Raw genomic sequence first — 54411 nt, 5'->3', positions numbered from 1 at the left:
TCGAACTCGCCCAGCATCACGCGGTCGATCTTGTGCAGCGTCAGGCCGATGCGGTGGTCCGTCACCCGCCCCTGCGGGAAGTTGTAGGTGCGGATGCGCTCCGACCGGTCGCCGGTGCCGACCTGGCCCTTGCGATCCGCCGAGCGGACCCCGGCCAGACGCGCGCGTTCCGCCTCATACAGCCGGGCGCGCAGCACCTTCATGGCCTTGGCCTTGTTCTTGTGCTGCGACTTCTCCTCCTGCATCGCCACCACCACGCCGGAGGGGATGTGGGTGATGCGGACGGCGCTGTCGGTCTTGTTCACATGCTGCCCGCCGGCGCCGGAGGCGCGGTAGGTGTCGATCCGCAGATCGCCCTCGTTGATGTGGACATCGACCTCCTCCGCCTCCGGCAGCACCGCGACGGTGACGGTGGAGGTGTGGATGCGCCCCTGGGTTTCGGTCGCCGGCACCCGCTGCACGCGATGCACGCCCGATTCGAACTTTAGCTTCGCAAAGACGCCGCGGCCCTCGATGCCCGCGGTCGCGCCCTTCACGCCGCCGAGGTCGCTGGCGTCGTAATCCAGGATCTCGAAGCGCCAGCCCTGGGTCGCGGCATAGCGCTGATAGGCGCCGAACAGCTCCGCCGCGAACAGCGCCGCCTCGTCGCCACCGGCGGCAGGGCGGATTTCCAGGATGGCGCTGCGGCTGTCGGCGGCATCGCGCGGCAGCAGCATCAGGCGGATTTCGCGCTCCAACTGCGGCAGGCTGTCGCGCAGCTCGTAGTATTCGGCCTCGGCCAGCTCTCGCATCTCGGGGTCCGCCAGCATCGCCTCCGCCTCGTCGCGCGCCTTTTCGGCGGCGCGGTAGGCCGAGACCTTGGCGACCATCGGTTCGAGTTCCGAAAGCTCCTTGGACAGCGCGCCGACCTGCGCGCCATCCGCGGTGTTCAGCGCGTGCCGCACCTCATCCGCCCGGCTCAGCAGCCGGTCGAGTTTTTGCGGGAGGCTCATGCCGAAAGGCGGCTGACCGCCTCCGCCAGCGGCACCACCGCCTGGCTGCCGGCATCGAGGTCCCGCAACTGCACGGAACCGGAAGCCAGCTCGTCCTCGCCCAGGATCAGCGCGGCGCGGGCCGAGAGCTTGTTGGCGCGTTCCATCCGGCGCTTGAGGTTGCCCTTGTAGGCGATCTCCGCCGGGATGCCGGCGCGCCGCAGATCCTGCAGCAGGCCGAGCGCCGCCGCCTCCTGCGCCTCCCCCACCGGAATCACCGCGACCGGGCGCGGCGCGGGCGGCGTGGCGGCGAGCAGCATGGACAGCCGCTCCACCCCCGCCGCCCAGCCGACGCAGGGGGTGGCCGGGCCGCCCATTTCCTCGACCAGGCCGTCATAGCGGCCGCCCGCCATCACGGTGCCCTGGGCGCCGAGGCGGTCCGTGACGAATTCGAAGGCGGTGTGGCTGTAGTAGTCCAGCCCGCGCACGATCCGGGGGTTCTTACGGGTCGGTACGCCCAGGGTGTCGAGGTGCTTCAGCACCGCCTCGAAGAAGGCGGAGGCCTTTTCGGTCAGGAAGGGCTCGATGGTCGGCGCGGTGGCGACGATACGGCGGTCGCCTTCATCCTTGCTGTCCAGGATGCGCATCGGGTTCTTCTCAAGCCGCAGCTTGCTGTCGGCCGAGAGGCTGTCCTGATGCGACGTGAAATGCGCCACCAGCGCGGCGCGGTAGGCGTCGCGGCTTTCCGCGTCGCCCAGCGTGTTGATCTCCAGCACCACGCCCTCGCTGATGCCGAGGTCTTGCAGGATGTGCCAGCCGGCCGCGATCACCTCCGCATCCGCCAGCGGCTCCGCCGCCCCCAAAATCTCCGCGCCGATCTGGTGGAACTGGCGGTAGCGGCCCTTCTGCGGGCGCTCGTAGCGGAACATCGGGCCGGCGTAGAACACCTTGCGCGGCAGGTTGGACTGGGTCAGCCCGTTGGAGACCAAGGCGCGGCAGATTCCGGCGGTGTTTTCCGGCCGCAGGGTGATGGAATCACCGCCGCGATCCTCGAAGGAATACATCTCCTTGGAGACGACATCCGAGGTCTCGCCGAGGCTGCGGGCGAAGACGCCGGTCGCCTCGAAGATCGGCGTCGCCCATTCCTCATAGCCATACAGCGCGGTGATGCGCCGGGCGGCCGAGATCACGTGGTGATGCGCGCGGAAATCCTCGCCGATCAGGTCACGGGTGCCGCGGACGGGCTGGAGCGGGGAATTGGCCATGGCGTGGCGCGTAACGCGGCGGAAGGCGGCGGGCAAGGGGCGCGCGGGGAAGGCGGATTTGTTGGAGATGCCAGGGCCTCCGGCGCTAGGCTCTGCCAAGCCGCCGCCACGGCGGGTTGGGAGGATCCTGCCATGCCGCCACCCTCACCCGGCTCCGTCCTGCGCCTGTGGTTCGAGGAGGTCTGGAACCAGCGCGACCCGGACCGCATCGCCACCTACTTCGCCCCCGATGCCGTGGCCTATGCGCTGGATGAATCCGGCGCGGATGCGCATGGCCCGGAGGCCTTCCGGGTATTCTTCGAACGCTTCCTGGGGAGCTTCTCCGACCTGCATTTCACGCTGCATGAGGTGGTCGAAGCCGGCCCGATGGCCGTGGCGCGCTGGAGCGCCAGCCTGACCCATAGCGGCAATGGCCTCGGCATCGCACCGACCGGCGCCAGCCTGACCGTCACGGGCATGACCATGGCGCGGGTCGAGGACGGCATGATCCGGGAAGGCTGGAATGAGTGGGACCGCCTGCGACTGGCAACAGGATGCGGCATGCTGGTGCCAGCCGGCTGAAGCGCCCTACTCCGCCGCCTGCGCCGTCTCGGCCGCCGCAGCCACCGCCGCTGCTTCGGCATCCTTGGCCGCCTTCATCGCCGCAGCGCGCGTCTCAACCAGATGCACGATGTGTTCCACCATCTCATCGGTCTTCACCGTATGGCTGGTCTTGCCCATGCCATAGACCATATGCGTGCCCGCGCCGCCGCCGGTCAGGCCGATATCGGTCATCAGCGCCTCCCCCGGCCCGTTCACCACGCAGCCGATGATGGACAGGCTGATCGGCTGGTCGATATGCGCCAGCCGATCCTCCAGCTTCTCCACCGTACGGATCACATCGAACCCCTGCCGGGCGCAGGACGGGCACGAAATCACCTTCACGCCGCGATGCCGGATATGCAGTGATTTCAGCAGGTCCCATCCCACCGAAACCTCCTCCTCCGGCTCCGCGGACAGCGAAACGCGCAGCGTGTCACCGATTCCGGCCCAGAGCAGCGCGCCCAGCCCGATCGAGGACTTCACCGTCCCCGCCCGGCGCCCGCCGGCTTCCGTGATGCCGATATGCAGCGGATGGTCGCAGGCCTCGGCCAGTTGCTGATAGGCGGCGACCGCAAGGAAGACGTCGCTCGCCTTCACGCTGATCTTGAATTCGTCAAAACCTTCCTGCAGCAGGTGGTCGGCGTGCCACAGGGCGGATTCCACCAGCGCCTCCGGGTTCGGCTCCCCGTATTTCTCCAGCAGGTGCTTTTCCAGCGATCCGGCATTCACGCCGATGCGGATGGAGCAGCCATGGTCGCGGGCGGCCTTCACCACCTCCTTAACGCGTTCCTTGCTGCCGATATTGCCCGGGTTGATCCGCAGGCAGGCGGCGCCGGCCTGGGCGGCCTCGATCGCGCGGCGATAGTGGAAATGCACATCGGCGACGATCGGGACATTCACCTCCCGCACGATCTCGGCCAGCGCGGCGGTCGCTTCCTCGGTCGGGACGGAGACGCGGACGATGTCCACCCCGGCCAGTTCCGACTTGCGGATCTGCGCGATGGTGGCCGCCGCATCCTCGGTCGGCGTGTTGGTCATGGTCTGCACGGTGATCGGGCTGCCGGCCCCCACCGGCACCCGGCCGACATGGATCAGCCGCGACTTGCGGCGGGTGATCTCCTGGTAGGGGCGGTAGGACATGGGGTTTCCCTGATCTCTGCCATGCGGCGCGACAGATCGCGCGCCCTCAGCATAGGGTGTCGGCGGCAACTCTCACAGGGGCAAGGCCCGCTCAGCGCTGCGGCAAGGCGGCGGCTGTGGGGCCTTCCGGGCGCTGGCGCAGCCGGTCGGGGGCCAGCGGGATGTTGCGCCGGACGCCGACCTGGTCCTCCAGCACCTCGGACAGCGCACCGTCGACGACGATCTCCAGCCCCTGGGCGCGGCCGGTATCCAGCAGCAGGTTGTCCCGCAGCGGCACGGCCCAGAATTCGCCGGGCCGCAGCACCCGGTTCACCAGGACCTGGCCGGACCGCTGGTCGCGCACCTGCACCCAGGCGCCATCCGGCCCATCCGTCTTGGCGCGCAGCGCCACCCGCGTGCCATCCGGCAGTCCGGGGATGGTGATGGGCGGCGGCGCGGCCGGGATGGGGGGCGGCGCCGGCGCGGCAGCGATGGGGGCCGGCGGCACCACCGGCTGCGGCGCGGCCGGTATCGTGCCGGGTGGCATGGTGCCAGTGGGCACGGTGCCGCTGGGCACGGTGGCCGCCTGGGCCGAGGTATTGGCATTTGACCCACCCGGCGACCCACCTGGAAGCTGGGCCAGCCCACCCGGCGGCGGCAGGGCGCCCAGCGGCAGCGCACCCACGGCCGGCAGGGCGGGGCGGGCGGCGTCGCGGCCAGGAAGCTGGCTGCGGCCCTGTTCCGCCGCCGCCTCCAGCCGCTGCGGCACCGGCGGCACCAGATCCACCGTGCGGTTGCCGGTGCCGGAGATGTTGTACCAGGCCACATAGGCGCCGATCGCCAGTATCGCGCCCACCACCACCACGGCGCCTGCGGGCACGCCCCGTTCCGGCACCGGCTCGGGGAAGATCAGATCCGTCTTGCGGTTCACCCCGGCGCCGGGCAGGTCGCGGAAGCGCCGCACCATCTCATCCGCATCCAGGCCGAGCGCCACCGAATAGGCGCGCACGAACCCCACCGCATAGGCCGGGCCGGGCAGGTCGCGGATGCGGCCTTCCTCCAGCGCTTCTAGATAGGGGCGGCGGATGCGCAGGCGTTGTGCCATTTCCTCCACCGAAAGGCCGAGGGAGAGGCGCGAGTCGCGCAGATCCTCACCCACCCGAGCTGCTTCGGCTCCGCCGGTGTCGATGTGTCGCGGGGTGCGTTTCATGTCATAGGCCACGGCTGAGACACCTACCGCGCTGCACCCAGCCCCGCAAACCGATTCCGGCCGAGGCTGCGCCAATTTTCCGGTTGCGTCGGGCTACCCGCGCCGCGCCGCCAGCGACATCGCAGCTTGTGTGACAAGTTCCTGAACAATCTCCACCACTGGCTGTTCGCGCGTGACCAGGCCCACGCTCTGCCCGGCCATCAGCGACCCGTTCTCGACATCGCCATCGATCACGGCACGGCGCAGCGCACCGGCCCAGAAATGCTCGATCTCGAGCTGGGCGGCGCCCTTCTCCACCTCGCCGGCCAGGAAGCGGCGGATGGTCTCCGCCTGGTGCTCCAGGAAGCGCTTGGTGCCGCCATTCTGCAGCGCGCGCACCGGAATCACGGGGAAGCGTTCATCGAGCTGGATGGTGGGCAGCGCATCGCGCGCCGCGCCGCGGATGAAGGCCTTCTTGAAATTCGCATGCGCGATGGATTCGGTGGCGCAGACGAAGCGCGTGCCGAGCTGCGCGCCGGCCGCACCCATTTCCAGATAGGACAGGATGGCCTCGCCCCGGCCGATACCGCCGGCGACGAAAACCGGCACGTCGCGGATATGCGGCAGGATCTCCTGCGCCAGCACGGTCAGCGAGACGGGGCCGATATGCCCACCGGCCTCGCTGCCCTCGATCACCAGTGCATCGGCCCCCGACCGCACCAGCTTCTTGGCCAAGGCCAGCGCGGGCGCGAAGCACACCACCTTGGCGCCGCCTTCCTTGGCCGCCTTGATGGCGGAACCCGGCGGGATGCCGCCGGCGAAGACAATGTGCCCCACCTTGTGGTCGATGCAGGTCTGGACGAGTTGTTCCAGCCTAGGGTGCATCGTGATCAGGTTCACGCCGAACGGCTTTTGCGTCAGCGCCTGGGTCGCGACGATTTCTTCCGCCAACCGCGGCGGCTCCATCGCGCCGCAGGCAATGACGCCGAAGGCGCCGGCATTGGACAGCGCGGCCACCAGGTTGCGCTCACTGACCCAGGACATGGCGCCACCCATGATGGCGTAGCGGCTGCCGAAGAAGGCGGCGCCGCGCGCCATCAACCTATCGACAGCGGCCAGGCATTCGGCGGGTGGGGTGACGGGCGTCAGCGCATCCATCCGCTCAGCCCTCGCCGCGCCGTTCTGGCGTGGATCGGGCGGGTTCGGGGCCGTCCAGGCCATAGGCGGTGTGCAGGGCCCGCACCGCCAATTCCGTGTAGTCGGCGGAAACCAGCACGCTCACCTTGATCTCGCTGGTCGAGATGACCTGGATGTTGATGCCCTTCTCCGACAGCGTCTTGAACATGGTGGAGGCGACGCCCGCATGGGTCCGCATGCCGATGCCGACGACGGAGATCTTGGCGACATCGGGATCGGCGATCAGCGCCTCGAAGCCGATCTGCTCCTGCTGCTTCTCCAGCAGGTCCTTGGCGCGCGGCAGGTCGGACCGGCCGAGGGTGAAGGTCATGTCCGTGGTGCCGTCGGCGCCTAGGTTCTGGACGATCATGTCCACATTCACATTCGCCGCCGAAAGCGGGCCGAAGACGGAGGCCGCGATACCGGGCCGATCCGGCACGCGGCGGAGCGTCACCTTGGCCTCGTCCCGCGAATAGGCAATGCCGGACACGATGGGCTGTTCCACGATCTCATCCTCATCCACGACAAGCGAGCCTGGCTTGTCCTCGAAGCTCGACAGCACCTGCACCCGGACCCGCTGCTTCATGGCGAGTTCGACGGAACGGGTCTGCAACACCTTGGCCCCGACCGAGGCCAGTTCCAGCATTTCCTCGTAGGAAATCTTCTCCAGCTTCCGGGCACGCGGCACGATGCGGGGGTCGGTGGTATAGACGCCATCCACATCCGTGTAGATGTCGCACCGATCCGCGCGCACCGCCGCGGCGATGGCGACGGCCGAAAGGTCCGACCCGCCGCGGCCCAGCGTGGTGACGCGGTTGTCCGGGCCGATACCCTGGAAGCCGGCGACGACCGGCACCTGGCCCATCTGCATCCGCTCGATCAGCAGCGCGCCCTCGATGCTGTCCACCCGCGCCTTGCCATGCGCGTTGTCGGTGCGGATCGGTACCTGCCAGCCCTGCCAGGACCGCGCATCCACGCCGACCGTCTGCAAGGCGATCGCCAGCAGGCCGATGGTCACCTGCTCACCCGTGGCCACCACCGTGTCGTATTCCCGCGCATCATGCAGCGGCGATAGTTCCTGGCACCATTTCACCAGTTGGTTCGTCACGCCGGACATGGCGGAGACCACCACGGCGACCTCATGGCCAGCCTCCACCTCGCGCTTCACGCGGCTTGCCACGTTGCGGATACGGTCGAGGTCGCCGACGGAAGTGCCGCCGAACTTCATCACGATGCGGGCCATGCTCGGGTCCGGGGGGTAGGTCCAGGGGCTCGGGCGAGGCAACCCCTGTTGCGCCTCGCCGGGGCGCGGACAGATAACGGGGGGACGGCCCGCGGGCAACCATGTCCCAGGTCCGAGGCGGGGGAATACAGCCATGAGTGGTACGACGCTGGCGGCCGAGCGGGCCAAATTCGATGCGCTGGCCGGCCAATGGTGGGACCCGGACGGCCCGATGAAGCCGTTGCACCGGATGAACCCGCTGCGCACCGGCTGGATCGCGGACCGGCTCGGGGGGCGGGACCTCACCGGCAAGACCATTTTGGATGTCGGCTGCGGCGCAGGCCTGGCCGCCGAAGCCTTCGCCCGCATGGGCGCCACCGTCACCGGGCTGGACGCCGCCGGCGCCGCGCTGGCCGCCGCCCGCGCCCATGCGGAAGCGGGCGGGCTGGCCATCGACTACCGCCAGGGCGGGCCCGAGGATTTGCTGGCGGAGGGGCTGCGCTTCGATGCCGTGGTGGCGCTGGAGGTGATCGAGCATGTGGCGGATCGCGCGCAGTTCTGCGCCGCGCTGGCCGCACTCGCCAAGCCCGGCGCGCCGATCTTCGTCTCCACCCTGAACCGCACCGCGCGGTCCTTCCTGTTCGCCAAGCTGGGCGCCGAATACCTGCTGCGGCTGCTGCCGGTGGGCACGCATGACTGGCGCATGTTCGTGACGCCCGGCGAACTCGGCGCCGCGCTGCGGCCCACCGGCTACCGGATCACCGAATTGGCCGGGATGAGCATGTCGCCCACCGGCCAGTGGCGGGCCACGCGGGACCTGGCGGTGAACTACCTGGCCATGGCCCGGCGCTGACCCCTGGGCAAAACCTGCCGGTCAAGGCCGCACTTATCCCCAAAGCCGGGGATTTCCCTGGGGATAAACCGTGGCATGTCCTGTGGAACCCCAGGCGACAGCTTGCCGCGCAGCGATGTTCTTTCTGTGTTCTCGCAACGATGGAAAATATAAATGGATGCGGCCGCTGTATCCGCGGCGCCACATTAATGTTTTCCACATTTGCGGGGGTAAAGCTGTGGAGAAACCAGCGGGAAACTCCCGGCATCCGTCGCACCGAATGTCCGTTGACACGAAGAACACGCTGCCTGGTCAAGCCATGTCGCGCACACGCAGAGCAAAGTCCGCGGTGATATTTCGAAGTCTTAACGGCGACCCAGCCAAGCGGCGAATTCGCGGGCCAACCAGGCGGCCTGGTCCGGCGTCAACTCCCGCTCATGCCGGGCGGGCACCGCCTTGTTGCGGTAGGTGAAGGCGAATCGCTGCACCCACAGCCCCACCAGCCAGTTCGGGCAGGATATCCCCAGATTGGCCTTGATCGCCTCCACCGCCTCCGCCATGCGGAAGGCGCAGGTGGCGTAGTCGAGCGGCAGGATGCGCGGCAGCGCTGCCCAGATGGCCTGTTCGCCGAGGTAGCGCCGCACCGCGGCCACTGTATCCTCCAGCGTCACGAATTCGGCGAAGGCCGCTTCCCCCCGGCTGCGCGCCAGGCGCCCGGCATCGAGCAGGGACAGGCAGATGTCGCGCGGGTCGCGCTGGTTCACATGGGCCGAGACCAGCCCCTGCGCCGCCAGCGCCCGGTATTCCGCCACCCACTCCGGTCCCGGGCAGGCATGGGTTTTCACCAGCAGGATGCGGGATTGGGCCGCCGCCGCCAGGCCGCGCAGGGCTTCCACCGTCAGCGCCTGGGCAAAGTTCACCTTGTGGCTGCCGGGAAGCCACTCGGGCAGCAGGGGCTGGCGGTGGCCGCCGAGGCGGGCCACGGCCTTGGCCAGTTCGAAGGCCAGCGTGCTGCCGGATTTGGGGATGCCGTAGCTGAAGACGAGCATCCGCCCCTCCTCGTTCAGCCGTCCGCGCGCGGCACCCAGGGCAGGCGGGCGATGTCGATGCCGTCCTCGGCCAGCGCCTCGGCCTCGGCCTCCGTGGCCTCGCCGTAGATGCCGCGGGATTCGACCTCGCCACTGTGGATCTTACGGGCCTCCTCGGCGAAGCCGTCGCCGACATAGTCGCAGGATTTCTCCACCTCGGCGCGCAGGCGCTGGAGCATGGCCAGAAGCTGCGCCGGAATTGGCCCGGCGGCAACGCGCTGGGACATGCCGCCATCATCGGGCGGCGGGCTGGTGGGGGCGGGGGTGGGCGCCTCGGCAGACTTCTCCGTCTTCTCCGCTTCCTCCGCCACCGGCACCGGCGCCGCCTTCTTGCGGGATTTGCGGACGGCGGGGGCCATCAGGGCGCGGGTGACCTGGGTGCCGCCGCAATGCGGGCATTCCACCAGGCCGGCGGCAGCCAGCTTCTCGAAGCCGGCGCTGTCCTGGAACCAGCCATCGAACTCATGCGCCGCGCTGCAGCGGAGCTGATAGTGGATCATGCCATCGCGCCTTTGCCGATAACCTGCGTCATCCGGCCAGCAGCGGGTCCAGCCCGCCCTTGCGGTCCAGCGCCATCAGGTCGTCGCAGCCGCCAATATGGCGGCCATCGATGAAGATCTGCGGCACGGAGGTGCGGCCGCCGGAGCGTGTCTGCGCCTCCCGCCGGGCATCGGAGCCGTTGGGGGCGTATTTCTCCTCGAATTCCACCCCCTTCTTGGTCAGTAGCGCCAGGGCGCGCGAGCAATAGGGGCAGAAATCCTGGGTGTAGATTTCGATCTTGGCCATCTTGATGAAATCGGGCCGCGCGCGGCTGCGGTCAAGCCTCCCGTTGCGGTCAGCCTTCGGCCTGCAAGCGTGGGTCCGGCACGCGGGCGGCGGCCAGCACATCCACCGCGGCGGCGCCGGCCGCCAGCAGCGCCAGGGCGCAGGCCTCCGCCGTCGCGCCGGAGGTCATCACATCATCCACAAGCAGCACCCGCAGCCCGGCTACACGCCGCGCCCCGGCCGGCGTCAGGCGGAAGGCGCCGGCGAGCAGGGCGGCGCGGTCGGCCGCGCCGCGATCGCCGAGCGGCGGCGTGACGCGCGGGCGGCGCAGCAGGTCCGGGATGCAGGGGCGGCCGGAAAGCACGGCCAAACGCCGGGCCAGCAGCGCCGCCTGATTGTAGCGCCGCGCCAGCAGCCGCCGCCAATGCAGCGGCACCGGCACCAGCAGATCCGCCCGGCCGAGCAGCTCCGCCCCGGCACGCGCCATCATCGCCGCCAGCGGCCCGGCCAGTTCGGGCCGGTCCGCATGCTTGAAGGGCAGCACCAGGCGTTGCGCGCCGGCATCGTAGCGCAGCGCCGCGCGGGCGGCGGCGAAGGCGGGCGGCCGGGCCAGGCAGGATGGGCAGACCCCGCCCGGCCCGGCCTGGCCGGCATGGATGAAGGGCACGCCGCAATGTGCGCAGAAGGGCGCGGTCACCTGAGTCAGTTGCCGGAAGCAATCGCCGCATTGCGTGCCCTGGCGCTCCACCGGCGCCTCGCAGGTCAGGCAATTGGGCGGCAGCAGCATATCCAGCGCCACCCGGCCCAGCCTGTTGAGCAGGGCGCTACCAGGCGCCGAAGGGGGCATCGCCATCGCGCTCCACCGCATGCACCAGGTCGATCTCCCAGGCGAGATAGGCGCGCATGGCGTCCTCGACGCCGCTGTTGCGGTCATAGGGGCGCAGATAGGCGTCGATGCAGGCCGTATCCGGCGGGTCGGTGCGACCGGCTTCCGGTGGGAAGCCCGCCGCCTGCCAGGCCGCATTGCCGCCTTCCAGCACCGCGACCTCCGCCACGCCCAGCGCGCGCAGTTCCGCGGCGCCGAGCGCAGCCAGATCAGGCGAAGGCGCGGCAACCGCCACCGGCCGTCCCGCCGGCAGGCGCGGCAGCACGGCATCCAGGCGCGTCCGCACGCCCCAGATGGCGCCCGGGATATGGCCGGCGCGGAAGGCGAGCGACCGGGCGAGGTCCACCACCGCCATCGCGCCGGCCCGCACCGCATCAGGCGCCACGCGGGGAATTCCGGGGCGCAGCGCCTCCGGCAGGCGCGGCGTGACGGCGCCGGTCTCAAGCGGGCCTTTCAGGCCGTCGGTGAGGACAAACACCTCCCACCCGCCCAATTGCCGCAGCCAGCCGGCGGTCATCGCGGCGCGGGTGCCGGTATCATCCACCAGCACGATCCGCGCGCCACGCACCGCCACCCAGCCATCGGTGGCCTGCACCAACTGCCCGCCCGGGGCGCTCGCCGAGCCGGGCAGATGGCCGGCGGCGAATTCGGCGGGGTCGCGCACATCCAGCAGATAGGTGCTGCGGCCAACGTCGGCCTGCATCGCCGCCAGCCCGGCCCGATCGGTCCAGCGCACGCCCACCCCTTCGGCGAAGCGGCGGGCGCGGGACAGGGTCTTGGCGGCATCGGCGGGCGTGCCCTCCGCATAGCGCTCCTCGCGGCCGCGATTGCAGGTGAAACCGGCCAGCTCCCAGCCCATGGTGCCGTTCCGCAGCGCGACTACCCGGTTCGGCAGCCCGGCCCGGCGCAGGCTCTCGGCGCCGAGGATGGACCGCGTGCGGCCGGCGCAATTCACCACCACCGTGGTCTCAGGCCGCGCCAGCATGGCGGGCACCCGATAGGCCAGCTCCGCCCCCGGCACATCGATGGCGCCGGGGATGGACATGGCGTGGAATTCGGCCATCGGGCGGCTATCCACCACCAAAATATCCTCCCCGGCCGCCTGCATCGCGGCCAGTTCCGTCGCATCGACGGAGGGGGTTTCGTAATGATGCTCCACCCATTCGCCAAACGCCTTGGAGGGCACGTTCACGCCGGAGAACAGCTCATACCCCGCCGCCTGCCAGGCCGGGGTGCCGCCGTCCAGCACCGCCACATCGGAGCAGCCCAGGCTTTGCAGCACGGCGGACAGGCGTTCGGCATGGCCCTCCCCGCCATCCGTACACACCACCCGCACATCGCGCCGTGGCAGCAAGCCGGGGGCGCGCAGCTCGGCCTGGGACAGCGGGCAGGGCACCGCCCAGAACAGGTGGGAGGCGCCGAACTCCCCCTCCTCCCGCGCATCCAGGATGGCGAGTTCCTGCCCATCCCGCAGCCAGGCCTTCAATGTGGCGGGGGCAATGCGTGGGGTCATCGGTGGCGCGTCCTCGGTCATTGAGGAAAGGCTAGACCGGCTTGCCGCCGGGGCGAAGCGGGCGCATCTGCCGGGGATGGATGCGATGCAGGTTTTCGACCGCAAGCTGGTGCGCCGGCGACGCGACCGGGCGGCGGCCACGGTGGATCAGGTGGCGCCGATCCTGGCGGATTGCGCGGACCGGCTGCTGGACCGGCTGGACGACACCACGCGCCGCTTCAGCCGCGCGCTGGAGATCGGCGGCCGCGGCGTGGTGGCGCCGATGCTGCGGGCGCGGGGTATTTCTTCCGTCATCTCCGCAGACCTGTCGCCCGCCATGGCGGCACGCGCGGGCGGCCTGGCTGTGGCGGCGGATGAGGAATACCTGCCCTTCGCCCCCGAAAGCTTCGACCTGATCGTCGCCTCCCTGTCCCTGCACTGGGTGAACGATTTGCCGGGGGCGCTGATTCAAATTCGGCGGGCGCTGGCGCCGGATGGGCTGTTCCTCGCCTCGCTCCCCGGCCTCGGCACCCTGCAACCGCTGCGCCAGGCGCTGGCGGAGGCCGAAAGCACCCTGCGCGGTGGGCTTTCGCCCCGCATCTCCCCCTTCCCGGAACTGCGCGACGCCGCCGGCCTGATGCAACGCGCCGGCTTCGCCCTGCCGGTGGCGGATGTGGAGGAGGTCGGCCTGGCCTACCGAACCCCCTTCGCCCTGCTCGCGGACCTGCGCGCCGCCGGGGAGGGCAATGCCGTGCTGGCGCGCGACTCGCGTACCCCGCCGCGCGCCCTGTTCCCCATGGCCGCCGCCGCGCTGCCGGAAGGCGCCCAGGGCATCGCGCCCGGCCTGCGACTGCTGATGCTGACCGGCTGGGCGCCGCATGAAAGCCAGCAGAAACCCGCCCGACCCGGCAGCGCCACCCATCGCCTGGCGGATGCCCTCGGCACGGTGGAACGCAAGGCGGGCGAGCAGCCGGACTGACGGCCCCGCACCCCCGCGCCTTGCAACACCAGGGACCGCAGCGCATCTTCACCACCATATATCTCGAATCACGTCTGGACGGTCAGCACATCATGGAGCAGCAAGGCGGCGAGAGCCGTCGCATCACCCTTCACGCCCCCGCCGATTTTGAGGGGATGCGTCGTGCCGGCCGGCTTGCCGCGGAAACCCTCGACATGATCACCCCGCATATCCAGCCGGGGATCACGACGGAGGCGATCGACCGGCTGATCCACGACCACATCCTGGCCCATCACGCCATTCCGGCGACGCTGGGCTATCGCGGCTACACCAAATCCTCCTGCACCTCGATCAACCATGTGGTCTGCCATGGCATCCCGGGGGATCGGGTGCTGCTGGATGGGGACATCATCAATATCGACGTGACGGTCATCCTGGATGGCTGGCATGGCGATACCAGCCGCATGTATGTGGCAGGCCAGCCCTCGACCAAGTCGCGGCTGCTGATGGATGTCACCTATGAATCCATGATGCGCGGCATTGCCGCCATCAAGCCGGGCGCCACGCTGGGGGATATCGGCTACGCCATCCAATCCTATGTGGAGCGCAACCGCTTCTCCGTGGTGCGGGATTTCTGCGGCCACGGCATCGGGCGACGCTTCCATGAACCGCCCAACGTGCTGCATTTCGGCCGCCGCGGCGAAGGCCCGGTGCTGAAGCCCGGCATGTTCTTCACCGTGGAGCCGATGGTGAATGCCGGGCGGCCGGAGGTGAAGGTGCTGGATGATGGCTGGACCGCCGTGACCCGCGACCGCAGCCTGTCGGCGCAGTTCGAGCATATGGTCGGCGTGACGGAGGATGGCGTGGAGATCTTCACCATCTCGCCCGCCGGGCTGCACAAGCCGCCCTTCGGCGGCTGACTGAGCTTGGGGCGGGCCTTTCGGGCGCATGAGCCTCGCGCTCCCGCTCGCCGCCCCCGCCACCATCAAGATCTCCCTTCGGCGGGTGGCGCGCGGCGGTTGAATATCCCCGGGCTTCGTTGCACCCTGCCACCCAAGCAGGGGAGCCAGGATGGCCCGCAAGCCGCAATTCTCCGAGGCCAGCGCCGAATTCGGCGGGCTGTTCACCGCCGTCTCGCCCGCACTGGCGGAGGCGCCGCCGCCCGGCCATCTCGGCCACCGCGCCCGCATGCGAACGCGCCTGCTGACCGCCGGCCCGGACAGCCTGCTGGACCATGAGATGCTGGAGATGCTGCTGTTCCAGGCGCTGCCGCGGCGGGACACCAAGCCCATCGCCCGCGCCCTGCTCGCCCGCTTCGGCAGCTTTGCCAATGCCATCGCCGCGCCCGCGCGAGAATTGCAGCAGGTGGAGGGGATGGGGGAGGCCGGCGCCGCCGCGCTGAAGACCGTGCACGGCGCGGCGCTGCGGATGATGCGGGCGGAGGTGAAGGACCAGCCCGTGCTGAACAACTGGGACCGGCTGATCTCCTACCTTTCCGCCGCCCTGGCCCGCGAATCGATCGAGCAGTTCCGCCTGCTGTTCCTGGATAGCAAGAACCGCCTGATCGCCGATGAGGCGCAGGCCCGCGGCACCGTGAACCACACGCCGGTCTATCCGCGGGAGGTGGTGAAGCGCGCCCTGGAACTGCAGGCCACCGCGCTGATCCTGGTGCACAACCACCCCTCCGGCGACCCCACCCCCTCCCGCGCCGATATCGAGATGACGCAGGAGGTGAAGGCGGCGGCGGCCGTGCTCGGCATCACGGTGCATGACCATCTGATCGTCGGTAACGGCCGCCACCTGTCCTTCCGGCGGGAGGGGCTGCTGTAGCCCGAAACACGGCGCAACCAGGCGACGTTGACCGCGGGCGCCAGGGTTGGGCATGCTATCGAAACATGCCCCGTCCTTCGAAGCTGATCCCTGCCCTGCTTCTCGGCCTGCTCCCGGGCCTTCTGGCCAGCGGCGACGCCATCGGCCAGGACAAGCCGCCGCCGAGCAACATGCCAGGCTTCCGCCAGGGCTTCCCGCCGCTGCCCACCAGCAAGCCGCCGGCACTGCCCCCCGGGCCGCAGGCGGGCGTGGTGCCCCCCAGGCCGCAGGCCGGCACGGTGCCCCCCGCGCCGCAGGCCGGCATGGTGCCCGGCAAGCCGGGCGCGCCGCCGGCCGCGGGCACCGGGCGAATGGTCTCCTCCGGCACCGGCTTCGTCGTCGCGCCGGGGCGGGCGCTGACCAATGCGCATGTGGTGGAACGCTGCCGCGCCTTGCGCGTGCGCCTGGCCGATGGCACGGACGCCACCGCCCGCGTGCTGCGCGCCGACCGCCAGCGCGACCTGGCACTGATCGAGGTACCGCGGAATTCCGGCCCGGCCCTGTCCTTCCGGCGCGAGATGAATATCCGCCGCGGCGAAGGCGTGGTGACCTACGGCTTCCCGCTCGCCGGCATGCTGTCCTCCGGCCCGACGCTGACGACGGGGGAGGTCTCGGCCCTGGCCGGGCTGGCGGATGACCAGCGGCAGTTCCAGATCTCCGCCCCGGTGCAGCCGGGCAATTCAGGCGGGCCGCTGCTGGATCTCGCCGGCCATGTGGTGGGTGTGATCGTCTCCAAGCTCAACGCCGCCCGCGTGGCCCAGCGCACCGGCGACATCCCGCAGAACGTGAATTTCGCGGTGAAGGGGAACGAGGCGGTGGATTTCCTGCGCGATGCCGGCATCGCGCCCAGCCTGGCGGACGGCCCGGCGCGCACGGCGGCGGAGGTGGGCGAAATCGCGCACCCCTCCACCCTGTTCATGCGCTGCATGGGCTAAGCGCGGCGCAGCATCCAGGCGACCACGGCGGCCAGCAGGGCGGAGGCCACCCACCAGGGCTGCCACACGCCGAAGGAAAGCTGCCAGGTCACCACCGCCGACACCGCCATGCCAAAGCCCGCCGGGCTGGCGCTGGCGGCCAGCAGCGCCGCGGCGCCCAGCGCCGCACCCAGCAGCGCCCCCACCAGCCCCAGTTCCAGCCAGAGCTGCAGGGCGGCGTTGTGGGTGTGCAGCGGCAGGCGGCGGGCCGCCGGCACGCCGAACCAGGCGCGCGCATCCGGGGAGGTCAGGCCGTAGCGGTGGAGGTCGGCGGCCGGGAAATTCTCGCTGCCACCCGGAATCGCGCGGCTGGCCTCCATGCCCCAGCCGAGCAGCGGCTTCTCCGCCACCCGGTCCAGCACGAAATCCCAGATCAGGATGCGATGCGCGGCGGATCGCGGCAGCGGCTCCAGCGACGGCGCCTGGGCCAGGCCGAAGGCGAAGACCAGCGGCGCGGCCAGGCTGAAGGCGGCAAAGCCCAGCGCCGCCAGGCGCGGCACCGCGCGCGGAAGGACCATCGCCAGCCCCGCCGCGACCAGGCCCGCCACCGCGGCGATCTTGGCGGAATCCGCCGGCAGCCACAGCACCACCGCCAGCCCCGCCGCCACCAGCACGCCGCGCAGCGCCCAGGCCATCGGCACCGCCAGAACCAGCGGCAGCAGCAGCATCATCAGCGACATCGCCGGCTTCAGACCGAAGCTGATCATCGGCATGTCCGGAAAGCCGCGTACGGCCAGCCGCAACCAGTTGCCGCTGGCATGATCGGCTGCCGCCAGCGCCAGCCCCACCGCCAGCCCCCCGGCCAGCGCGAAGGCCAGCCGCCTAGGCGCCGTTTCCTCCGCCAGCGCCCGAGCCGCCATCAGCGCCAGGCCCAGCAGCGCCGCCAGGCCGCCGATGGTCTGCAACGCCCGCCCCGGCTCCGGCGACCACAACGCAGCCACCCCGCACCAGCCGAGCAGCGCCACCGCCAGCCAGCCCACACGCTCCATCCGCGGCCAGGGCCAGGCGCCCCGCACGCGCCGATGCGTCACCACCGTCAGCACCAAGGCTACCGTCACGGCCAGCGCCATGGCGCGGAACTGCGCCACGGCGAGACCCGGCGCCACCGCCAGCAGCACCGCCACCGGCGTGGTCGGGCTGCGATGCCAGGGCTGCATCACTTCCGCCCCCCATGCCGCTCCGGCTCCAGCCGCGCCTTCAGGTAGGACAGCAACGGAAACGCCCCCGTGCAGAAGGCCAGCAGCACACCCCAGGCGCCCTCCCGATACCCCTTGCGGGCCACATAGGATTTGAAGGCGCGCGAGACGAAACGCCGCAGATTGCCCGCGAGACTCCCGATATCGCCTGATTCCAGCAGATCCGCCGCCTTGGCCGAGGAATACTTGTCCAGCCGCCGCAGCATGTCCGAAATGTCGCGATCAACCAGGTGCACCAGCGCCCCCTGCTCAATCCGCGGCCCCTGCTGGCCCACCCAATCCAGCCCCGGATGCACCCGCTGCGCCCGCCACTGCTTGGCGCCCCGCCGGAACAACCGCGGCACCGAGGTGGTCCCGAAACTGCCCGCCCAGCCAAAACGGATCAGCCGATCCCCCACATAATTATCGACCATCACCTGATGCCAGGCGAAGCCCGACTCCCCCATCACCCGCCGCACCGCAACCGCCAGATCCGGGCTGACCCGCTCATCCGCATCCACCTCCACCACCCAATCCCCGGTGCAGGCAGCAATGCCGGCATTGCGCCGCGCGCCCTCCAACTCCCAAGCCCCCTCCAACACCCGCGCCCCCGCCGCCCGTGCCAAATCCGCCGAGCCATCGGTGCTGCGGTCCAGCACCACCACCACCTCATCCGCAAACGCCACCGACGCCAAACACGCCGGCAGTCGCTGCTCCTCATTCCGCGCGACAATCAGCGCAGACAGGCGGGGGTGGGACATCGGGTTGGCCTTGGAGAGGGCTGGAAGGTGAGCGCTGGTTGTCTGCAAGGAGGGCTCTGCCCTCCCTGCACCCTCCCGCGAAGGGGCAGTGGCCCCTTCGAACCCAGGGATGAGGGGCAGGAGGGAGGAGGGGCACGGCGGGAGCGTGGATGAAGCGGGCCCGCAGGCCCCTCCTCCCTCCTGCCCCTTAACGGGATTCCAAAGGGACCACTGTCCCTTTGGCGGGGGTGCAGGGGGCAGCGCCCCCTGCAATCACCAGCGCCGGCTTCAGCCCTTTCAGGCCGTCCGATCCCCACCCCCGCTTGTCAACGCCGCTTGCGCCGCGGCAAGGCGGGCGACGGGGACGCGGTAGGGGGAGCAGGAGACGTAGTCGAGGCCGACGGAGCCGCAGAAGTGGATGGAGGCTGGGTCGCCGCCGTGTTCGCCGCAGATGCCGAGTTTCAGATCGGGTTTGGTCTTGCGGCCTTTTTCGGCGGCGATCTGCACCAGGGCGCCGACGCCGTCGATGTCGATGGAGACGAAGGGGTCTTTCGGCAGGATGCCCTTTTCCACGTAGAAGGGCAGGAACTTGCCGGCGTCGTCGCGGGACAGGCCGAAGACGGTCTGGGTCAGGTCGTTGGTGCCGAAGCTGAAGAAGTCGGCGGCTTCGGCGATGCTGTCGGCGATCAGGGCCGCGCGCGGCAGTTCGATCATCGTGCCGACTTGGTAGACGATGTGGTATTTCGTTTCGGCGAAGACTTCTTGGGCGACGCGGTCGACCAGGGCGCGCAGGATTTCCAGCTCGCGGCGTAGGGCCACGAGCGGGATCATGATTTCCGGCACGGGGGCCTTGCCGGTTTCCTGGGCGATGGCGATGGCCGCTTCGAAGATGGCGCGGACCTGCATCTCGTAGATTTCGGGGTAGGTCAGGCCGAGGCGGCAGCCGCGATGGCCGAGCATCGGGTTGGCTTCGGACAGGTCCGCCGCGCGGCGCTGCATGGCGGCGACATCGGCGCCGAGGCTGATCGCCACTTCGGCGATTTCGCTGTCCCGGTGCGGCAGGAATTCATGCAGCGGCGGGTCGAGCAGGCGGATGGTGACGGGAAGCCCCGCCATGATCCGGAACAGCTTGAGAAAATCCTCGCGCTGGAAGGGCAGCAGCCGGGACAGGGCGTCGCGGCGGCCATCCTCGGTGTCGGCCATGATCATCTGGCGCACGGCGCCGATGCGCTCCGGGTCGAAGAACATGTGTTCGGTGCGGCAAAGGCCGATGCCTTCGGCGCCGAATTTCCGGGCGGTCTCGGCGTCCAGCGGCGTTTCGGCGTTGGCGCGCACCTTCATCTTGCGGACGCCATCGGCCCATTCCATCAGGGTCGCGAAGTCGCCGGAGAGTTGCGGCTCGATCATCGGCACGGTGCCGGCGAAGACCTCACCGGTGGCGCCATCGAGCGTGATGGTGTCCCCCGCGTTCATGCGCTTGCCGCCGGCGGTCAGCGTCTGGCCGGCATAGTCCACGGTGACGGAGCCGGCGCCGGCGACGCAGGGCCGGCCCATGCCGCGGGCGACCACGGCGGCGTGGCTGGTCATGCCGCCGCGGGTGGTGAGGATGCCCTTGGCGGCGTGCATGCCGTGGATGTCCTCGGGCGACGTCTCGATGCGGACCAGGATGACGGCCTCGCCCTTGGCGGCGCGGGCTTCCGCTTCATCCGCCGAGAAGACGATGACGCCGCAGGCGGCGCCGGGGCTGGCGGGCAGACCCTTCGCCAAGGCCTTGCGCGGCGCCTTGGGGTCGAGCGTCGGGTGCAGAAGCTGGTCGAGCGCCTTGGGGTCGACGCGCTTGATGGCCTCGGTGCGGTCGATCAGGCCCTCGCGGGCCATGTCCACGGCGATCTTCAGGCTGGCGGCGGCGGTGCGTTTGCCGTTGCGGGTCTGCAACATGTACAGCTTGTTCTGCTGCACCGTGAATTCGATGTCCTGCATATCTGCATAGTGCTTTTCCAGCTTGGCGCGGACTTCGACCAGCTCGGCATAGGCCTTCGGCATGGCCACTTCCATGCTGCGCTCGCCGGGCTTGGCGCGGGATTCGGCCATGGGCTGCGGCGTGCGGATGCCGGCCACCACGTCCTCACCCTGGGCGTTGATCAGGTACTCGCCGTAGAAGAAGTTCTCGCCCGTGGACGGGTCGCGGGTGAAGCAGACGCCGGTGGCGCAATCCTCGCCCATATTGCCGAAGACCATCGCCTGGACGTTCACGGCGGTGCCCCATTTGGCAGAGATCTCGTGCAGGCGGCGGTAGGTATTGGCGCGCGGGTTCATCCAGCTGCCGAAGACCGCGCCGATCGCGGCCCAGAGCTGGGCGTGCGGGTCCTGCGGGAAGGGTTTGCCGGTGACTTCCTCGACCATGTCCTTGTAGCCATCGACCACGCGGTGCCAGTCCTGCGCCTTGAGGTCGGTGTCCTCCGACACGCCGGCATCGAGCTTCACATGCTCGATGATCTCCTCGAAGCGGTGATGGTCCACGCCGAGCACGACGGAGCCGAACATCTGGATGAAGCGGCGGTAGCTGTCCCAGGCGAAGCGCGCATCGCCGGAGGCAGCCGCCAGGCCATCCACGGTCGCGTCGTTCAGGCCGAGATTCAGCACCGTGTCCATCATACCCGGCATGGAGACACGGGCGCCGGAGCGGACGGAGACGAGCAGCGGCTTGTGGTGGTCGCCGAATTTCAGACCCACCGCGTTTTCCACCAGGGCGAGCGCCTCGCTGACCTTGGCGCGCAGCTCCGGCGGGTAGGACTGGCCGTGGTCGTAATAGTAGGTGCAGACCTCGGTGGTGATGGTGAAGCCGGGGGGGACCGGCAGGCCGATGCTGGCCATTTCGGCCAGGTTGGCGCCCTTGCCGCCCAGGAGATTGCGCATATCCGCGCGGCCCTCATTGTGGCCGGCGCCGAAGCTGTAGACCCATTGAGTCATGGACGGCGTTCTCCTGTTTGGACTGTGACGGAGCCCCCAGGGGAGTGGGGGAGGCGCCGCGACTCAGCCTTCGATCCTGGAAAAGTCTGCAACGGTATCCATGCCGCCCCTGAGCCGTGCGAGCAAGCGCAGCCGATTGGCGCGGGTTGCCGGATCGGGGTCGTTGACGATGACCTTGTCGAAAAACGCGTCGAGCGGGGCGCGGAGCGCGGCCAGCGCGGACATGGCGGCGGCGAAGTTTTCGGCGGCCAGGGCCTGCGCGACGGTGGGTTCGGCGGCGTCGAGGGCGGCGGCGAGCGCCTGTTCCTCCGGCGCCGTCAGCAGGTTTGTGTCCACCGCGCCGGTGTGCGGGCCGTCTTTCTTGTCCTCAATCCGCAGAATGTTGGCGGCGCGCTTGGCGGCGGCGAGGAGGTTGGGGCCATCCGCGCCCTCCACCAGCGCCTTCAGCGCCTCGGCGCGGGAGAGCAGGCGGAGGAGGTCGTCCTCCCCGCCCTGGCCAAAGGCGGCGGCGACCAGGTCGTGGCGCGCACCCTCGGCGCGGAGTTGGACGCGGAGGCGTTCGGCGAGGAAGTCGAGCAGCCCGGCGGCGAAGGCGGCGACCATCGGCGGATGGGCACCGCGGGGGGCGGGCTGCCAGCCGGTCTTCAGCTTATCCTGCGCCACCGCCATGCCGAATTCGGGATTGGCGGTTTCGCCCAGCGCCTGGGGGAAACCGAAGAAGGCCTCGGCCAGCGCATCCTCCAGCCGCAGCCGCAGGCGGTTTTCGCGGATGATGCGGATGGTGCCCAACGCCGCGCGGCGCAGGGCGAAGGGGTCGCCGGAGCCGGTGGGGCGTTCGTCCACGGCGAAGAAGCCGGCCAGCAGGTCCAGCTTGTCGGCCAGCGCCACGGCAATGGCGACCGGCTCGGCCGGCACCGCATCGCCCGGGCCGAGCGGCCGGTACTGGGTGCCGATGGCCTCCGCCACCCGCGTATCCTCGCCCTGGTGCAGCGCGTAGTAGCGGCCGATGGTGCCCTGCAATTCGGGGAATTCGCCGACCAGACCGGAGGCGAGGTCCGCCTTGGCCAGCTTCGCCGCCCGCGCCGCGAGTGCCGGGTCCGCGCCCACATGCGGCGCCAGCCAGCGGGCGAGGCGCTCCAGCCGCGCCACGCGCTGCCCCTGGGTGCCGAGCTTGGCGTGGAACACGACCGAGTCCAGCTTGGGCAGGAAATCTTCCAGCTTCTGCTTGCGGTCCTGGTCCCAGAAGAAGCGCGCATCAGACAGGCGGGCGCGCAGCACGCGTTCGTTGCCCGCGATCAGCGTCGCGCCGCCATCGATGGCGGCAATGTTGGCCACCAGCCCGAAGAAGGGCGCGGCGCCGCCATCCGGCCTGGTCATCGAGAAGTAGCGCTGGTTCACGCGCATGGTGGTGCGCATGAGCTCCGGCGGCAGGTCCATGAAGGCATCGTCGATACGGCCGAGCAGCGGCACAGGCCATTCGACCAGCCCGGCCACCTCCTCCAGCAGCCCACGATCCGGCACCACGGCGACGCCCTGCTCGGCAGCGAGCTTTGCCAGGCCGGTCTCGATCCGTGCCATGCGCGCGCCAGCATCCGGTTCCACGAAGCGGGCGCGCAGGCCGGCTTCGTAATCGGCCAGGCCGGTCACGGTGAAGGCGCGGTCGCCAGCCGCCATGATGCGGTGGCCCTCGGTGAGGTTGCCGCTTTCCATGCCCGGCAGCGCCTCAATGGCGAAGGGCACCACGGCGCCGTCGAGCAGGCACAGGATGCGGTGCAGTGGGCGGACCCAGGTGAAGGGGCCGTTCCAGCGCATGGATTTCGGCCAGCCGAAATTCTGGATCAGCCCAGGCAGCACCTGCGCCAGCAGCGTGGCGGCGGCGATGGTCTCGCCCGGCTTCTGCAGCACCCAGAAGCCGTTCTGCTCAACCAGTTGTTCGCGCGTCGCGCCGTGCTTGCGGAGAAACCCGTCCAGCGCCGCGGCGGGCGCGGCGGTGCGCGGGCCGCGTTCTTCCTTGCCCTCGGTCGTGACTTCGGCGCGCAGCGTGGCGGACAGGCCGATGCGGCGCGGGCCGTAGAACGGCTTGGGCGCCCCTTCCAGCAGCGGCGCCGCGGCGGTGGCAAAGGCCTTCGCCAGATCCTCCGCGCCGCGCGCCTGCATGCGCGCCGGGATCTCCTCGGAAAAGAGTTCGAGCAGAAACTCCGGCATCAGATCGCGGCCTTCACATCGGTCTCGGAAAAATCAGCGCCCTTGAACAGCAGCGACGCATTGCGCTCCCGCGCCAGGGCATAGGCGAAGCAGTCGCCGAAATTCAGCGCGGCCTTGTGGCGACCCTTGCCGAAGCGGCGCCAGGCTTCCAGCGCCAGGCGCGCCTGGGCCTCGGTGAAGGGCACCACCTCCGCCCCGGTATCGGCCAGAAGCTGGTCCATGCGCGGCCGAATCGCAGGGCCGGCCTGGCTCTCCGCCACCATGCCGAGTTCCAGCAGGGTGGCGGCGGAAACCGCCACCTCCGGCGCCTCGGCCAGCATCGCGGTGAAGCGCTCGGCCTCCGGCTCCTGCCGAAGGATGGCCATGAATGCGGAGGTATCGACGATCACTTCGGCAGGCCGTTCTCGTCATAGAGGTCGCTGTGGTCGCTGCTGCCACCGGGCGGGAACAGCTTGGCGGATTCCCGGCCGATCGCCATCAGCGCCTCATACTTCCGGCGTGCCTTGTCGTCCCGCACGGCGCGTTCGCTGGCCAGGCGGCTCTGCACCGCCTCCCGCAGCGCCGCGGTGGTCGTGGTGCCGAGAAGCTCCGCCAGCGCCTTCGCATCGGCGATCAGCGCGTCGTCCTTGATGTTCAACTGGCCCATGGCGCCCTCATGGTAGAATGGCGGCGCATCATGGTAGAAAACGGTGGCAAAGTCACGCGGTCTCGCCCGCGACCCAGGCCTCGCAGCAGCCCTTCGCCAGCGCCCGGACGCGACCGATATAGGCGGCGCGCTCCGTCACACTGATGGCGCCGCGGGCGTCCAGCAGGTTGAAGCGGTGGGAGGCCTTGATGCACTGGTCATAGGCCGGCAGGGCCAGCGGCGGGTCATAGGCCAGCAGCGACTGGCATTCCTTCTCCGCATCCGCAAAATGCTGGAACAGCAAGGCGGTGTCGGCACCCGAAAAGTTGTGGTGGCTGTATTCGACCTCGGCGCGGCGGAACACCTCGCCGTACTTCACGCCCCCCCTGCCTTCCACGGCTCCGTTGAAATCCAGCTCATACACGTCGTCCACGTCCTGGATGAACATCGCCAGGCGTTCCAGGCCGTAGGTCATCTCGAAGGACGGCACCTCGCAGGTGATGCCGCCGACCTGCTGGAAATAGGTGAACTGGCCCACTTCCATCCCGTCGCACCAGATCTCCCACCCCAGGCCCCAGGCGCCGAGCGTCGGGCTTTCCCAGTCATCCTCGACGAAGCGGAAATCATGCTTCATCGGGTCCAGGCCAAGGTCGCGGTAGCTGGCCAGCAGCAGGTCCTGCGCATCGGCCGGGCTCGGCTTCATGATGACCTGGTACTGGTAGTAGTGCTGCAGCCGGTTCGGGTTCTCGCCATAGCGGCCATCGGAGGGCCGGCGGGAGGGCTGCACATAGGCGGCCGACCAGGGCTTCGCCCCCAGCGCCCGCAGCGTGGTCGCCGGGTGGAAGGTGCCGGCGCCCACTTCCATGTCGTAGGGCTGCAGGATCAGGCAGCCCTGCGCGCTCCAGAAATTGTGGAGTCGCAGGATGATGTCCTGGAAGGAAGGGGGTTTTGCGGACATGCCGAGTGCGGGTCTTGCCGGGAAGGTTTCGGCCGCTTCAATACCCCCCCGCCGCCCCAACCGGCAAGCAAGGGACCCCTTCATGACCGAGACCGAGCGCCTGATCCGCGCCTACTACGCCGCCTTCAACGCCGGCGACCGCGCCGCCATTCTGGCGCTGCTGACGGATGACGTGATCCACGACCCGAACCAGGGCAGCCGCCGCACCGGCAAGCCCGCCTTCACCGAATTCCTGGCCGGCATGGACGCCGCCTATGCCGAGCGGATCGAAGATCTGGTGGTGATGGTGGATTCCACCGGCACCCGCGCCGCGGCGGAATTCATCGTGCAGGGCCAGTACCTGCGGACGGAGGATGGACTGCCGGAAGCGCGCGGCCAGCGCTACACCCTGCCCGCCGGCGCCTTCCTGACCATCCGGGCCGGCCGCATCGCCCGCGTCGCCACCCAGTACAATTTGCCTGAGTGGGTTGGTCAGGTCTCCGTCTGACCAACAAAATCCAGGATCAGCCGGGCGAGTTCGTCCGCGGCCTCGATCGGCATCATGTGGCCGCTGCCCTCGATGATGTGCAGGCGGGCGCCGGGGATGCCGGTGGCGAGTTCCTCGGATTCCGCCACGCTGCGCAGCGCATCCTGCGCCGCGGCGACCACCAGGGTTGGGCAGGTGATCTCGGCCAGGCGCGTGTCGAAGGCCGGGCGGGTCAGCAGCGACTGGCGCAGGAATACCGCGCCGCCCAGCCGGTTGCCCATGCCGCGCAGCCGGTCCACCAGCGCCAGGTCGCCGGCACGGTCCGGGTGCAGGCCGCGGGCGATGGCGGCGCGGCTCATCCCCCGGAAGGCCTGGTCCGGCGTGCGGCCCGCAATGGCATGGCGACGGGCCTGCTGCGATGCGCTGTCACCGCGGGCGGAGGTGCCGACCAGCACCAGCGCCTGGACGCGCTCGGGCGCCATCCGCACCACCTCCCGCGCCACGAAGCCGCCCATGGAGAAGCCGACCAGCACGAAACGCTCCGGCGCCTGCGCCAGCACGCGGGCGGCCATGGCCTGCATGGTGTCGTCCTGGAACAGGTCGCCATGGTGGATCGGGCCGAGCGGGGCCAGCAGCGGCGCCATTTCGTCCCAGAGCCCGGCATCCAGCATGAAGCCGGGCAGCAGCACGAGGCTCATGCGCCTGGCCCCTGCCGCGTGGGAAGGCAGGGTGACGCGGTAAGAAAGACCATCATGCCCGAGACCATCCAGTGCGTTGCGGGCCGCACCACCGGATAAATTGGCGGCCTGGTCAAGGACAGGGCCGCCACGCCGTTCAGCCCGCCATCGCCTGCCCCTCCGCGGCGGGCAGATACAACGTCACGCGCGTTCCGGCGCCGGGGCGGCTTGCCAGTTCCATTCCGCCGCCGACCTGCCGCAGCATGCCCTGGACCATGCTGAGCCCCAGCCCGCTGCCCTGGCCCGGCGGCTTGGTGGTGAAGAAGGGCTCCGCCGCCCGCGCCAGCACCTCCGCCGTCATGCCCTGGCCGGTATCGACAAGGTCGATCGCGACATGGGCGCCCGCCGCCATCCCGGGCGACAGCGGTGCCGTGACGTGGGCGTTGCGGGTGGTGAGGATCAGTTGGCCGCCCTCGGGCATCGCATCGCGCGCATTGATCGCCAGGTTCAGGATCGCCAGCTCCAGCTGGTTACGATCCGCCCGCGCCAGCCACAGCTCTGGCGCCCCGGCGGTGATGACGCGCACGCCCTGGCCCAGCGTGCGGGCCAGCAGCGCCGCCATCTCCGCCAGCGACCGGTTCACATCCACCGGCTCCAACGCCATCGGTTGTTGCCGGACGAAGGCCAGCAGCCGCGCGGTGAGCGCGGAGCCGCGCTCCACGCTGCGATGCGCCTCCGCCAGCAGGGCCATGGCGTCGGCGCCATCGGTCTGCCGGCCGAGCAGCTTCAGGCAGCTCGCCATGGCCAGGAGCACGTTGTTGAAATCATGCGCCACGCCGCCTGCCAGTTGGCCCAGCGCCTGCATCTTCTGCGCCTGCAGCAGGGAGGCTTCCACCTGTCGGTGCTGGGTGATGTCCCGCGCCCGGCCCAGAATGGCGTGCACGGTGCCGTCCGGACCCAGCAGCGGCAGGTACATCGCATCATAGGTCAGCGTTTCACTGCCGTAGGTGATGGTCGGCTCATAGGCATAGGCCTGGCCACTGGCGCGCACACGCTCCAGCCCCGCGGTGATCAGGCCGCCGAATTCCTCACCCAGGACCTGGACCGGCGTCCTGCCGAGAACATCCTCCAGCCTCGCTCCTGTGCGCGCCAGGGCCACCGGGTTGATGGACTCATAAAGGAAGGTCCGGTCCTGCGTGACGCGAACCTGGAACAGGCATTCGGGCGAATGGTCGAAATAGACGCTCAGGGCAGCGGCGGCGGTCGAAGCCAGACCGCCCAGATCGGCCGGCCTTGTGGCCTTCGCCGCGAGCCGCGCGGGTTTGGCCGGACGGTAGGGGGGTGGCCTGGCCACGCGCGTGACCGGCAGATGCGCCGACCGCGACAGTTGCGGGCTCCGCCCGAGCTCGGTCTCGCCGGCCATCCTGAGCGCCTGGAGCCCGGCCGGGTCGCCGGGCCCATCAAAACCCTTCCCCGCCGCACCGCCTGTCCTTAACCCGCGCATGGCGAAATCCGAGACTGTTATGCAATGAACGATAGCGGCGTCCCGTTGCACAAAGACAACGTAATCTTCACCCGCTCGTCTCAATTTGATGTGATTGGCACATCTTTCAGGCGAAACTCCTACAGCCCCAGCCGCGCCCAGGCCGCCCGCTCCTCCACCGCCGCCATCGCGCCTTCCGCCAGCGCCGCGCCGGAGAACAGGCGCAGCGGCCAGGGCGGGCGGCGGGCGCCGATCGGCACGATCTGCGCCTTGTCGCCATGCCGCGCGCGCAGCTCCGCCGTCACCTCCCCCAGCCGGTCCGCCAGGCCAAGTTCCACCGCGCGCCGGCCAATCCAGAAGCGGCCGCTGAATAATTCGGCCTCCGGCGCCTTCAGCCTTGCCCCGCGGCGTGCGCGGACCCAGTCGCGGAACACCTCATGCAGTTCGGCCAGCAACGCCTCCAGCCGCGCCACATCCTCCGGCCGTTCCGGGCGGAAGGGGTCGAGGAAGCTTTTCTCTGTCCCCGCCGTGTACATCCGCCGCTGCACGCCGAGGCGGCCGATCGCCTCCTCCAGCCCGAAGCCGGCACTGATCACGCCGATGGAGCCGAGGATGCTGGCCGGGTCCGCCACGATCTCATCCGCCGCGCAGGCCAGCCAATAGCCGCCGGAAGCCGCGGCATCCTCGACATAGGCGGTGACCTTAACCTTCTTCTTGTCCGCCAACCGGCGGATGCGCTGCGCCACCAGGCTGGATTGCACCGGCGACCCGCCCGGGGAATTCAGCACCAGCGCCACCTCCGCCAGGCGCTTCATGCCGAAGGCGCGGTCGATCAGCGGGCCGCTGGCCTGGGCGCTGATGCCTTGTGCGGCGAAGGGGCTGGCGCCGCGGGCGGCGATGGTGCCGGACAGGCGCAACAGGGCAATCCGGGGCGGCTTGGACAGGAAGGGGAGGTTCATCCCGGATAGATGCGCCGCCGCGACAGCCGCACAAGCGCCCCCCTTCCACCGCCGCCGCCCGCGCGCCATTGTCCCGGTGACACCAGAGAGTGACCAATGGCCAAGCCCCTCCCCGTTCTGATTGCCGGCGCCGGCCCGGTCGGCATGGTCGCCGCAGCCTATCTCGCGGGGGAAGGCATCCCGGTCACCATCGTTGAACAGGCCGAGGCGCTGCCGACCGACCTGCGCGCCTCCACCTTCCATCCGCCGACGCTCGACATGCTGCAAAAATTCGGGGTGGTGGAGAGCCTGATCGCGCAGGGGCTGGTCTGCCCGAACTGGCAGTTCCGCGACCGCGCCACAGGGCCGATCGCCACCTTCGACATGGGCGTGCTCTCGGCCGATACGGACCACCCCTACCGCCTGCAATGCGAGCAGTGGCGGCTGACGCAGATGCTGCGGGACCGCATGGCGGCGAACTCGGACGTCAGCTTCATCTACGATGCCCGCGCCGCGGATGTGGCGCAGGATGCGGATGGCGTGACGCTGGCGATCGAGCGCATCGACGGCAGCACGGAGAAGCTCGCCGGCTCCTACCTGATCGGTGCCGATGGCGCGCGCAGCGCGGTGCGCCGGGCGGTCGGCACCGAATTCCGCGGCCAGACGATTCCCGAAATCTTCCTCTCGCTTTCCACCACCTTCCCCTTCCATGAGGCGATCCCGGACCTCGCCGACATCTCCTACATCTCCGATCCCGAGGAATGGTTCGTGCTGCTGCGCACCGCGTCCCTGTGGCGCGTGCTGTTCCCGACCGATCCGCATGAGACCGAGGAAGCGATGACGGCGCCGGCGCGGATGGATGCGCGGCTGCAAGCGGTGGTGCCGAACCCGGCGGGGTATGAGGTGGTGCACCGCACCGGCTACCGGGTGCATGAGCGCGTGGTGGACGAATACGTCCATGGCCGCGTCTTCCTGGCCGGCGATGCCGCCCACATCAACAACCCGCTGGGTGGCATGGGCATGAATGGCGGCATCCATGATGCCTTCAACCTGGCGCAGAAGCTGGCGGAGGTCTGGCGCGGCGCACCGCTGGACAGCATGGGCCGCTACGGCCGCCAGCGCCGCAAGGTGGCGCTGGATGTGGTGCAGCAGCAGGCGCTGCGGAACCGGCAGATCCTGAACCAGCGCGACCCCGCCGCCCGCCGCGCCTATCACGACGAGCTGCGCGCCACGGTGGCCGATCCGGCGAAGCACCGCGCCTATCTGCTGCGCTCGTCCATGATCCAATCGTTGCGTGACCTGGAGGCTGTGGCATGAGCGGACATCCCGAGGCCGAGATCTACCACCGCCAGGGCATGGGCCAAGCCGCCGGCATGGGCAATCGCCCGGCCCTGGTGATCGTCGATTTCGTCGTGGGCTTTGCCGACCCCGCGCATTTCGGCGGCGGCAACATCGCGCCCGCCATCGAACAGACGGTGCATCTGCTGAAATTCGCGCGGCGCCACAGATGGCCGGTGGCGCATACCCGCGTGGTCTATGCCGAGGATGGCTCCGATGCCGGCGTCTTCACGCTGAAGGCGCCGTCCCTGCTGAAGCTGACCGAAACCTCACCGCTGTCGCAGATCGTGCCGGAGCTGGCGCCCAGGGCCGGGGAGCACATCGTGCGCAAGCAGGGCGCCTCCGGCTTCTTCGACACCAACCTGGCAAGCTGGCTGCGCTACCAGGGCGCGGATACGGTGGTGGTCGCCGGCTGCACGACATCCGGCTGTGTGCGCGCCACGGTGGTGGACAGCCTGCAGCACAATTTCCGCACCATCGTGGCCACGGATTGCGTCGGCGACCGCGCGATCGGCCCGCATGAGGCGAACCTGTTCGACATGGGCCAGAAATACGCGGATCTCAAGACGCGGGCGGAGATCGAAGCGGCGGCGGGCTGACCCGCTCAGGCCGCGCTGGGCAGGTTCATCCAGCCCGGCACCCGCGGCGTCAGCACCGCGCCGCCGGCCGAAAGCGTGCCGCCGGCCGCCAGCACATCCAGCCGCAGCAGCGCGAGCCCGTGGCCATCGCGGGCGGAGCGCATCTCGCCCACCTCCACGCCATCCCGCAGCACCGGCGTGCCGCGCGGCGGCAGGCCGCCTTCCACCACCACCGGCACGATGCGGCGCTTCAACAAGCCGCGATACTTGGTCCGCGCCGTAAGCTCCTGGCCCATGTAGCAGCCTTTGGTCCAGGAGACGCCGCCGAGCTCATCGAAACCGCCTTCCAGCAGCACGGATTTCTCCGGCTCCAGGTCGCGGGTGCCGTCATGCAGGCCGAGGCGCAGGCGGTGCAGGTCGTAATCGGCATCCGTCGCATCCGCCGCCACCTGCTGCGCCACCAGGGCGCGCCAGCCGGCCTCCGGCAGGCGGGGGTCGGGCGCGGAGAGGGTGCCGGGCGGTGGCACCGATTCCCCCCAGCCCGCCAGCACGGTGAAATCGGTGGAGGCGTCGCGCAGCGTGACCTTGGCGCGCAGCCGGAAACGCGAAAGGCGCTGTACCAGCAGCGGCACCTGCTCGGCCTCCGCATCCAGCAGCAGGCGTTCGCCTTCGGCCAGGATGAAGAAATCCGCCAGCCACTTGCCCTGTGGCGTCAGCAGGGCAGCCCAGACCGCGCGGCCCGGGCCGGCGGTGGTGACATCATTGGACACCAAGCCCTGCAGGAAGCCGACCCGGTCCGGGCCGGCCACTTCCACAACGCCGCGTCCGGTCAGGAGAGTGATCGGCATCCCCGGCACATGGGCAAGATGCGACGGCGTTGCAACCGAGCCCATGCGGAACGGCCCCTCGCTTGGGGCGATTCCGGGCGCCGTGCTAGGCAGGCGCCGCATGCGCATTCTTTTCGTCACCGCCACCCGGATTGGCGATGCTGTCCTGTCCACCGGGCTGCTGGATCATCTTCTGCGCGCCCATCCCGGCGCCCGCATCACCGTGGCCTGTGGCCCGGCGGCGGCGGGGGTCTTTGCCCGCATGCCGGGGCTGGAACGGCTGATCGTGGTGGCGAAGAAGCGGTTCGAGCTGCATTGGCTGGATCTGTGGTGGCAGGTGGCGCGCACCCGCTGGGACCTGGTGGTGGATCTCCGGGCCTCGGCGCTGGCCTGGATGGTGCCGGCGCGGAAGCGTCTGACGGGCAAGGGCGGCCGACGGCCCGGCCATCGGCTGACCCATCTCGGCGCGCTGATGGGTCTGGCGCCGCCGCCGCTGCCCGTGGCCTGGACCGCGGCGGCGGATGAAGCACGTGCCCTGGCGCTGCTGCCGGGTGGGCCCTGGCTGGTTCTGGGGCCGACCGCCAACTGGTCCGAAAAGGTGTGGCCGGCCGAGCGCTTCATCCGGGTCGCCCGCGCGCTGGTCGCGCCGGGCGGCACGCGGGCGGGGGCACCGGGCGGCGCGCTGGCGGGCGCGCGCATCGCCATCCTCGGCGGGCCGGGCGCCGTCGAACGCGCCATGGCCGCGCCGGTGCTGGACGCCTTTCCGGATGCGGTGGACCTGGTGGGCAACCTGGCCTTGCCGGAGGTGGCGGCGGTGCTGCGCCGGGCGGCGCTGTTCCTCGGCAATGATTCCGGCCTGATGCACCTGGCCGCCGCCACCGGGGCGCCCACCATCGGGTTGTTCGGCCGCAGCAGCGCCGCCGAATACGGCCCCTGCGGCCAACGCGCCGTGGCGGTGGAGGCCGATGGCCCGCCCTTCGAGGCACCGATGACCGCGCTGCCCGAATCCCGCGTGCTGGCCGCGGCGGAACGTCTGCTCGCCGCGCCGGTACCCGCCTCGACTGAACCGGCGTGAGGGTCGCGCATGTCATGGCCGGCGCCGTGCAGGGCGGGGCGGAGGCCTTCTTCGAACGGCTGGTCCTCGCCCAGCATCGCGCCGGGCTGGATGTGCTGGCGGTGATCCGGCGGGAACCGGGCCGCGCCGCCAGGCTGACGGCGGGCGGGCTGGCCCCGGTGCAGCTTGGCTTCGGCGGGAAGCTGGATTGGTTGACGGCCGGGCGGCTGCGCAGCGCGCTGCGCGGCTTCCGACCGCAGGTGGTGGTGGCCTGGATGAACCGCGCCGCCGGCTTCACCCGCGCCGCCACCGATGCGCGCGATGGCTGGGCCATGGCCGGGCGGCTCGGCGGCGCCTATGCGCTGAAGCACTACCGCGGTTGCGACCTGCTGGCCGCCAATACCCAGGGCCTATGCGACTGGATTGCGGCGCAGGGCTGGCCAGCGGGGCGCGTGCGGCTGGTGCCGAACTTCGCCGCCGACCTGGCCGGCACGCCGCCCGCCGCCCTGCCCTTCCCGCCCGGTGCGGTACCGCTGCTGGCCATGGGCCGCCTGCACCCGAACAAGGATTTTCCGACATTGCTGCGGGCCATGGCGTTGCTGCCGCCGGCGGTACATCTGGCGCTCGCGGGCGAGGGGCCGGAGCGTGCGGCGCTGGCGGCGCTGGTGCGCGAACTGGGCCTCGGCAGCCGCGTGGCTTTCCTCGGCTGGCGGCAGGATGTCGGCGCGCTGCTCGCCGCCAGCCGCCTGCTGGTGGTGCCCTCCCGCATCGAGCCGCTGGGCAATGTCGTGCTGGAGGGTTTTGCCGCCGCCCGCCCGGTGGTGGCGACCGCGGCGGACGGGCCGCGGGAGGTGATCCGCCCCGGCGAGACCGGGTTGCTGGTGCCGATCGGCGACCATGCCGCCCTGGCCACCGCCATCGCGCAGGTGCTGCACGACCCGGGCCGGGCCGAGGCACTGGCCTCCGCCGGCCGCGCTGCCTTCCTGGCGCGCCATGCGGAAGCCCCGGTGCTGGCCGCCTGGGCCGCCTTCCTGAATGAGGCCGCCGCGCGAAAGGGACAGGCCTGATGTGTGGCATTGCCGGCCTCGCCCTGAAACAGGGCCTAACCCCCGACCCCGCCATCCTGCACGCCATGCTCGGCGCGCTGGCGCATCGCGGGCCGGATGGGCAGGGCGTGCACATCGCCGACAATGTCGGCCTGGCGCATAACCGCCTGGCGATCATCGACCTGGCCACCGGCGACCAGCCGCTGTTCGCCGGCCCCGCCACGCTGGTCGCCAATGGCGAGGTCTACAACTACCTGGAGCTGCGGGAGGCGCATGCGCTGGTCTGCGCCACCGGATCGGATTGCGAACCACCGCTGCATCTGTACCGCCGCGACGGCGCCGCCGCGATGGCGCAGGCGCTGCGCGGCATGTACGCCATGGCGCTGCATGACCGGGCGACGCGCCGCGTGATCCTCACGCGCGACCCCTTCGGCATCAAGCCCATGTACCTGGCCGAGGTGGCGGGCGGCATCGCCTTCGCCTCCGAACCGCAGGCGCTGCTCGCCGCCGGGCTGGTGCAGCCGCGGGTGCGGGCGGAGGCGCGGGACGAGCTGCTGCAGATCCAGTTCACCACCGGCGCCGAGACCATTTTTGCGGGTATCACCCGCGTGCTGCCGGGGGAGACGGTAGTGATCGCCGATGGCGCGATCGTCGAACGCCACCGCCGCGCCGCGCTGCCCGAGGGCGGACCCGTGCCGGTGACGGAGGAGGACGCGCTCGCCCGTTTGGACATCGCCTTCGAGGATAGCGTCCGCCTGCACCAGCGCAGCGATGTGCCCTATGGCCTGTTCCTGTCCGGCGGCATCGATTCCGGCGCCGTGCTGGCGATGATGGCGCGGCTGAACAGCCAGCCGGTGCGCGCCTTCACCGCCAGCTTCGACGTGCCGGGTGCGGCGGATGAACGCGCGGCCGCGGAAGCCGCCGCCAAGGCCCACGGTGCGCGCCACACCACCATCATGGTGACCGAGGCCGAGGTCTGGCAGCATCTGCCCAAGATCGTCGCGGCGATGGACGACCCGGCGGCGGATTACGCCATCATCCCCACCTGGTTCCTCGCCCGCCGGGCGCGGCAGGATGTGAAGGTGGTGCTCTCCGGCGAGGGCGGGGATGAGCTGTTCGGCGGCTATGGCCGCTACCGCAGCGCCATGCGGCCGCTGTGGCTCTGGGGCCGCCGCCCGCGCGCCACCGGCGCCTTCGACCATGTGAGGGACGTGCTGCGGGAGGCGCCGCGCACTTGGCGCGACGGCATCGCGGCAGCCGAGGCCGCCACCGCCCTGCCCGGCCGCACCCGCCTGCAGGCCGCCCAGGCCGCCGACATCGCCGACTGGCTGCCCAATGACCTTTTAACAAAACTCGACCGCTGCCTGATGGCGCATGGGCTGGAAGGCCGCACGCCCTTCCTGGACCCCGAGGTCGCGGCCTGCGCCTTCCGCCTGCCGGACAGCCTGAAGGTCCGCCGCCGCACCGGCAAATGGCTTTTGCGCGCCTGGACCGCCCGGCATGTGGTGGGCGCAAAGCCCTTCGCCGCCAAGCAGGGTTTTACGGTCCCTGTCGCTGCCTGGATCGGCGGCGTGGGGGAACGCCTCGGCCCGCTGGTCGCGGCCCAGCCGGGGGTGGCGGAGGTGGCGAAGCCGGACCGCGTGGCGGCGCTGTTCCGCAACGCCGCCGGCGACAAGCACCGCGGCTTCGCCGCCTGGCACCTGCTGTTCTACGCGCTGTGGCACCGCGCGCATGTGGAACGGCGGGATACGACCGACGATGTTTGGCAGGTGCTGGGCGGGTAGCCCGGCCTTTCCGCCTCATGGCATAAGTCGAGCCCGATCTTGCCGAAGGAACTCGCCGCCATGACCCAGCCCTATGACCTCGTCCTGCGCGGCGGCACCGCGGTCCTGCCCTGGGGCATGGAAGCCACCGATATCGGCGTCCGCGCCGGCCGCATCGCCGCCATCGGCGACCTCCGCACCGCCACGGCGGCGGAGACCATCGACTGCACCGGCCTGCATGTGCTGCCCGGCCTGATCGACAGCCATGTGCATCTGCGCGAGCCTGGCGATGCAGCGGTGGAGACCATCGCCACCGGCACCAAGGCCGCGGTGCTCGGTGGCCTGACCACGGTGTTCGACATGCCCAACACCAACCCCTCCATCACGACGCGGGAGAGGCTGGACTGGAAGCGGGACTTCATCGCCGGCCGCGCCTGGTGCGACATGGGCTTCTATGTCGGCGCCGCAAAAACCAACATTGCCGAGCTCGCCGCGCTGGAAGCCGAGCCGAATGTGTGCGGCGTGAAGGTGTTCGCGGGCAGTTCCACCGGCGATCTGCTGGTCGAGGATGATGCCAGCCTGGAGGCCGTGATGCGCAGCGGCCGCCGCCGCATCAGCTACCACTCCGAGGATGAATATCGCCTGCAGGCGCGCAAGGGCGCCTACACCACCGGCATGCCGCACCGGATGCATGCCGAATGGCGCGACGTGGAATGCGCCTTCCTCGGCACCCGCCGGCTGATGGCGATTGCGCGCAAGACCGGGCGCCCGGCGCATATCCTGCACGTCTCCACCGCCGAGGAACTGAACTACCTCAAGGATTTCCGCGATGTCTGCACGGTGGAGGTGCTGCTGAACCACCTGACCCAGACGGATGAGGTCTATGACCGCCTCGGCGGCTACGGCGTGATGAACCCGCCGATCCGCGACGCGCGGCACATGGCAGCAGCGTGGGAAGCGGTGGCGAATGGCACGGTGGACAGCGTCGGGTCGGACCACGCGCCGCATAGCCGCGCCTCGAAGGAGAAGCCCTGGCCGGAATGCGGCGCCGGGCTGACCGGCGTGCAGACCCTGGTGCCGGTGATGCTGGACCATGTCAGCGCCGGCCGGCTTTCCCTGCCCCGCCTGGTGGATCTGATGAATGCCGGGCCGGCGCGGGTGTTCGGCCTGGTCGGCAAGGGCCGCATGGCTGCCGGCTACGATGCGGACTTCACCGTGGTGGACATGAAGAAAACCCGCACCATCGAGGAAAGCTGGATCGCCTCGCCCTGCGGCTGGACTCCCTTCGCCGGGTATCGCTGCACCGGCTGGCCGGTGATGACCATCATCCGTGGCCAGGCGGTGATGCGCGACGATGCGGTACTCGGCGAGCCCACCGGCACCCCGGCCCGCTTCGCCCCTTGAGCAGGGGGCTGGTTCCATCAGCGGTTGAGGCGCCCCGTCGCGGCTGGTAGACGCCGGAAGGCGGGATGGGGAGGTGGTGATGGCGCAGCAGGACAAGGCTGTCGTGGATTGGGCGGCCCGGCTGCGTGCCTCCTTGGCGCCGCGCTCGGCGGAGCTGGCGCCTGTGGCCGAGACCGTGACGGAAGCCCCCGCAGCACCTGCGACCGAGCACGCCAGCAGCGAGCCGGCGGGTTATCCCAGCGACCCGGCGACCGGGGAAGCCGACGGCCCGGCGGGCGGGAACGCCATCGGCCTCGCGGTCGGGGATGCCATCGGCCTCGCGGCCGGGGATGCCATCGGCCTCGCGGCCGGGGATGCAATCGGCCTCGCGGCCGGGGATGCCATCGGCCTCGCGGCCGGGGACGCCAATGGCCTCGCGGTCGGGGAGGCCGACAGCCCGGCGGCTGAGGATGCCAACGACCTCGCGGCCGGGGACGCCGACAGCCCGGTGGCCGGGACCATCCCGCCGCAGGTGGACAATGCAGCACTCTCTGAGCTTGGACCCCTGGGCGCGCTGCTCTCCATCTCACCGCCTGCCGCATCCCTGCCGACGCCGCTGCTGATGACGCCGCCCGCGCCGCCGACGGAGGCCGTTGCACCGCAGCCACCGGGCGGACTGCTTTCCTTCCTTGCCACTGCTGCTCCGGCCGCACCCGTCTCGCCGGTCTTGGCCAGCCCCCTGCTGGCCGCGCTTGGCGTGAACGTCCCCGGGCCGGGCGCCGCGGATGCCAGCCAGGCCGCCGTCCCGCCCGTTCCCTCCGCGACGCCCCTCGCGAAGGTTGCCCCGCAGGAGTTGGCCCCGCCGGAGGCCGCATCGGCGGGCAACGGACCACAGGAGACAAGCCCGCCAGAAGCGCCCGCGGCCCCGGCACCGACGCCGCAGACCATCCTGTCCAGCCGGCCGGTCCTGAAGATCGCGCCAGCACCACGCGTGACGGAGCGCCCCGCGCCGCAGCCGGCCGCACCCGATATGCCCGCGGAACAGCCGGTGGCTGCCGCGCCAGCGCCGCCCCCCCAGCCCAGCGTCGCCAAGCCCCCTGCCGCGACGCCCGCCATGAAGCCAGCACCCGGTGCCGCGGCGGCGGAGAACCCGCTCGGCGCAGCGCAGGTTGCGGCGGCGTATGAGGCCGTCTGTGGCGCCGCCATGCCGGCCGGGGCGGATGACGAAGGCGCCGAATGGGTAGGCCTTGCGCGCAGCCTGGACGGCGCGCGGGAAAGCTGGCGGGCGCTGTTCCTCGGCGTTTCGGAAGCCAGCCTGCCGCTCGCCGCTGCGCTGGCCTGCCGTGGGCGGGAGCTCGCGCCGGTGCTGCACGCCACGGAATCTGACCCCGGCCGCTTCGGCCGGCTGCTGGCCGCGCTGGAGGCGGAGGGGCTGGATGGCGGCGAGACCCGGCTTCTGCAGGCCGCGGTCGGCTCCGACCCGGACAAGCTTCCGCCACGCGGCGCATTGGCGCAGGACCTGCTGGAGCGGGAGGAAAGCTGGGACTACCTCCGGGTCGGCGTGCCGCGCCTGCTGCCCGGCATGGTGACCCGCGCCCTGCCGACGCTCACCGCGCGGGTGCGCTGGCTGATGCTGGCGCCGCTGAACCGCATGGAGGAAGGCGCCGCCGTCAAGATGCTGTCCGGAACCTGGCGGCTGGTGGCGGAACGGCCCGCGGCGCTGAATCTCGGGAATCCCCGTATTTCCGAACGCCCCGGCATCCAGCTCTGGCGCGGCCCCCTGGCCTGAGACGGCTCAGGGCGAAGGCGGGTCCGCCACCTTGCGGCCGGCGTTGAAGGGGCGCGTGGTCCAGCAATCGGTGCTGCCGAGCGACCGGGTGCAATAGGGGGCCGGCGCCGGCGGGGTGGGCGGCGGCGCGCACCAGCCCTCGCGCCGTTCCACCCGCACCAGGGAACAATCGCGGCCCGTCACCAGGCTGGCCACATGGTCCACCGGGGTCCGCCCGGTCAGCACCAGGGCCGCGCCGCTGACCACCAGCACCGGCCCTGCCGCGGCCCCGACCGCAGGCCCGATCTCGCAGCCGCCAAGCGCCAGAAGCATCGGCGCCAGCAGGATCAGCTTGCGCCGTCCGGGACGGGCTGGCAGCGGGATTGCGGGGTGAGGTGGCGGGGGCATGGGCGGAACGCTAAGGTCCCGGGCTTAACGTGGCCTGTACGGACCGCTATGGTCCGGCCCCTTGCGGACCGAAGGATTGCCCGTGCCCGATATCTTCGACGAAATCGAAGAGGATCTCCGTGCCGATCGCACCCGCCGCCTGGCCAAGCGCTGGGGTGGGGCGGCGATCGGCGTGGCGCTGCTGGCGCTGGCTGCTGCCGGTGGCTGGCAGGCCTGGCGCTGGAATGATCAGCGGCAGGCTGCCACCGCCGCCGAGACCTACCTGGCCCTGCACCGCACCGCGGAAGCACCCGGGGCGGATCTGCCCGCGGTGGCGCAGGGGTTCGGCACGCTGGCGCAGGCCGCCCCGGATGGCTACCGCACCCTGGCCCGGCTGCGCGCCGCGGCGCTGAAGGCGGAGACCGGCGATACGCCGGCCGCACTGGCGCTGTGGGACGAGCTCGCCCGCGACAGCGCGGCGGAGGCGCTATACCGCGACCTGGCCGCGCTGCTGTATGTCGGCCACGGACTGGAAACCGTGGACGCGGCGCAGCTTGCCGCGCGCATCGGGCCGCTGACCCAGCCGGGCAATGCCTGGCAGGCCCCGGCGCGGGAGATGGCGGCGCTGGTCGCCATCCGCCGCGGCGATACAGCGGAGGCGCGGCAGCAATTGCAGGCGCTGGCCGCGGATACGGCGGCAACACCCGGGCTGCGCGAACGCGCGCAGCGGCTGGCGGCGGGGCTCGGCTCATGATGAAGAACAATCTTTCCCGTCGCGCCGGGCTGCTCGGCGCAGCCGCGCTGCTATCCGGCTGTTCCACCTTTGACGGGCTTCTGGGCAGCCGGAAGGTGCCGCTGCCCGGCGAACGCCGCAGCGTGCTCAGCGCCGATCCGCCGCTGGAGGCCGATACGGGGGCTTCCGGCGCCGTCATGCTGCCGCCGGCCACGCCCCTGGCGGATTGGCCGCAGGCCGGCGGCCCGCCCAGCCATGCGCCGGGCCACGCCGCATTCACCGCGGAGCCGCGCCAGGCCTGGCGGGCCTCGATCGGCGGGGGCTCCGGCTACCGGTCCCAGCTCACCGCCGGGCCGATCATCGCCGGCGACACGGTCTATGCGGTCGATGCCTCCGGCCAGGTTTCCGCCTTCGCGCTGGCCGATGGCGGCCGGCGTTGGCGGGTCGAGACGACGCCCGAGGATGAAAGCGCCGGCACCGTCGGCGGCGGCGCCGCCTTCGCCGATGGCGTGCTGTATGTCGCCACGGGCATGGCCGAAGTGCTGGCCTTGTCGCCGGAGGATGGCGCGGTGCGCTGGCGCGTCCGCACGCCTTCCCCCACCCGTGGGGCGCCGACCGTCGTGGGCGGGCGGATCTTCGTGGTGACGCTGGAGAACCACCTGCTGGCACTGTCCACGGAAGATGGGCGCCGGCTGTGGACGCATCGCGCCGGGGCGGCCAACACCCTGCCGCTCGGCCTGCCGGCCCCGGCGGTGGAGGGCGAGGCGGTGGTGGCCGGCTTCGGCACCGGCGAACTCACCGCGCTGCGCGCCGCCGATGGGCGGCTGCTGTGGTCCGAGGGCCTGGGCACCATCGGCGCCACCAGCCTGGCCGATATTGTGGGCATCACCGGCCTGCCGGTGATCGACCGCGGCCGGGTGCTGGCGGCGGGCATGGCGAACACCACCATCGCGGTGGACCTGCGCAGCGGGCGGCGGCTGTGGGAACGGACCTTCGGCGGCGGCACGGGCGTGGCGGCGGCCGGCGACTGGGTGTTCTCCGTCACCCGCGCCGGGGAAGCGGTGGCGGTGGGGCGGGAGGATGGTCGCATCCGCTGGGTCTCCGAGCTCGATCCCTCTCCGGCCGGTGGCCGGCGCGGGGATGCGGCGCGCTTCGGCCCGCCGATCCTGGCCGGCGGCTTCGTGATGATCCCCTCCAGCCGGGGCGAAGTTCTGATGCTGGCGCCGGGCGATGGCAGCATCGCCGGCCGCGTGCCGCTGTCCTCCGGCAGCACCCAGCCAGCCGCCCTGGCGCAGGGCACGATGGTGCTGCTGGGCGATGACGGGACGCTGATGGCGCTGCGGTAGGGCGCGGTCCCGCCCACCTCACCCAACCCTCTCCCCCTGCCGGGGGGAGAGGACTCTCTGGGGCGCCGGGGCGCCATGACGAGCGAGCGCGCGCAACTTGGCGCGTGCGGTGCTATGAAGAGATCGGCCGCGCGTATCGCCTGGCCGGGACCTTTGGAATATCATGCAGACCGTCGCCATCCTCGGCCGGCCCAATGTGGGCAAATCCTCGCTGTTCAACCGCCTGGCCGGGCGGAAGATCGCGCTGGTGGACGACACACCCGGCGTCACCCGTGACCGCAAGGAAGTGGAAGCCGAGATCGGTGGCATTCCGGTCCGGCTGATCGATACGGCGGGGCTGGAGGAAGCGGCGCCGGATACGCTGGCCGGGCGGATGACCGCGAGCAGCGAGGGCGCGCTACGTCAGGCCGACCTCGTGCTGTTCGTCGTCGATGTCCGCACCGGGCTGACGGCGGCGGATCGCGCCTTCGGCCAATGGCTGCGCAAGGCGCCCTGCCAGGTGCTGCTGGTGGCGAACAAGGCCGAGGGCCGGCTGGGCATGCAATCGGCGATGGAGGCCTATGAGCTGGGACTCGGCGATCCCATCGCGGTCTCCGCCGAACATGGCGACGGTTTTGGCAATCTGCATGACGAGGTGCGGGACCGCTTGCAGGCGGAACCGCGCCGCGGGCGGGGGGAGGAGCGGGAACGTCCGCTGCGGCTGGCCATCCTCGGCCGCCCGAATGCCGGCAAATCCACCCTGCTGAACTCGCTGGTCGGCGAGGAACGGATGATCACCGGGCCGGAGCCGGGGCTGACGCGGGATGCGATCAGCGTGGAATTCCGCGATGCCGAGGGACCGATCCGGCTGGTGGATACCGCCGGCCTGCGCAAGAAGGCGCGGATCGAGAAGCATCTGGAGAAGATCTCCACCGAAGCCAGCATCGCCGCGCTGAAGGAAGCCGAGGTGGTGATCCTGGTGGTGGACGCCATCCAGGGCATGGACGAACAGGATCTGCGGATCGCCCGCCTGGCGGAGCGTGAGGGCCGCGGCCTGGTGATCGCCTTCAACAAATGGGACGCGGTGGAGGATCGCACCGCGACGCGCAGGAAGCTGGAAGACACGCTGACCAGCAGCTTCGCGCAGATGAAGGGCATCGCCGTGGTGCCGCTTTCGGCCGCCAATGGGCGGGGGCTGGAGAAGCTGATGCCGACGGTCCGCACCGTCTATGAATTGTGGAACCGCCGCGTGCCGACCGGCGAGTTGAACCGCTGGTTCGAGATCATGAAGGACCGCCACCAGCCGCCGCTGGTGGAGGGCAAACGCATCAAGCTGCGCTACGCCACCATGCCCAAGGCCCGCCCGCCCACCATCACCGTCTTCGGCACCCGTGCCGAGATGCTGCCCGAGGATTATCGGCGTTACCTCGTGAACAGCTTCCGGGAGAAGTTCGAGATGCCGGGCGTGCCGATCCGGCTGCATCTGCGCGGCACTGATAATCCTTACGGCGAGGAAGACTAAGCCTCCTCGCCGGGGCATTCAGCCGCCGAGAAAATCCCGGATGGCCGCATCGTACTGGTCATCCCGCTGCCAGCGCTTCGTCGCCGCCGCATCCGGCAGGCCGCGCAGATCCTTGGGCGCGGTGCCATCGCGCAGCGCCTTCAGCGTGTCATGCACCGCCTGCATCGCCGCCGGGAAGGTGGCGTGGCCCTGCAAGGCCACCCGCACCCCATGCGCCGCGAAGGCCGCCGCCCCGCCGAGGCCCGCCTTGGCATTGCCGAGGATAATCGGCAGCCCCGTCGCCTCCCGCAGCGCATCGAGCTGGGCGAGGTCCGTCAGGCCGGTGACGAAGATGCCGTCGGCGCCGGCCTCGGCATAGGCACGCGCACGGGCCACGGCATCCTCCGTCGAGGTCACCGACAGGGCGGAGGTGCGGGCGATGATGACCAGTGACGGGTCAATGCGGGCGGCCAGCGCCGCGCGGATCTTGCCCAGGCCTTCCGCCAGCGGCAGCAGCGCCGTCTTGTCCGGGCCATAGGGGCGCGGCAGCAGCGTATCCTCGATGGTCAAGGCGGCGACGCCGGCGGCCTCCAGCTCCTCCACCGTCCGCATCACGGACAGCGCGTTGCCATAGCCGTGGTCGGCATCCACGATCAGCGGCGGGGCGCCGCCGCGGGTGATGCGGCGGATGAGGTCGGCGAATTCGGTCAGTGTCAGGATGATGTGGTCCGGCGCGCCGAGCACGGCCAGCGAGGCGACGGAGCCGCCCAGGATCGCCGTCTCGAAGCCCAGATCGGCGGCGATGCGGCCGGAGACGGCATCGAAGACGCTGGCGGGATGCACGCAAGCGGTGCCGGAAAGCACGGCCCGGAAGGCCTGTCGCCGCTCAGTCGCATTCATTGATTAAGGTCCTGTCCGCTTCCAGCGGCACAGGGTAGCGCGCCGCCGGGCGGCTGACAGCCCACCCGGCGGCACCCCTCCCGCCCGGCCCGCCCATGGCGGCGCCGGGCGGCGTTCGGTCAGCCCTGGCCGGCGAGCGGCAGCGCCACAAACGCGTTGCCGGAGTCGCGGGAAAGTTGCAGGGCAATCGCCGGCCGGCCCTCACGCCGCGCGGCGGCCACCGCCTCCATCACGTCGCGCGGACTGCGGACCTCGCGGCCACCGGCGCGCAGGATGATGTCGCCGGGGCGCACACCGCGGGTTGCGGCGACGCTGCCGGCATCGACACCGGCCACCCGCACGCCCTGGCCGCCTTCCTGGCTCGGCGCCTTGCTGTTGGGCAGGGCGCGCTGCGCGGGCGCCAGGCGCAGGCCGAGCGTGCCGGGGCGCTCAGCCTCCGATTCGCCCCCCGACTGGGCTTCCGCCTGCTGCTGCGGCTGTTCGCGCAGGCCGATGGTCACCGCCTGTTCGGTCCGCTCGCCATCGCGCAGCAGGGCGAAGGTGGCGCGGCTCTCGGGCTCCAGCTCTGCCACCGCGATCGCCAGTTCGCGCGGCGTGCCGATCTCCCGGCCTTGAACGCCTACCACCACGTCACCGGGGCGCAGGCCGGCGCGGGCGGCGGGGCTGTTCGGCTCCACGCCGGCCACCAGCGCGCCGCGCTGGTTCGGCAGGCCCAGGGCGGAAGCGAGTTCAGCGTCGATCGGCTGCATCGCAACGCCCAGCCAGCCGCGCGCCACCACGCCGTCGCTCTGCAGATCCCGGATCACGTTGCGCGCCAGGCGCGACGGCACGGCGAAGCCGATGCCGACATTGCCCCCGCCGGGCGCGTAGATGGCGGTGTTGATGCCCACCACCTCCCCATTCCCGTTGAACAGCGGGCCGCCTGAATTGCCGGGGTTGATCGGCGCATCGGTCTGAATGAAGTCGTCATACGGCCCGGCGCCGATCTGGCGGCCGCGGGCGGAGACGATGCCGGCCGTCACCGACCCGCCGAGGCCGAAGGGATTGCCCATGGCCACCACCCAATCGCCGACGCGCGTCGCATCGCTGTCGCCCCAGACCAGCGTCGGCAGCGGGGAACCGGCCTCCACCTTCAGCAAAGCGAGGTCGGTCTGCTGGTCGCGGCCGACCACGCGGGCGGGCAGTTCACGGCCATCGGCCAGTTCCACGCGGACACTCGCGGCGTCGCCCACCACATGGTTGTTGGTGACGATGAAGCCGGCGGCGTCGATGATGAAGCCGCTGCCCTGGCCCATGCGGGCGCGGCCCTGTGGTCCCTGGGGCGGCTGGCCGGGACGCTGGCCGGGGCGTGCCTCGGGGCGGGCGCCGGGACGCTGCTGTTCCTGGAAGCGGCGGAAGAAGGGCTCCAGCGGCGTGCCGCGCAGCTCCGGCGGAATCTCCGCCACCGCCGCGGCCGGGGCCTGGCCGGTCACGGTCACCCGCACCACGGCCGGCGCCACGCGGGCCGCGAGATCGGCGAAGCCCACCGGGCCGGCCTGGCGCGGCAGGGTGATGGCGGTATCCGGCGTGGTCTGGGCCTGGCCCGTGAAGGGCAGCACGGTCAGCGCGCTGGTGCCGAGTGCGAGGGACAGCAGGCCGGCCGCCAGCATCTTGCGGCTGCGCGGGGTCGGATTTGGGGTGTTGCTCATGGCGTGGTCCTCTGCGATGCGGATCGTCCGTAGTGGCCATCTGGGGGCCCTGGCTCACAGCCGCCTCGCGGCTGGGCTACGGATTGGTAAGGTTGGAGGGGCGCCGAAGTTGCGGATCCTGCTGGTGGAGGATGATGCCGGCACGGCGGCCGAAATCTCGCGCGGGCTGACCGGCGCCGGGCATCTGGTGAACCATGTGACGGATGGCCGCGCCGGGCTGATGGAGGCGATCGGCGGCGGCCATGACGTGCTGGTGGTGGACCGCATGTTGCCGGGGCTCGATGGGCTGGGGCTGCTGCGGGCGCTGCGCGGCGCCGGAATCGCCACGCCGGTGCTGATGCTGACCGCCCGCGCGGGGCTGGGCGACCGGGTGGAGGGGCTGGATGCCGGGGCCGATGACTACCTGGCCAAACCCTTCGCCTTTGCCGAGCTTCTGGCCCGGGTGCATGCGCTCGGCCGCCGTCCGGCGCTGAATGCCGAGCCCAGCGTATTGCGGGTGGCCGATCTGGAGATGGATTTGCTGCGCCGCAGCGTGACCCGCGCGAGCCAGCGGATCGACCTGCAACCGCGGGAATTCCGGCTGCTGGAGGTGCTGCTGCGCCAGGCCGGACGGGTGGTGACGCGGAACATGCTGCTGGAACAGGTGTGGGACATCCATTTCGACCCGCGCACCAGCGTGGTCGAGACCCATATCAGCCGCCTTCGCGCCAAGCTGGGGGAGCCGAGCCTGATCCATACGCTGCGCGGATCCGGCTATGTCGCGCGGCCGCCCGATGGATAGGCCAACCCGCTGGTGGGCCACCACCGGCTTCCGCATCACCCTGCTGCATCTGGTGCTGACGCTGCTCGGCACCGTGCTGTTGGCGGGCATCGGCTTCTGGGCGTCGTCCCGCTTCGCCGGGCAGCAGATCCAGGCGGAGATCGAGCGCGATACGGGCGTGCTGCTGAATGCGGGCAGGCTGGGCGGGCCGGCCTCCATCGCGCTATCGATCGAGGCGCGGATCGCCTCCGACCGCAGCGGCACGCAGTATTTTCTGCTTTGGGGGCCGGACGGTGGGCGGATCGCCGGCAATCTGGCCACGGCACCGCGCAGCGCGGGCTGGGCGACGATGGGGCTGGATGCCGCGGCGGATGAGAGCGTGCTGCTGGCGCTCGGCACGCCGCTGCCCGCCGGGTATTTCCTGCTGGTCGGCCGCGACCTGGCGCCGGTGCGGGGGCTGGAGGCGCAACTGCTCGGCGCCGCCGGCTGGGTCGGCGGCGCGGCGCTGCTGCTGGCGCTCGGTGGCGGGCTGGTGGTGGGGCGCAGCGTGGTGCGGCGCGCGGCGGAGATGGAACGCGCGCTGGCCGAGGTGGAACAGGGAAAGCTCGGCACCCGGTTGCTGGCGCGGCCCGGCGGCGACGAATTCGACCGGCTGGCGCGGCGCGTGAATGCCACGCTGGACCGGCTGGAAGGCACCATGGCGGCGCTGCGCCAGGTGACGGACGACATCGCCCACGACCTTCGCACGCCGCTGACCCGCCTGCGCCAACGCCTGGAATCGCTGGATGGGCCGGAGGCGGAGGCGGCGGTGGCCGAATGCGACCGCATTCTGGAGATTTTCGCGGCCCTGCTCCGCATCGCCCAGATCGAAAGCGGCGCCCGCCGCGCCGCTTTTGCCAAAGTCGACCTGAATGCGGTGATGGAGACGGTGGCCGAGCTTTATGCGAGCGCCGCCGCGGAACGCGGCCAGACGCTGGAGACGGATCTGCAGCCCGGCGTGACGATGCAGGGCGACCGCGACCTGCTGACGCAGATGCTGGCCAATCTGGTGGAGAACGCCATCCGCCATGGGCGGGTCGGCGGCCGCGTCGCCCTGGCGCTGCGGCCGGGCCCCGAGATCATCGTGGTGGATGATGGGCCGGGCATCCCGGATACAGAGAAACCCCTGGTCTTCCGCCGCTTCCACCGGCTGGACGCCGCCCGCAGCACCCAGGGCGCCGGGCTGGGCCTGGCGCTGGTGGCCGCGGTGGCGGAGCTGCACGGGCTGGCGGTGACGCTGGAGAATGCCAGCGCCGAAGCGCCGCCTGGGCTGCTTGTGCGGCTGAAAGCGTGAGCTACGCGGCGACCTTGGGCAGGATGCGCCAGGTGGCCTCGGACCAGTCGAAATACAGCGTCCGCGCCTTCTGACACAGCGGGCCGGGCTGCATGTGCCGGCCCTGCCAGTTGGAGACCGGCAGCACCTTGCCGAAGTTGCCGGTCGAGAAGATCTCGTCCGCCGTCTCCAGCTCCTCCGGCTTCACGGCGCGTTCCTCCACGACCACGCCGGCCTCGCGCAGCAGGGCGAGGACGCGGCGGCGGGTGATGCCGGCCAGGAAGGTGCCGTTCTCGGCCGGGGTGATGACCTTGCCATCCTTGGCGAACATCAGATTGGCATGGGCGAATTCCGCGACATGGCCGATCGGATCGCAGACCACCGCCGCCTCGAAGCCCTTCGCATGCGCGAAGGCGGAGGCGCGGGCCCCGTTGGGGTACAGGCAGGCGGCCTTGGCATCGGTGGGCGCCTGGTCCGGCGCCGGGCGGCGCTGCGGGGCGAGGCAGGCGGAGAAGCCTTTGTATTCCGGCAGCGGCGCATCGTAGATCGCCAGGATGAAATCCGTGCTGTCCGGGTCCGGCCGCGCCGCGCCCAGGCCGCGGCGGATGAAGAACATCGGGCGGATATACAGCTCCGCCTCCGGGCCCATGCGGCGGATGCCCTCGCGGCACAGTTCCTCGATCTCGGCCGGCGTCCTGGTCGGCTTCATCAGCATGCTTTCGGCAGACCGCACCGCCCGCGCGCAATGCAGATCCAGGTCCGGCGCCACGCCGCCGAAGGACCGGCCGCCATCGAAGATCACGCTGCCAAGCCAGAAGGCGTGGTCCATCGGGCCGATCACCTTCGGCTCCTCGGTCGTCCATGCCCCGGCATACCAATAGACACCCGCCATGGTGGCAGTCCCCTCTTTCCGTGTTTCCGCCGCCTTGAATGGCACGTTGGGGGGGGCGGTTGAAGGGGGCGGTCTGCGGGCCTAGGGTGCGCCTTCCAAAGGTCACCGGGGGGATCGATGCAAATCCATTTCGTCGTCCATGATGAGGGCGACAGCGTGGGCGTGGTGGTGGTGGAAGGCCTGAAGGCCGGCACCAGGTTGAATGGCTGGATCATGGACCAGGACAAGATGATGGAGTTCGACTCCAAGTCGGACATCCCGATCGGCCACAAGCTGGCGATCCGATCCATCGCCAAGGGCGATACCATCATGAAGTACGGCACGGATATCGGCCGCGCGGTGGCCGATATCGGCGCCGGCGAGCATCTGCACGTGCACAACGTCAAGACCAAGCGCTGGTAAGGGAACACATCCGATGGGCCTGAACCTGAGAGATGCCAGCTTCGAAGGCTGGCGGCGCGAGAATGGCCGGATGGGCGTGCGCAACCACGTTATCATCCTGCCGGTGGACGACCTGTCCAACGCCGCGGCGGAAGCCGTCGCCCACAATATCAAGGGCGCGCTGGCGATTCCGCACGCCTATGGCCGCCTGCAATTCGGCGCGGACCTGGAACTGCACTTCCGGACGCTGATCGGCACGGGCACCAACCCGAATGTCGCCGGCGTCATCGTCATCGGCATCGAGCCAGGCTGGACCGGCAAGATCGTCGAGGGCATCGCCAAATCCGGCAAGCCGGTGGAGGGTTTCGCCATCGAGCAGAATGGCGACATCAACACCATCGCCAGCGCATCGCGCGCCGCCTACCGGCTGGTGAAGCACGCCTCGAAGCTGAAGAAGACCAAGGCGCCGCTGGTGGAGCTGTGGGTCTCGACGAAGTGCGGCGAGAGCGACACCACTTCCGGCCTCGCCTCCTGCCCGACCGTCGGCAATTCCTATGACAAGCTCTGGGGCAACGGCAACACGCTGGTCTTCGGCGAGACGACGGAGCTGACCGGCGGCGAGCATCTGGTGGCCGCGCGCTGCAAGACGCCCGAGATCCGCGCGCAGTTCCAGGCGATGTTCGACCGCTACCAGCGCGTGGTGGAAGTGAACAAGACCAGCGACCTGTCGGACAGCCAGCCGACCAAGGGCAACATCGAAGGTGGGCTCACCACCATCGAGGAAAAGGCGCTCGGCAACATCACCAAGATCGGCAAGAAGTGCACGGTCGATGGCGTGCTGGACAAGGCCGAAATGCCGACCCATGCGGGTCTGTGGTTCATGGATTCGTCGTCCGCCGCGGCGGAGATGGTGACGCTCTGCGCCGCTTCCGGCTTCGCGGTGCACACCTTCCCGACCGGCCAGGGCAATGTCATCGGCAACCCGATCCTGCCGGTGATCAAGCTGACGGCGAACCCGCGCACGCAGCGCACCATGTCCGAGCATATCGACGTCGATGTGACCGGCCTGCTGCAGAAGCAGATGAACATGGACGAGGCCGGGGAGGCGCTGCTGGATTGCATCCTGCGCACCGCCGATGGCGAGCTGACGGCGGCCGAACTGCTCGGCCACCGCGAATTCAGCCTGACGCGCCTGTACGAAAGCGCCTGAGCCTTCCGGCGCCGGGCCATGGCCCGGCGCCGAAGCGCGGAGATGAGCAAACGCCGTGACCCCGGCCATCTTCGCAGACCTGCAGCACCGCCATGCGGAACCGCACCGCGCGCATCACGACTGGGCGCGCATCTCCGCCATGCTGGCTATGGCGGAGGAGGTATCCCATGCGCTGTCGGACAAGGCGGCCTTCATCCTGGCCATCCTGTTCCACACCGCCGTCTTCGACCGCGCCAATCCTGACGCCGAGGCGCAGAGCATCCGCGTGATGCATCGCCATCTCGGTCGCGCTTTGCCGCGGCACATGCTGGCGCGGGCGGAAGCGCTGATCCACGCCGTGCTGCGCCAGGAACCGCCCGATACCGAAGACCCCGGCCTGCGCGCCGATGCCGCCCTGCTGCTCGACATGGACCAGGCCGTGCTGGGCGAGACGGCCATGCGCTTCGCCGCCTTCGAGGCCGCGAACCGCCGCGAATACGCGCATCTGCCGGATGACCGCTACCGCGCCGGCCGCATCGCCGCGTTGCAGATGCTGCTGTGGCGCGATCGCATCTACCACACCGATCGCTTCTACCTGGAGCGCGAGAAGCAGGCGCGGCGCAACATCGAAGCCGCGCTGGCCCGGCTCGAAGGGCGCTGAGTGACCGTTTGAAAACACCGGCGGGTCGGTCCCACGGTGCTTTTCCGCCTCTGCCGTGTTGCCGGATTTGCCGATGCAACCAGCATCGGCTGCATCCGGCGCCTTGCAGGGACGAAAAATCACCTGCGGGTCCTCAGCCGCCGGTATTCTCAAACGGTTACTGACGCCCGCGTCCCCGGATGGCGCCTGGCGCATCAGCACCTGCTGCGGCCCGCAGGGCCGAGGCGCCGCACGGCGCCCGCCGCTTATGCGGCGAGCCCAGGCCGCGGAGCGGCTGCCCGGCACCCGAGGGCATCAGTGAAAAATGAACACCGGGCAGCGGGCGCGTTGCAGCAGTTCATGGGTGGCGCTGCCGGTGAGAAACCGGCGCAGGCCGCTTTCCTCGAAGGACCCCACCACCAGCATCCGCGCCTGCAGCGCCTCGGCCTCCGCCAGCAGCAGATCAGCCGGGTGGTCGCCGACCATGACCAGCGGCGTGGCCTCCAGCCCGTGGAGGCGCAGATAGGTGCAGGCTTCCTCGGCCATGGCCGACGCCGCCTCCCGCGTGTCGGCGGCGGTGGCGACGCGTACCGGCGCGCCCTCGGCCAGGCCGAGCAGGGCGAAAAGCTGCAAGGTGGCCATGATGGGGATGGAGGCATCATAGCCCACCAGCACCGGACCCTCCGCCAACGCCGGCTCCGGCGGGACCACCAGCAGCGGGCGGGCGCCGTCCATCAGCAGGCGTTCGATCACCGGGGCGACGCCATCCACCGTTGCCTCCAGACCCAGCGTGCTGTCGCGGCCGATCACCAGCAGGTCATGCGTCGCGCCGGCGCGCAGCAAGGCGGGCTCCGGCGCATCCTCCAGATGCAGTTCCGCATAGGGGTGGCCGGCGGCGGCGGCGGCGCATTCGGCCAGCGCGGCCTCTGCATCCGCCTGCGCCCGCTGCACCCGGGCGGCATCGCGCCGCGCCTTGAAGGCGGCACCGCCCAGCGGCACGGGTTCATGCTCGCTCTCAGTATGCGGCCGGTCCAGCACCACCGCGGCCGTCAGCGCCGCGCCGCTGCGGCGCGACAGCGCGATGGCCGCGTCCCGCGCCGCCTTGGCGCCGGGTGTGTCATCCAAAGCGACCAGAATGCTGCGCAGCATCGGCAATCCTCCTGCGCCGCCACCCTAGCGGAGGCGCGGGCCGCGCGGCAGCCGGGGGCGTGCGATCAATGGCAGGCGGCGCAGCTGCGCGCGGCCAGGCGGCCGACCTCGCCGGGGGCCTGCATGCCCTGCACCAGCAGCCAATGCCCGCCCAGCGCGATACCCGCCAACACCACCAGCAGCCCGATCAGCCTGAGCATGGCAACGCCCCCTGATGGAATCGGCTCAGGCTAGGCGCGCCTCGTCCCGCACGGCCAGTTCCGACAGCGGGAAGCATCAGCGCGGCCGCAGCGCCAGGAAGGCGAGCGAACACACGACCAACCCGGCCGCGAAGGTGGCCAGCGCCGCGGCAGGCCCGCCCCAGCCCGCCATCACGCCCGACAGCGCCTGGAACACTGCCGCACCCAGGAAGAAGAACAGATTGGCCGCCGACAGCGCCCGCCCCGCCTGCTCCGGCGGCACGGCGGACCGCACGATGGAGAAGGCGAGCACCTGAAAGGAAATGATGGCCCCGAAGGCCACCAGCAGCGCCGCATCCCAGGCCACCGGCAGCATCGGCTGGCCCAACGCCTCGGCCAGCCAGCCGCCCGGCCCGCCGCCGATGATCAGCAGGATGAAGCCGGCAGACAGCAGATGGCTGCCGGCCAGCAGCGCCCGCGCATGGCCGATGCGGCGCAGCACCAGGCCGGCCAGCAGCGGCCCGATGGTCAGCGCCACGGTGCAGGCCAGCAGCACATTGCCGGCGGTGACACGGTCCAGCCCCTTGCCTTCCATCAGCCACGGCCCGCCCCACAACCCGCGCAGACCCAGCACGGCGGCGAAGGAGGCGAAGACGAAGACCATCACGCCGCGCAGCGCCGGTTGCGCCGCCATGCGCGCCACGTCGCGCACGTCTTCCGCCAGGCTGCGCGGCGGCTGGGCCGCGGGCCGGTGCCGCGGCACGAGCAGCGCCACCAGCGGCAGCGCGAGGGCGGCAATGCCGGCGCAGGCCCAGAAGCCGGCGCGCCAATCCACCGCCTCGATCAGCAGGGCGAGCGGGCTGGCCGAGAGCAGCATGCCGGTATTGCCGACCGCCTGGATCAGCCCGGACCAGACGGCGAAGCGGGCGGTGGAAAGGCCTCGCGCGGCGAAGGTGATCGGGCACATCAGCATCCCCGAACACCCAGCGCCGAGCACCACCTGCGCCAGCAGCATGGACCATGGCCCGGTGGCAATCGCACCCAGCACCGCGCCACAGCCCGCCACCACCAGCAGCCCCAGCGCCACGCGCTGCACGCCGAAGCGATCGAGTGCGATGCCGACCGGGATCATCACCGCGGCGAAGGCCAGCGGAAAGGCGCCGGTGATCTGCGCCAGCGCCTCCGCGCTCAGGCCGAGGTCGCGCATCAGCACATCGGCGGCCATGGCGGGAATCGTCCGCACGGCATTCGAGAAGATGTGGCCGAGGCACAGCACCAGGATCGGCAGCGCCATCCCGGCCTGGGCGGGACTCATGTCGTCAGTTCCGGAACATCTTGCCCGGATTCATGATGCCCTTGGGGTCCAGCGCCACCTTCAGGCTGCGCATCACGGCCAGCGCCTCCGCACCATGTTCCGTCTCCAGGAATTCGCGCTTGCCGAGGCCGATGCCGTGTTCGCCGGAACAGGTGCCGCCCAGTGACAGGCCGCGCGCCACCACGCGCCGGTCCATGTCCCAGGCGCCTTCCAGCCCCTTCGGATCCTCCGGATTGTAGAGGATCATCTGGTGGAAATTGCCATCGCCGACATGGCCGACGATGCAGGTGGTGTGGCCGCGTTCGGTGGCTTCCTGCTTGGCGCCGACCAGCGCCTCCGCCAGGCGGGAGATCGGCACGCAGACATCGGTGGTCAGCGCCTTGTGGCCCGGCTTCCAGGCGATGCCTGCCCAGTAGCTGTCATGCCGCGCCTTCCACAGTTTCGCACGCTCCGCCGGGTCGGTCGCCCAGCGGAAACCGGAACCGCCATGTTCGGATGTGACGGCCTCAACCATCTCCGCCTGTTCGGCCACCCCGGCTTCGGTGCCGTGGAATTCCAGGAACAGGGTGGGCAGCGGCGCAAAACCCTCAAGCTTCGAGAAGGCGATGGAGGCGGCCATCATGTCATCGTCCAGCAGCTCGATCCGCGCCACCGGAATGCCGAGCTGCATCACCTGGATGGTGCTCTCCACCGCGCCGGCCAGGGTCGGGAACTGCACCACGGCGGAGCTCATCGCCTCCGGAATGCCATGCAGGCGCAGCCGCACCTTGGTAACGACGCCAAGCGTGCCCTCGCTGCCGATGAACAGGCGGGTCAGGTCGTAGCCATTGGCGGCCTTGCGGGTGCGGCCGCCGGTCTGGATGACGCGGCCATCGGCCAGCACCACCTCCAGCCCCAGCACATTTTCCCGGATCGTGCCGTAGCGCACGGCATTGGTGCCGGAAGCCCGCGTGGCGACCATGCCGCCCAGCGTGCAATGGCTGCCGGGATCGACCGGGAAGAACAGGCCCTTGTCGCGCAGATATTCGTTCAACTGCTGGCGCGTCACGCCCGGCTCCAGCAGGCAGTCCATGTCCTGTTCGTTCACCTCAAGCACGGCGGTCATGCGCGACAGGTCAACGCTGATGCCGGCGCGCACCGGGTTCACATGCCCTTCCAGGCTGGTGCCGGCGCCGAAAGGCACCACGGGCACGGCGTGCTGGTGGCACAGCGCCAGAAGCTGGCTGACCTCCTCCGTCGTCTCCACGAAGGCCACCGCGTCCGGCAGCGTCGGCGTGGAGCTGTCCTCGCCATGGCTGTGCTGCTCACGCAGCGCCGCATTGGTGGTGATGCGCTCACCCAGGAACTGGCTGGCGGCGGCGATGACGGCATCGACCGGGCGGGGGGAGATGGTGTTCATGCGGCTCCGGCGGGTTGGGCTTGGTGCGCCCTGCCAGAGTGCCATGGTTGGGGAGCGCCCGCAAAGCACGTGGCGGCGCGCCGGGCCGGCCAGGCCGCGCCGCCCGGCGCGTTGCTTTGAGGTGGAAACCAACCTGCCCGACCCCGGGATTGGCATGCCGCCAACTGGCTGTGGCCGAATTGACGCCCCGCGCCCCCGGGCCTAGCGTTCAGTCATCATACAACCACCCGCGGGGGAACGGACAAAATGGCAAACGGCGTCAAGGCGGCCTGGGCAGCA

53 protein-coding genes (2 of these 53 only partly in view) are annotated in these 54411 nt (G+C 70.6%); 23 read left to right on the top strand and 30 right to left on the bottom strand.

The window, feature by feature from the left end; genetic code table 11:
• Window positions 1-992 carry the 5' portion of a peptide chain release factor 1 gene (gene prfA / locus ACFHNC_RS15465; RefSeq protein WP_437170122.1) on the bottom strand. It extends 64 nt beyond the left edge of the window, so the window shows 992 of its 1056 coding nt (coding positions 1-992); the start codon lies at window positions 990-992; its stop codon lies off the left edge, out of view.
• Window positions 989-2236, bottom strand: a complete 1248-nt coding sequence (hisS, locus tag ACFHNC_RS15460) for a histidine--tRNA ligase (RefSeq protein ID WP_437170121.1) — start codon at window positions 2234-2236, stop codon at window positions 989-991. The genes prfA and hisS overlap by 4 nt, the downstream gene beginning before the upstream one ends.
• Window positions 2237-2368: 132 nt before the next feature.
• On the opposite strand from hisS, the gene ACFHNC_RS15455 reads away from it, so the two are divergent.
• Window positions 2369-2797 carry an ester cyclase gene (locus ACFHNC_RS15455; RefSeq protein ID WP_437170120.1) on the top strand — a complete coding sequence of 143 codons (429 nt, stop codon included), beginning with the start codon at window positions 2369-2371 and terminating at the stop codon, window positions 2795-2797.
• 6 nt (window positions 2798-2803) lie between these two features.
• Here ACFHNC_RS15455 and ispG read toward each other — a convergent pair whose 3' ends face one another.
• From ispG to ACFHNC_RS15435, 4 genes are all read right to left on the bottom strand, one after another.
• Entirely contained in the window at window positions 2804-3958 is a 1155-nt protein-coding gene (gene ispG, locus ACFHNC_RS15450; RefSeq protein ID WP_437170119.1) for a flavodoxin-dependent (E)-4-hydroxy-3-methylbut-2-enyl-diphosphate synthase, read from the bottom strand.
• A 91-nt stretch (window positions 3959-4049) separates the two neighbouring features.
• Window positions 4050-5147: a helix-turn-helix domain-containing protein gene (locus tag ACFHNC_RS15445; RefSeq protein ID WP_437170118.1), complete on the bottom strand. Its 1098-nt coding sequence runs from the start codon at window positions 5145-5147 to the stop codon at window positions 4050-4052.
• A gap of 93 nt (window positions 5148-5240) precedes the next feature.
• On the bottom strand, window positions 5241-6284 hold the full coding sequence (locus ACFHNC_RS15440) for an NAD(P)H-dependent flavin oxidoreductase (protein WP_437170117.1): 1044 nt from the start codon (window positions 6282-6284) through the stop codon (window positions 5241-5243).
• A gap of 4 nt (window positions 6285-6288) precedes the next feature.
• Entirely contained in the window at window positions 6289-7545 is a 1257-nt protein-coding gene (locus tag ACFHNC_RS15435; RefSeq protein ID WP_437170116.1) for an aspartate kinase, read from the bottom strand.
• Window positions 7546-7678: 133 nt separating this feature from the next.
• Here ACFHNC_RS15435 and ubiG point away from each other — a divergent pair, with 133 nt between their 5' ends.
• Window positions 7679-8377, top strand: coding sequence for a bifunctional 2-polyprenyl-6-hydroxyphenol methylase/3-demethylubiquinol 3-O-methyltransferase UbiG (gene ubiG / locus ACFHNC_RS15430; protein WP_437170115.1), 699 nt, complete (start codon window positions 7679-7681; stop codon window positions 8375-8377).
• 344 nt (window positions 8378-8721) lie between these two features.
• Here ubiG and ACFHNC_RS15425 read toward each other — a convergent pair whose 3' ends face one another.
• The 5 genes from ACFHNC_RS15425 to ACFHNC_RS15405 are packed head-to-tail and all read right to left on the bottom strand — an operon-like array spanning window position 8722 to window position 12608.
• The gene (locus ACFHNC_RS15425) at window positions 8722-9405 is read right to left on the bottom strand and encodes a hypothetical protein (protein ID WP_437170114.1); all 684 of its coding nucleotides are present in this window, start codon (window positions 9403-9405) and stop codon (window positions 8722-8724) included.
• Window positions 9406-9419: 14 nt separating this feature from the next.
• Entirely contained in the window at window positions 9420-9944 is a 525-nt protein-coding gene (locus ACFHNC_RS15420) for a DUF1178 family protein (RefSeq protein ID WP_437170113.1), read from the bottom strand.
• Between the two features lie 28 nt (window positions 9945-9972).
• The gene (grxC, locus tag ACFHNC_RS15415) at window positions 9973-10230 is read right to left on the bottom strand and encodes a glutaredoxin 3 (RefSeq protein ID WP_437170112.1); all 258 of its coding nucleotides are present in this window, start codon (window positions 10228-10230) and stop codon (window positions 9973-9975) included.
• Between the two features lie 49 nt (window positions 10231-10279).
• Window positions 10280-11056 (bottom strand): double zinc ribbon domain-containing protein, encoded by a 777-nt coding sequence (locus ACFHNC_RS15410; RefSeq protein ID WP_437170111.1) that lies wholly within the window; start codon window positions 11054-11056, stop codon window positions 10280-10282.
• A complete protein-coding gene (locus tag ACFHNC_RS15405) occupies window positions 11034-12608 on the bottom strand; it encodes a rhodanese-like domain-containing protein (RefSeq protein ID WP_437170110.1) in 1575 nt (524 codons plus the stop codon). Before ACFHNC_RS15405 ends, ACFHNC_RS15410 begins: the two co-directional genes overlap by 23 nt.
• Window positions 12609-12684: 76 nt before the next feature.
• On the opposite strand from ACFHNC_RS15405, the gene ACFHNC_RS15400 reads away from it, so the two are divergent.
• The 4 genes from ACFHNC_RS15400 (at window position 12685) to ACFHNC_RS15385 (ending at window position 16349) form a co-directional block, all read left to right on the top strand.
• Entirely contained in the window at window positions 12685-13566 is an 882-nt protein-coding gene (locus ACFHNC_RS15400) for a methyltransferase domain-containing protein (RefSeq protein WP_437170170.1), read from the top strand.
• Between the two features lie 92 nt (window positions 13567-13658).
• Complete coding sequence (gene map / locus ACFHNC_RS15395; RefSeq protein WP_437170109.1) at window positions 13659-14465, top strand: type I methionyl aminopeptidase; 807 nt, start codon at window positions 13659-13661, stop codon at window positions 14463-14465.
• Window positions 14466-14616: 151 nt separating this feature from the next.
• Window positions 14617-15375 carry a RadC family protein gene (gene radC, locus ACFHNC_RS15390; protein WP_437170108.1) on the top strand — a complete coding sequence of 253 codons (759 nt, stop codon included), beginning with the start codon at window positions 14617-14619 and terminating at the stop codon, window positions 15373-15375.
• 65 nt (window positions 15376-15440) lie between these two features.
• Window positions 15441-16349 (top strand): trypsin-like peptidase domain-containing protein, encoded by a 909-nt coding sequence (locus ACFHNC_RS15385; RefSeq protein WP_437170107.1) that lies wholly within the window; start codon window positions 15441-15443, stop codon window positions 16347-16349.
• On the opposite strand, the gene ACFHNC_RS15380 is transcribed toward ACFHNC_RS15385, so the two are convergent.
• From ACFHNC_RS15380 to ACFHNC_RS15350, 7 genes are all read right to left on the bottom strand, one after another.
• A complete protein-coding gene (locus ACFHNC_RS15380; protein WP_437170106.1) occupies window positions 16346-17545 on the bottom strand; it encodes an O-antigen ligase family protein in 1200 nt (399 codons plus the stop codon). The two genes, ACFHNC_RS15385 and ACFHNC_RS15380, sit on opposite strands and share 4 nt — an antisense overlap.
• Entirely contained in the window at window positions 17545-18324 is a 780-nt protein-coding gene (locus ACFHNC_RS15375; RefSeq protein WP_437170105.1) for a glycosyltransferase family 2 protein, read from the bottom strand. Before ACFHNC_RS15375 ends, ACFHNC_RS15380 begins: the two co-directional genes overlap by 1 nt.
• 276 nt (window positions 18325-18600) lie before the next feature.
• On the bottom strand, window positions 18601-21273 hold the full coding sequence (gene ppdK, locus ACFHNC_RS15370) for a pyruvate, phosphate dikinase (RefSeq protein WP_437170104.1): 2673 nt from the start codon (window positions 21271-21273) through the stop codon (window positions 18601-18603).
• A gap of 63 nt (window positions 21274-21336) precedes the next feature.
• Window positions 21337-23478, bottom strand: a complete 2142-nt coding sequence (gene glyS, locus ACFHNC_RS15365; protein ID WP_437170103.1) for a glycine--tRNA ligase subunit beta — start codon at window positions 23476-23478, stop codon at window positions 21337-21339.
• Complete coding sequence (locus ACFHNC_RS15360; RefSeq protein WP_437170102.1) at window positions 23478-23843, bottom strand: type II toxin-antitoxin system VapC family toxin; 366 nt, start codon at window positions 23841-23843, stop codon at window positions 23478-23480. The genes glyS and ACFHNC_RS15360 overlap by 1 nt, the downstream gene beginning before the upstream one ends.
• Before the next feature lie 20 nt (window positions 23844-23863).
• On the bottom strand, window positions 23864-24124 hold the full coding sequence (locus tag ACFHNC_RS15355) for a type II toxin-antitoxin system VapB family antitoxin (protein WP_437170101.1): 261 nt from the start codon (window positions 24122-24124) through the stop codon (window positions 23864-23866).
• Window positions 24125-24176: 52 nt separating this feature from the next.
• A complete protein-coding gene (locus tag ACFHNC_RS15350) occupies window positions 24177-25061 on the bottom strand; it encodes a glycine--tRNA ligase subunit alpha (RefSeq protein WP_437170100.1) in 885 nt (294 codons plus the stop codon).
• Between the two features lie 82 nt (window positions 25062-25143).
• Here ACFHNC_RS15350 and ACFHNC_RS15345 point away from each other — a divergent pair, with 82 nt between their 5' ends.
• Window positions 25144-25548: a ketosteroid isomerase-related protein gene (locus tag ACFHNC_RS15345; RefSeq protein WP_437170099.1), complete on the top strand. Its 405-nt coding sequence runs from the start codon at window positions 25144-25146 to the stop codon at window positions 25546-25548.
• Here the strand turns inward: ACFHNC_RS15345 and ACFHNC_RS15340 are convergent.
• The 3 genes from ACFHNC_RS15340 to ACFHNC_RS15330 form a co-directional block, all read right to left on the bottom strand.
• On the bottom strand, window positions 25533-26225 hold the full coding sequence (locus ACFHNC_RS15340) for an alpha/beta fold hydrolase (RefSeq protein ID WP_437170098.1): 693 nt from the start codon (window positions 26223-26225) through the stop codon (window positions 25533-25535). The genes ACFHNC_RS15345 and ACFHNC_RS15340 overlap by 16 nt on opposite strands.
• Window positions 26226-26361: 136 nt before the next feature.
• Window positions 26362-27627 carry a two-component system sensor histidine kinase NtrB gene (locus ACFHNC_RS15335; protein WP_437170097.1) on the bottom strand — a complete coding sequence of 422 codons (1266 nt, stop codon included), beginning with the start codon at window positions 27625-27627 and terminating at the stop codon, window positions 26362-26364.
• Window positions 27628-27827: 200 nt separating this feature from the next.
• Entirely contained in the window at window positions 27828-28646 is an 819-nt protein-coding gene (locus ACFHNC_RS15330; RefSeq protein ID WP_437170096.1) for a S49 family peptidase, read from the bottom strand.
• A 96-nt stretch (window positions 28647-28742) separates the two neighbouring features.
• Between ACFHNC_RS15330 and ACFHNC_RS15325 the strand changes: the two genes are divergently transcribed.
• Together ACFHNC_RS15325 and ACFHNC_RS15320 are read left to right on the top strand one after the other, a co-directional pair.
• Window positions 28743-29942, top strand: a complete 1200-nt coding sequence (locus tag ACFHNC_RS15325; RefSeq protein WP_437170095.1) for an FAD-dependent oxidoreductase — start codon at window positions 28743-28745, stop codon at window positions 29940-29942.
• Entirely contained in the window at window positions 29939-30562 is a 624-nt protein-coding gene (locus ACFHNC_RS15320; RefSeq protein WP_437170094.1) for an isochorismatase family protein, read from the top strand. Before ACFHNC_RS15325 ends, ACFHNC_RS15320 begins: the two co-directional genes overlap by 4 nt.
• Before the next feature lie 5 nt (window positions 30563-30567).
• Here ACFHNC_RS15320 and ygfZ read toward each other — a convergent pair whose 3' ends face one another.
• Window positions 30568-31389 carry a CAF17-like 4Fe-4S cluster assembly/insertion protein YgfZ gene (ygfZ, locus tag ACFHNC_RS15315; RefSeq protein ID WP_437170093.1) on the bottom strand — a complete coding sequence of 274 codons (822 nt, stop codon included), beginning with the start codon at window positions 31387-31389 and terminating at the stop codon, window positions 30568-30570.
• 100 nt (window positions 31390-31489) lie between these two features.
• Between ygfZ and ACFHNC_RS15310 the strand changes: the two genes are divergently transcribed.
• The 5 genes from ACFHNC_RS15310 to ACFHNC_RS15290 all read left to right on the top strand — a co-directional run bounded on the left by ACFHNC_RS15310 (window position 31490) and on the right by ACFHNC_RS15290 (window position 38403).
• On the top strand, window positions 31490-32443 hold the full coding sequence (locus ACFHNC_RS15310; protein ID WP_437170092.1) for a glycosyltransferase family 9 protein: 954 nt from the start codon (window positions 31490-31492) through the stop codon (window positions 32441-32443).
• 14 nt (window positions 32444-32457) lie between these two features.
• Window positions 32458-33489 carry a glycosyltransferase gene (locus ACFHNC_RS15305; RefSeq protein WP_437170169.1) on the top strand — a complete coding sequence of 344 codons (1032 nt, stop codon included), beginning with the start codon at window positions 32458-32460 and terminating at the stop codon, window positions 33487-33489.
• Window positions 33489-35252, top strand: coding sequence for an asparagine synthase (glutamine-hydrolyzing) (gene asnB / locus ACFHNC_RS15300; RefSeq protein WP_437170091.1), 1764 nt, complete (start codon window positions 33489-33491; stop codon window positions 35250-35252). Before ACFHNC_RS15305 ends, asnB begins: the two co-directional genes overlap by 1 nt.
• Window positions 35253-35312: 60 nt before the next feature.
• Window positions 35313-36635 carry a dihydroorotase gene (locus ACFHNC_RS15295; protein ID WP_437170090.1) on the top strand — a complete coding sequence of 441 codons (1323 nt, stop codon included), beginning with the start codon at window positions 35313-35315 and terminating at the stop codon, window positions 36633-36635.
• A gap of 79 nt (window positions 36636-36714) precedes the next feature.
• A complete protein-coding gene (locus tag ACFHNC_RS15290) occupies window positions 36715-38403 on the top strand; it encodes a hypothetical protein (RefSeq protein WP_437170089.1) in 1689 nt (562 codons plus the stop codon).
• 6 nt (window positions 38404-38409) lie between these two features.
• On the opposite strand, the gene ACFHNC_RS15285 is transcribed toward ACFHNC_RS15290, so the two are convergent.
• Entirely contained in the window at window positions 38410-38790 is a 381-nt protein-coding gene (locus ACFHNC_RS15285) for a hypothetical protein (protein WP_437170088.1), read from the bottom strand.
• Window positions 38791-38872: 82 nt separating this feature from the next.
• Between ACFHNC_RS15285 and ACFHNC_RS15280 the strand changes: the two genes are divergently transcribed.
• The 3 genes from ACFHNC_RS15280 to der all read left to right on the top strand — a co-directional run bounded on the left by ACFHNC_RS15280 (window position 38873) and on the right by der (window position 42349).
• The gene (locus ACFHNC_RS15280) at window positions 38873-39523 is read left to right on the top strand and encodes a tetratricopeptide repeat protein (protein WP_437170087.1); all 651 of its coding nucleotides are present in this window, start codon (window positions 38873-38875) and stop codon (window positions 39521-39523) included.
• Window positions 39520-40848 carry an outer membrane protein assembly factor BamB family protein gene (locus ACFHNC_RS15275; RefSeq protein WP_437170086.1) on the top strand — a complete coding sequence of 443 codons (1329 nt, stop codon included), beginning with the start codon at window positions 39520-39522 and terminating at the stop codon, window positions 40846-40848. The genes ACFHNC_RS15280 and ACFHNC_RS15275 overlap by 4 nt, the downstream gene beginning before the upstream one ends.
• A gap of 163 nt (window positions 40849-41011) precedes the next feature.
• Window positions 41012-42349, top strand: coding sequence for a ribosome biogenesis GTPase Der (gene der / locus ACFHNC_RS15270; protein WP_437170085.1), 1338 nt, complete (start codon window positions 41012-41014; stop codon window positions 42347-42349).
• An 18-nt stretch (window positions 42350-42367) separates the two neighbouring features.
• On the opposite strand, the gene ACFHNC_RS15265 is transcribed toward der, so the two are convergent.
• Entirely contained in the window at window positions 42368-43228 is an 861-nt protein-coding gene (locus tag ACFHNC_RS15265) for an isocitrate lyase/PEP mutase family protein (protein ID WP_437170084.1), read from the bottom strand.
• A gap of 119 nt (window positions 43229-43347) precedes the next feature.
• Window positions 43348-44916 (bottom strand): Do family serine endopeptidase, encoded by a 1569-nt coding sequence (locus ACFHNC_RS15260; RefSeq protein ID WP_437170083.1) that lies wholly within the window; start codon window positions 44914-44916, stop codon window positions 43348-43350.
• Window positions 44917-45025: 109 nt separating this feature from the next.
• Here ACFHNC_RS15260 and ACFHNC_RS15255 point away from each other — a divergent pair, with 109 nt between their 5' ends.
• Both ACFHNC_RS15255 and ACFHNC_RS15250 read left to right on the top strand, forming a co-directional pair.
• Entirely contained in the window at window positions 45026-45697 is a 672-nt protein-coding gene (locus ACFHNC_RS15255; RefSeq protein WP_437170082.1) for a winged helix-turn-helix domain-containing protein, read from the top strand.
• On the top strand, window positions 45672-47009 hold the full coding sequence (locus ACFHNC_RS15250; RefSeq protein WP_437170081.1) for a sensor histidine kinase: 1338 nt from the start codon (window positions 45672-45674) through the stop codon (window positions 47007-47009). The genes ACFHNC_RS15255 and ACFHNC_RS15250 overlap by 26 nt, the downstream gene beginning before the upstream one ends.
• A gap of 1 nt (window position 47010) precedes the next feature.
• On the opposite strand, the gene ACFHNC_RS15245 is transcribed toward ACFHNC_RS15250, so the two are convergent.
• A complete protein-coding gene (locus ACFHNC_RS15245; RefSeq protein ID WP_437170080.1) occupies window positions 47011-47880 on the bottom strand; it encodes a branched-chain amino acid aminotransferase in 870 nt (289 codons plus the stop codon).
• Between the two features lie 117 nt (window positions 47881-47997).
• Between ACFHNC_RS15245 and ACFHNC_RS15240 the strand changes: the two genes are divergently transcribed.
• The 3 genes from ACFHNC_RS15240 to ACFHNC_RS15230 are packed head-to-tail and all read left to right on the top strand — an operon-like array spanning window position 47998 to window position 50111.
• Complete coding sequence (locus ACFHNC_RS15240) at window positions 47998-48282, top strand: UxaA family hydrolase (protein ID WP_168049516.1); 285 nt, start codon at window positions 47998-48000, stop codon at window positions 48280-48282.
• 13 nt (window positions 48283-48295) lie between these two features.
• Window positions 48296-49471, top strand: a complete 1176-nt coding sequence (locus tag ACFHNC_RS15235; RefSeq protein ID WP_437170079.1) for a UxaA family hydrolase — start codon at window positions 48296-48298, stop codon at window positions 49469-49471.
• Between the two features lie 55 nt (window positions 49472-49526).
• On the top strand, window positions 49527-50111 hold the full coding sequence (locus ACFHNC_RS15230; protein WP_437170078.1) for an HD domain-containing protein: 585 nt from the start codon (window positions 49527-49529) through the stop codon (window positions 50109-50111).
• Between the two features lie 294 nt (window positions 50112-50405).
• Here the strand turns inward: ACFHNC_RS15230 and ACFHNC_RS15225 are convergent, their stop codons facing one another.
• The 4 genes from ACFHNC_RS15225 to ACFHNC_RS15210 form a co-directional block, all read right to left on the bottom strand.
• Window positions 50406-51239 (bottom strand): universal stress protein, encoded by an 834-nt coding sequence (locus ACFHNC_RS15225; protein WP_437170077.1) that lies wholly within the window; start codon window positions 51237-51239, stop codon window positions 50406-50408.
• A gap of 65 nt (window positions 51240-51304) precedes the next feature.
• Window positions 51305-51439, bottom strand: a complete 135-nt coding sequence (locus tag ACFHNC_RS15220; RefSeq protein ID WP_437170076.1) for a hypothetical protein — start codon at window positions 51437-51439, stop codon at window positions 51305-51307.
• A 76-nt stretch (window positions 51440-51515) separates the two neighbouring features.
• Window positions 51516-52733, bottom strand: coding sequence for an MFS transporter (locus tag ACFHNC_RS15215; RefSeq protein WP_437170075.1), 1218 nt, complete (start codon window positions 52731-52733; stop codon window positions 51516-51518).
• Between the two features lie 4 nt (window positions 52734-52737).
• Complete coding sequence (locus ACFHNC_RS15210; RefSeq protein WP_437170074.1) at window positions 52738-54132, bottom strand: FAD-binding oxidoreductase; 1395 nt, start codon at window positions 54130-54132, stop codon at window positions 52738-52740.
• Window positions 54133-54378: 246 nt separating this feature from the next.
• Between ACFHNC_RS15210 and ACFHNC_RS15205 the strand changes: the two genes are divergently transcribed.
• Window positions 54379-54411, top strand: the start of a protein-coding gene (locus tag ACFHNC_RS15205; RefSeq protein WP_304813413.1) for an HpcH/HpaI aldolase family protein. Its footprint extends 723 nt past the window's final position; only the first 33 of its 756 coding nucleotides appear in the window; its start codon is at window positions 54379-54381; the stop codon falls past the right edge of the window.

The organism is Falsiroseomonas sp. E2-1-a4 (assembly GCF_051433165.1).
Lineage (GTDB): Bacteria > Pseudomonadota > Alphaproteobacteria > Acetobacterales > Acetobacteraceae > Falsiroseomonas.
The sequence above is the reverse complement of the archived record's forward strand: the minus strand, read 5'-3'. Positions and strand labels throughout refer to the sequence as shown.

What these genes read in the sequence shown, in the direction of transcription:
- ACFHNC_RS15345 (WP_437170099.1), top strand. Translation starts at nt 25,144, where the DNA reads ATGACCGAGACCGAGCGCCTGATCCGCGCCTACTACGCCGCCTTCAAC.
- hisS (WP_437170121.1), bottom strand. Translation starts at nt 2,236, where the DNA reads ATGGCCAATTCCCCGCTCCAGCCCGTCCGCGGCACCCGTGACCTGATC.
- ACFHNC_RS15225 (WP_437170077.1), bottom strand. Translation starts at nt 51,239, where the DNA reads ATGCTGCGCAGCATTCTGGTCGCTTTGGATGACACACCCGGCGCCAAG.
- ACFHNC_RS15350 (WP_437170100.1), bottom strand. Translation starts at nt 25,061, where the DNA reads ATGTCCGCAAAACCCCCTTCCTTCCAGGACATCATCCTGCGACTCCAC.
- ACFHNC_RS15385 (WP_437170107.1), top strand. Translation starts at nt 15,441, where the DNA reads ATGCCCCGTCCTTCGAAGCTGATCCCTGCCCTGCTTCTCGGCCTGCTC.
- ACFHNC_RS15235 (WP_437170079.1), top strand. Translation starts at nt 48,296, where the DNA reads ATGGGCCTGAACCTGAGAGATGCCAGCTTCGAAGGCTGGCGGCGCGAG.
- ubiG (WP_437170115.1), top strand. Translation starts at nt 7,679, where the DNA reads ATGAGTGGTACGACGCTGGCGGCCGAGCGGGCCAAATTCGATGCGCTG.
- ACFHNC_RS15245 (WP_437170080.1), bottom strand. Translation starts at nt 47,880, where the DNA reads ATGGCGGGTGTCTATTGGTATGCCGGGGCATGGACGACCGAGGAGCCG.
- ACFHNC_RS15265 (WP_437170084.1), bottom strand. Translation starts at nt 43,228, where the DNA reads ATGAATGCGACTGAGCGGCGACAGGCCTTCCGGGCCGTGCTTTCCGGC.
- ACFHNC_RS15215 (WP_437170075.1), bottom strand. Translation starts at nt 52,733, where the DNA reads ATGAGTCCCGCCCAGGCCGGGATGGCGCTGCCGATCCTGGTGCTGTGC.
- ACFHNC_RS15355 (WP_437170101.1), bottom strand. Translation starts at nt 24,124, where the DNA reads ATGGGCCAGTTGAACATCAAGGACGACGCGCTGATCGCCGATGCGAAG.
- ACFHNC_RS15440 (WP_437170117.1), bottom strand. Translation starts at nt 6,284, where the DNA reads ATGGATGCGCTGACGCCCGTCACCCCACCCGCCGAATGCCTGGCCGCT.
- ACFHNC_RS15455 (WP_437170120.1), top strand. Translation starts at nt 2,369, where the DNA reads ATGCCGCCACCCTCACCCGGCTCCGTCCTGCGCCTGTGGTTCGAGGAG.
- ACFHNC_RS15275 (WP_437170086.1), top strand. Translation starts at nt 39,520, where the DNA reads ATGATGAAGAACAATCTTTCCCGTCGCGCCGGGCTGCTCGGCGCAGCC.
- ACFHNC_RS15285 (WP_437170088.1), bottom strand. Translation starts at nt 38,790, where the DNA reads ATGCCCCCGCCACCTCACCCCGCAATCCCGCTGCCAGCCCGTCCCGGA.
- ACFHNC_RS15295 (WP_437170090.1), top strand. Translation starts at nt 35,313, where the DNA reads ATGACCCAGCCCTATGACCTCGTCCTGCGCGGCGGCACCGCGGTCCTG.
- radC (WP_437170108.1), top strand. Translation starts at nt 14,617, where the DNA reads ATGGCCCGCAAGCCGCAATTCTCCGAGGCCAGCGCCGAATTCGGCGGG.
- ACFHNC_RS15435 (WP_437170116.1), bottom strand. Translation starts at nt 7,545, where the DNA reads ATGGCCCGCATCGTGATGAAGTTCGGCGGCACTTCCGTCGGCGACCTC.
- ygfZ (WP_437170093.1), bottom strand. Translation starts at nt 31,389, where the DNA reads ATGCCGATCACTCTCCTGACCGGACGCGGCGTTGTGGAAGTGGCCGGC.
- ACFHNC_RS15240 (WP_168049516.1), top strand. Translation starts at nt 47,998, where the DNA reads ATGCAAATCCATTTCGTCGTCCATGATGAGGGCGACAGCGTGGGCGTG.
- grxC (WP_437170112.1), bottom strand. Translation starts at nt 10,230, where the DNA reads ATGGCCAAGATCGAAATCTACACCCAGGATTTCTGCCCCTATTGCTCG.
- ACFHNC_RS15325 (WP_437170095.1), top strand. Translation starts at nt 28,743, where the DNA reads ATGGCCAAGCCCCTCCCCGTTCTGATTGCCGGCGCCGGCCCGGTCGGC.
- ACFHNC_RS15260 (WP_437170083.1), bottom strand. Translation starts at nt 44,916, where the DNA reads ATGAGCAACACCCCAAATCCGACCCCGCGCAGCCGCAAGATGCTGGCG.
- ppdK (WP_437170104.1), bottom strand. Translation starts at nt 21,273, where the DNA reads ATGACTCAATGGGTCTACAGCTTCGGCGCCGGCCACAATGAGGGCCGC.
- ACFHNC_RS15360 (WP_437170102.1), bottom strand. Translation starts at nt 23,843, where the DNA reads ATGGCCATCCTTCGGCAGGAGCCGGAGGCCGAGCGCTTCACCGCGATG.
- ACFHNC_RS15290 (WP_437170089.1), top strand. Translation starts at nt 36,715, where the DNA reads ATGGCGCAGCAGGACAAGGCTGTCGTGGATTGGGCGGCCCGGCTGCGT.
- ACFHNC_RS15410 (WP_437170111.1), bottom strand. Translation starts at nt 11,056, where the DNA reads ATGCCCCCTTCGGCGCCTGGTAGCGCCCTGCTCAACAGGCTGGGCCGG.
- ACFHNC_RS15310 (WP_437170092.1), top strand. Translation starts at nt 31,490, where the DNA reads ATGCGCATTCTTTTCGTCACCGCCACCCGGATTGGCGATGCTGTCCTG.
- map (WP_437170109.1), top strand. Translation starts at nt 13,659, where the DNA reads ATGGAGCAGCAAGGCGGCGAGAGCCGTCGCATCACCCTTCACGCCCCC.
- ACFHNC_RS15445 (WP_437170118.1), bottom strand. Translation starts at nt 5,147, where the DNA reads ATGAAACGCACCCCGCGACACATCGACACCGGCGGAGCCGAAGCAGCT.
- ACFHNC_RS15220 (WP_437170076.1), bottom strand. Translation starts at nt 51,439, where the DNA reads ATGCTCAGGCTGATCGGGCTGCTGGTGGTGTTGGCGGGTATCGCGCTG.
- glyS (WP_437170103.1), bottom strand. Translation starts at nt 23,478, where the DNA reads ATGCCGGAGTTTCTGCTCGAACTCTTTTCCGAGGAGATCCCGGCGCGC.
- ACFHNC_RS15210 (WP_437170074.1), bottom strand. Translation starts at nt 54,132, where the DNA reads ATGAACACCATCTCCCCCCGCCCGGTCGATGCCGTCATCGCCGCCGCC.
- ispG (WP_437170119.1), bottom strand. Translation starts at nt 3,958, where the DNA reads ATGTCCTACCGCCCCTACCAGGAGATCACCCGCCGCAAGTCGCGGCTG.
- ACFHNC_RS15320 (WP_437170094.1), top strand. Translation starts at nt 29,939, where the DNA reads ATGAGCGGACATCCCGAGGCCGAGATCTACCACCGCCAGGGCATGGGC.
- ACFHNC_RS15340 (WP_437170098.1), bottom strand. Translation starts at nt 26,225, where the DNA reads ATGAGCCTCGTGCTGCTGCCCGGCTTCATGCTGGATGCCGGGCTCTGG.
- ACFHNC_RS15330 (WP_437170096.1), bottom strand. Translation starts at nt 28,646, where the DNA reads ATGAACCTCCCCTTCCTGTCCAAGCCGCCCCGGATTGCCCTGTTGCGC.
- asnB (WP_437170091.1), top strand. Translation starts at nt 33,489, where the DNA reads ATGTGTGGCATTGCCGGCCTCGCCCTGAAACAGGGCCTAACCCCCGAC.
- ACFHNC_RS15375 (WP_437170105.1), bottom strand. Translation starts at nt 18,324, where the DNA reads ATGTCCCACCCCCGCCTGTCTGCGCTGATTGTCGCGCGGAATGAGGAG.
- ACFHNC_RS15250 (WP_437170081.1), top strand. Translation starts at nt 45,672, where the DNA reads ATGTCGCGCGGCCGCCCGATGGATAGGCCAACCCGCTGGTGGGCCACC.
- ACFHNC_RS15305 (WP_437170169.1), top strand. Translation starts at nt 32,458, where the DNA reads ATGGCCGGCGCCGTGCAGGGCGGGGCGGAGGCCTTCTTCGAACGGCTG.
- ACFHNC_RS15405 (WP_437170110.1), bottom strand. Translation starts at nt 12,608, where the DNA reads ATGACCCCACGCATTGCCCCCGCCACATTGAAGGCCTGGCTGCGGGAT.
- ACFHNC_RS15425 (WP_437170114.1), bottom strand. Translation starts at nt 9,405, where the DNA reads ATGCTCGTCTTCAGCTACGGCATCCCCAAATCCGGCAGCACGCTGGCC.
- der (WP_437170085.1), top strand. Translation starts at nt 41,012, where the DNA reads ATGCAGACCGTCGCCATCCTCGGCCGGCCCAATGTGGGCAAATCCTCG.
- ACFHNC_RS15380 (WP_437170106.1), bottom strand. Translation starts at nt 17,545, where the DNA reads ATGCAGCCCTGGCATCGCAGCCCGACCACGCCGGTGGCGGTGCTGCTG.
- ACFHNC_RS15335 (WP_437170097.1), bottom strand. Translation starts at nt 27,627, where the DNA reads ATGGCCGGCGAGACCGAGCTCGGGCGGAGCCCGCAACTGTCGCGGTCG.
- ACFHNC_RS15400 (WP_437170170.1), top strand. Translation starts at nt 12,685, where the DNA reads ATGGATGCGATGCAGGTTTTCGACCGCAAGCTGGTGCGCCGGCGACGC.
- ACFHNC_RS15420 (WP_437170113.1), bottom strand. Translation starts at nt 9,944, where the DNA reads ATGATCCACTATCAGCTCCGCTGCAGCGCGGCGCATGAGTTCGATGGC.